Here is a 55653-nt window from a genome sequence, read left to right as displayed (position 1 = left end):
AGCGTGATGCCGAAGGGCGCGGCCCATTCGCCCATCTGCCCGGCGACCACGTCGACGCTGAGCACCTGTTTCATCAGCGCCAGCGCCGCAAGGACGGCCAGGGCGGATCCGCTCACGGCGATCCAGCGGCCCAGCTCGCGATCACGATACAGGAAGCTGAGAACCGCCGTCACGAAGGGGATCATCAGCGGAAAGACGAGGATCCAGATCATGCGTCCTGCTCTTCTTCGCGCGGTTCGGCTACGCGCATGTCATCGGTTTTCAGGGTGCCAAGATCGGTATAGGCCCGCAGCGTCAGCACCAGCGAAAAGGCGAACAGGCCAAAGCCGATCACCACCGCCGTCAGCACCAGCGCCTGCGGCAGCGCGTTGGCAACCCCCGGAAGCGGGGCCTTTGCGCCCTCGGGCACCAGTGGCGGGCGGCCGCTGGTCAATTGGCCCGAGGTGAAGATCAGCAGGTTGGCGGCGTTCGAAATCAGGGTCAGCCCGAACAGGAACCGCAGCAGGTCGCGTTGCAGCATCAGGTAGATGGCGGCGGCGACCAGCATTCCAACGGTCAGGGACAGGAGCGTTTCCACGTCAGATCTCCTCTTCCAGGGCAAAGACCAGGGTCAGGATCGCGCCCAGCACCACCAGATAGACGCCGATGTCGAAGGCGATGATGTTCGAGATCGGGAAGCCCTTGCTGTCGGGCGTGGCGCCAAGGAACAGCCATTTCCCGGCGAAGGCGGCATTGCCGAACAGCCCCGGTACCAGACCCGAGAGGGCGGCGACGCCCAGACCGACGGCGGCGATCTGCTCGGGGGCGGCGCGCAACGCCCGCCGGGCCTCGGAGGTTCCGTTGGCGATGGCGTAGAGCACGAAGCCCGAGGCACCGATCAGCCCGCCGATGAATCCGCCACCGGGCTCGTTATGGCCGCGCAGCAGCATGTAGACCGAAAACACCAGCAGCAGCGCCACGATGATTCGCGTGGCCGTGGTCAGGATGATGGATTTCATGAGCGTCCCCCCTTGCCGCGCTGGCGCAGCAGAGCCAGTGCCGCCAGAGCCGCGACGGCGACCACCGAGACCTCGCCAAAGGTATCAAAGGCGCGGAAGTCCACCAGGATCACGTTGACGATGTTGCGGCCATAGGCGTCGGGGTAGCTGGCGATTTCGAAGAAATCCGACAGACGGCGGTCGATGGGCTCCGAGACCACGCCCAGCAGGGTCAGGGTCACAAGCGTGCCGACCGTGGCCGCGATGATCCCGTGGAAGACGCGTTCGCGGGGGGCGCTGCGGCGGGGCAGGACCGGCAGGCGCAGGGCGGCCACCGAGAATAGCACCACCACCAGCATCTCGACCAGAAGCTGGGTGATCGCCACATCCGGCGCCGAGAACACGATGAAGATCAGCGCGACCCCGATGCCGACCACGCCCAGACCGGCGATGGCGGCGATGCGCGAGGTGGTGATGATGGTCAGGGCGGTGCCCGCGAAGGTCAGCGCGAAGACCACCAGATGCTTGAACTCGGGTTTCGGGACGGCGATCGGGCCGGGGCCCATGCGCGCATGGATCATGGCGCTGGCCAGTCCCAATGCGATGACGATGAAGACGGTTGTCAGATAGCGGTTCAGGATGCCGGACTGGATCAGCCCGCCCTGCCAGCGGGCAAACCGGCCCAGCCGTGCCAGGAACCCGTCCCAAAGCCCGTCGAAGGTGAACAGCCGGTCGCCGGCGGCTTCCAGCGCGTCGCGCAGGCGGGTGTGGAGCAGGTACAGCAGGATACCGAGGGCAAAGGTGATCAGGCTGAGAATCAGCGCGGCGTTGACCCCCGCCCAGAGGTGCAGGTGCTTGGCCTTGGCCGGATCGCCCAACAGGGCGGCCACCAATGGTGTGGTGACATTGACCTCAAGCATGTGCGGGGCAAGGCCGAACAGCAGGCCCAGCACGCTCAGCAGCACCGGGCCGACCAGCATCGGCCAGGGCGCTTCGGTGATCGGGCGGCCCGGATCGGGCATCCTGTCGGCGGATCCCCAGAACGGACGCAGGGCCACGATGCCGGCGGCAGCGAACATCAGCGCCGAGGCGGCCAATGTGGCCGCAATCAGGATCGGGCCGGCGTTAGGGCTTTCCAGCCCGCCCTTGTAGAGCAATTCCTTGCCGATGAAGCCTATGAACGGCGGCACCCCGGCCATGGACAGCGCCGCCAGACCGGCGGCCACGGTCGTTACCGGCATCTGCCGCATCAGCCCGCCCAGCCGCCGCGCATCGCGGGTGCCGGTGGCGTGATCGACACAGCCGATCACCAGAAACAGCGCCGCCTTGTACAGCGAATGCACCACCAGGAAAGTGGCCACGGCGGTGATCGCGTAAGGATTGGGCGAGGCCAGGAACAACACCAGCGTGCCAAGCGCCATCAGCGTCGTATAGGCCAGCGTCTGCTTCAGGTCGGTCTGCTTGATCGCCATGATCGAGGCGAAGACGGCGGTCACGGCCCCGAAGATCGTCAGCGACCAAAGCCAGGCATCGGTGCCCGACAGGGTGGGATGCATCCGCGCCAGAAGATAGACGCCGCCTTTGACCATGGTGGCCGAGTGCAGATAGGCGCTGACCGGCGTCGGCGCCGCCATGGCATTGGGCAGCCAGAAGTGAAACGGCACCTGCGCCGACTTGGTGAAAGCGCCCAGCAGGATCAGCACCAGAATGCCGCCATACATCGAGTTTTCGCGCAGGATGTCGCCCATGCCGCGCAGTTCCGACAGCTCCATCGTGCCGGTGATCCCGGCGATGATCAGGAATCCCGCCAGCATTGCCAGCCCGCCGAACCCGGTGACGAACAAGGCCTGCAAGGCAGCGCGCCGCGAGTTCTCCGAAGCGTGCGAAAAGCCGATCAACAGGTAGGAGGTGATCGTGGTCAACTCCCAGAACACGAACAATCCCAGCATGTTGTCGCTTAAAACAAGACCCAGCATCGCCAGCATGAAGCTGACCAGATACAGCGAGAACCGCCCGTGCTGGGGATGCCCCTTCAGGTAGCTGCCCGAGAACAGCATTACCATGACGCCGATGCCGGAGATCAGAAGCGCGAAGGTCAGGCTCAGCCCGTCGATGAAGAAACTCAGGTCGACGCTGAGCGAGGGGACCCAGCTGAAGCCGTATCGCAACGTGCCGCCACCGGCGATGGTGGGCAGGGCTTGCAGAAAGATCACGAACAGCGCGGCGGCGATGACCGGCGGAACATATCCGGCAGCGGTCCAACCTTGGCTGGGATGGGGTGCATGGTCAGCCACGGTCGGCTCCTGTCGGGGTCGGGCGTGTCGTCAAAAGGGCATACGCGGGGTAGATACTGACCCGAATATATAGAGCCTTTTCAAAATGACAAAGGGCCCTGCGGCACATGTTGCGCCGCAGGGCCCTTTTTTTGGTCGTTAAGGCGAATGCCTTAGTTGTTCGTGGTAGTGCTGCTGTTGTTCGAACCGTTGTTCACGACAACGGCGCCCAGCACGATCATGCCTGCAGCAATGCCCGCACCCACTTCAGGGGTGATCTGACCACCGAAGTCCTGAGCCTGGGCCGAGGTCGAAACGAGCAGGGCGGCCGTGATGGCCAGTGCAATCTTTTTCATGGTCAACTCCAATCTTTGATGACTTGGCTGTAGATTACTACACGTGTGCAAAGCGTAAAGGGGATTCTTCGCGGTGCAGAAAAAGCGAGGCACATGGGCGCGCATTGTCACCTTGTTGCCGCATTCCGCGCCGGATTGCGGACGCTGCGCGGCGCAACGGCACACCCAACCGGCCTTGCCCGGGGGTGTGCGGCCAATTTCCTGTGTGACGCCCCCGCCTTGCCGGGTTAAAAGGCGCTGAACGGTATGGTGTATGGAGTGAGCGGTGAACGTCGAAGAGACCAAATTGCCAGGCGTGCTGGTCGTGACGCCCCGGCGTTTCGGAGACGACCGGGGGTTTTTCTCGGAAGTCTATAACAAGACGGCCTATTTCAAGGCGGGAATCGCGGTGGAATTCGTCCAGGACAACCACTCGCTGTCCCGCGATGTGGGGGTTGTGCGCGGGCTGCATTTCCAGGCGCCACCCGCCGCGCAGGACAAACTGGTGCGCGTCGGCGCGGGCCGGGTGCTGGACGTGGCGGTCGATATCCGCAAGGGCTCGCCCACCTTCGGGCAATGGATCGCGGTGGAGCTTTCCGCCGAAGCCGGCAACCAGTTGTTCATCCCCAAGGGCTTCCTGCACGGTTTCGCCACGCTGGAGCCGAACTCGGAGCTTTTGTACAAATGTTCCGACTTCTACGCGCCGGATTGTGATGGTGCCGTGCGATTCGACGATCCGGATCTGGCCATCGATTGGGGCATCGACACCGACAAAGCGACCCTGTCCGCCAAGGATGCCGCCGCGCCGCTGATGAAGGACTTCGACAGTCCGTTTGTGTATGAGGGCTGATGCTATGAAAATTCTCGTCACCGGTGGGGCCGGTTTCATCGGGTCTGCTGTCGTGCGTCTGGCCGTCTCGCGCGGGCACGCGATGGTGAACCTGGATGCGCTGACCTATGCTGCCTGTCTCGACAATGTCGCCATGGTGGCTGACAGCCCGCTGTATGCGTTCGAACACGCCGACATTCGCGATGCCGAGGCGCTGAAGCGGATCTTCGCCACACACAAGCCTGATGCGGTGATGCATCTGGCTGCCGAAAGCCATGTGGATCGCTCCATCGACGGGCCGGGGGCCTTCATCGACACCAATGTCATGGGCACCTACCAGATGCTGAACGCGGCGCGCGACTACTGGCTGGCGCAGGGCAAGCCCGAGGGTTTCCGCTTCCACCATATCTCCACCGATGAGGTCTATGGCTCGTTGCCCGCCGACCCTTCGGTGCAGTTCACGGAAACCACGCCCTATGATCCGCGCTCGCCCTATTCGGCATCCAAGGCCTCGTCGGATCATCTGGTGCGTGCCTGGGGCGAGACCTATGGCCTGCCCTTCGTCCTGACCAATTGTTCCAACAATTACGGCCCGTTCCATTTCCCCGAGAAGCTGATCCCGGTGGTCATCCTGAACGCGCTGGCCGGCAAACCGCTGCCGATCTACGGCGACGGGTCGAACGTGCGCGACTGGCTGTTCGTGGAAGATCACGCCGATGCGCTGCTGACGGTGCTGGAAAAGGGCGAAAACGCCCGCACCTACAACATCGGGGGCGAGAACGAACGCTCGAACCTTGACCTCGTCAAGACGCTTTGTGCGATCCTTGATGAAAAGCGGCCCAAGGCGGCAGGGTCCTACGCCGATCAGATCACCTTCGTGACCGACCGTCCCGGCCATGATGCGCGCTATGCCATCGACCCGACGCGGATCCGCACCGAACTGGGCTGGCGTCCCTCGGTGACGGTCGAGGAAGGGCTGGCGCGCACCGTGCAGTGGTATCTCGACAACGAAGACTGGTGGAAAGCCCTGCAAAACCGCGAGGGCGTGGGTGAACGTCTGGGCAAGACCGCATGAAGATCCTCGTATTCGGACGCAACGGACAGGTCGCGCGCGAGCTTCAGCGCCGGGCTGGCGACACGGTGCTGGAGGTCTGCGGCTCGGATGAGGCCGATTTCACGGACACCGCCGCCTGCGTGGCCCGGGTGCAGGCCACTGATGCCGATGCGGTGATCAACGCGGCGGCCTATACGGCGGTGGACAAGGCCGAGGAAGAAGAAGCGCTGGCCACCCGGATCAATGGCGACACGCCAACCGCGCTGGCCGAGGCCTGTGCCGAACGCGGGCTGCCCTTCGTCCATATCTCGACCGACTATGTCTTCGACGGGTCAGGGGAATACCCGTGGTCGGTGGATTCGCCCTCGGGGCCGCTCGGGGCCTATGGACGGTCCAAGCTGGCGGGCGAAATGGGCGTGCGGCGGGCCGGTGGCGCCTATGTCATCCTGCGCACGTCCTGGGTCGTCTCGGCGCATGGCCGGAACTTCGTCAAGACCATGCTGAAACTTGGGGCCGAACGCGACCGGCTGACCATCGTGGCCGATCAGGTCGGCGGGCCCACAGCGGCGGCCGACATCGCCGATGCCTGCCTGGAACTGGCCCGGCAACTGAAGGCGGACCCCGAGACATACGGCACCTATCACTTCAGCGGCGGCCCGGATGTCAGCTGGGCCGATTTCGCGCGCGAGATCTTCCGGCAGGCCGGGATCACCTGCGAGGTTGCGGACATCCCGTCGTCGGAGTTTCCCACACCGGCGCGACGGCCGTTCAATTCGCGCATGGACAACAGCCTGACCGAAAGCGTTTTCGGCATTGCCCGGCCCGACTGGCGGGTGTCACTGGCGGCGATTCTGGCGGATCTCGCAGCCGAGGATGGTACGTGATCCCATCGCCGGCGGCGGCCCCGACCGCCCCGGTGCAATGTGACGCAGCGCGGCGGCCAACGGTTGCCAATTATCCTGCCGCCGGTACAGCGGCACTGTAACAAGGATCCGGGCCGGGCCGATGCGTCCGCCCAAAATGTATTTCTGGGTCGAAGGACAGTCTCACATGACATCGCGCAAAGGCATCATTCTGGCCGGTGGTTCCGGCACGCGGCTTTATCCGATCACGCGCGGCGTGTCGAAACAGTTGCTGCCGATCTATGACAAGCCGATGATCTATTTTCCCATCTCGGTGCTGATGCTGGCCGGCATCCGCGAGATCGCGATGATCACCACGCCGCACGACCAGGAGCAGTTCCAGCGCACGCTGGGCGATGGCAGCCAGTGGGGTGTCTCGCTGGAATACATCGTGCAGCCCTCGCCCGACGGGCTGGCGCAGGCCTATCTGCTGGCCGAGGATTTCCTCGACGGCGCGCCCTCGGCGATGGTGCTGGGCGACAACATCTTCTTCGGTCACGGCCTGCCCGAGCTTCTGGCCTCGGCCGGGGCGCAGGACAGCGGCGGCACGGTTTTCGGGTATCGCGTGGCCGATCCCGAGCGCTATGGCGTGGTTGGCTTCGATGTCGACGGCAAGGCAGAAACAATCATCGAGAAGCCCGAGGTGCCGCCCAGCAATTATGCCGTCACAGGCCTGTATTTCCTGGATGGCAGCGCGCCGGAGCGGGCACGGCAAGTGCAGCCGTCGCCGCGCGGTGAGCTTGAGATTACCTCGCTGCTGGAGATGTACCTGGCCGACGGCACCCTGCGGGTCGAGAAGATGGGCCGGGGCTATGCCTGGCTGGACACCGGCACCCATGGCAGCCTGCTGGACGCGGGCAATTTCGTGCGCACCCTGACCAAGCGGCAGGGGATGCAGGTCGGCTGTCTGGAGGAAATCGCCTGGTCGCAGGGCTGGATCAGCACCGAAACCCTGTTGGACGCGGCCGAGCTTTACCGCAAGAATGACTATGGCAAATACCTGAAGGCGCTGGCCGACAGCGGTGCCGCCTGAGCGCGGCGCGGCCCGTTACGTCGGGGCGCAGGAAAGGACATGACGCGCCGATGATGTTCGATCTTCGAACGCCCCGTGTGATTTCCGCGCTCGTCCTGCGCGAGATGAGCACCACCTACGGGCGCTCGGCGGCGGGCTATCTTTGGGCGGTTGCCGAGCCCGTTGCCGGGATCGCGATCCTCACAGCCGCGTTCAGTTTCATGCTGCGCGACCCGCCAATTGGCAACAGTTTCGCGCTGTTCTATGCCACCGGGCTGCTGCCTTTCTTGATGTACATGGGGGTATCGGGGAAGGTCTCGCAGGCCATCCAGTTTTCGCGTCCGCTGCTCAGCTATCCGCGGTTGACCTTTCTGGACGCAGTGTTTGCGCGCTTCCTGCTGAATGCGATAACGCAACTGGTGGTTGCTTTTTCGGTGCTGGGTGCCCTTCTGCTGGCGCAGGACACCCGTCCGGTCATCGACTTCGGCGCGATCTTTCTGTCCTTTGCCATGGCGCTGTCTTTCGCCTTCGGGATCGGGGCGCTGAACTGCCTGCTGTTTGCCTTTCTGCCGTCGTGGCAGATGATCTGGGCGGTGATGAACCGGCCGTCTTTCCTGATTTCCGGGATATTCTTCACCTATGACAGTATGCCGGCGGTGGTGCAGAAATTTCTTTGGTTCAACCCCCTGATCCATGTGATCGGGCAGATGCGGAAAGGCGTGTACCCGACATATTCCGGGGTCTATGTCACGCCTTGGTACGTCTTCCTCTGCGCGGCCATCCCGGCGGTGGCGGGGATCTTTTTCCTGCGCCGGTATCACAAGAAAATCCTGAACGAGATGTGATCCGTGATGGACAGCTCTGCAGTGCGGCGTTGCGGATGGGGCGGTTGCCAGCCTATGAAGCCTAACACAGTTGGAATGAAGGACCGGCCATGACAGCGGGAGAGGGACAGCCGAAACAGCAAGGCCCTGTGCGGGAGGACTCGGAGGGGCAGGCCCGGCCTGCCGCCGTTGCGCCTGCGTCCCAGAAACCCGCGCAAGCGGGGGCCAAGCCCGCCGGTGGCCAGTCTGCACCGCAAGGCCAGGGGGGCGGAAAACCCGCCGTCGCCCGTCCGGCAGCGCAGCCCGCGCAGCAAGAACCGGCCCCGCAAAGCCAAGGCGCCGCAGCGCCCCAGGGCGGTCAGAAACCGGCCGCCCAAAAGCAACAGGCGCGCCCCGCGCAGGCCCAGCCCGGCGCAGGTGGCGCCCAGAAAAAACCCGCCGCAGGTCCGGGCGCGCAGGGGCAGGCCAAGGCCAAGCCGCCGGCAGTTCAACAGAACAAGCCGCTGGTGAAACAGGCGCCGACCCCGGCAAAGATTCCGCAACAGCCCCAGCCGACGCCGCAGCCCCGCGTGCCCACGGCGCGCGCAAAGCGCCGCCACTGGGTGCTGATCTTCAGCTTCATCCTGTTCGTGGTCCTGCCATCGGCGCTGGCCTTCGCCTATCTCTACGTGCAGGCCGCCGATCGCTTTGCCTCGCACGCGGCGTTTTCGGTGCACAAGGAGGACAGCACAAGTTCGTTCGAGATGATGAGCGGGCTGTCGGCGCTGGGAGTTTCCAGCGGGACCACGCCGGATGCGGATATCCTGTACCAGTTCATCCAGTCGCAGAAGATGGTGGAAGCCGTGGACGCGCAGGTCGATCTGCGCAACGCCTTTGGCCGCCACTACAAGACCGACCCGGTGTTTTCCATCGCTCCGGATGCCAATCTTGAGGACATGGTCGAGTATTGGGAACGTATCGTTGCGCTGGTGTTCGACGCCGACATCGGGCTGATCTCGCTGGAGGTGACTGCCTTTACGCCCACCGAAGCGCAGCGTATTGCCGAGATCATCCTTCAGGAGAGCTCGACCCTGATCCAGCGGCTCAGCAAGATCGCGCGGGATGATACGATCCGGCTGGCGAAGGAAGAACTGGACATCGCCTCGGCGCGCCTGAAAGACGTGCGCCTGCAAATGGCCGAATTCCGCGACATCGAGCAGATCGTCGATCCGACGGCGGATATTGCCGGGCAGATGGGGGTCATCTCGGCCCTGCAGCAAAGCCTGGCCGAAGCCATGATCCGCCGCGACCTGCTGATCGGCACCACCCGGTCCGGTGATCCGCGCATCATCCAGGCCGAGCGCGAGATCGAAGCCATCCGTCGCCGGATCGAGGATGAGCGCACCAAGGTCGGCAGCCGCGAGGAAGAAAGCGCCGATGATCTGGCACGCGTGGTTGGCGACTATGAAAGCCTCGTGGTGGATCGCGAGTTTGCCGAGCAATCCTACATCGCAGCACTGGCGGCCTATGACAGCGCGGTCGCCGAGGCCCGCCGCAAAAGCCGCTATCTGGCCGTGCATATCGAGCCGACGCTGGCCGAAACCGCGATCTACCCCCGGCGCCTGACCCTTGGGCTGCTGTTCAGCGGCTTTACCTTCATGGTCTGGATGCTGGTGGTTCTGACGCTCTATTCCATCCGGGATCGCCGCTAAGGGCGGCACGATGATCGAGTTTCGAAACCTCACCAAATCCTACCGCACCGACGCAGGCCGCAAGGTGGTGCTGGACAACTGCACCATAACCTTTCCCTCGGGCAAGGTCATCGGCCTGCTGGGCCGCAACGGCGCCGGCAAGTCCACACTGTTGCGGTTGATCGCGGGCACGCAGGACGTGGATTCGGGCGAGATCATCCGCCACGGTAGCGTGTCCTATCCCATTGGCTTTGCGGGTTCGTTCCACCCGGATCTGACTGGTGCCCAGAACGCGCGTTTCGTGGCGCGGATCTATGGCGCGGACACCGATGCCCTGGCGGACTACGTGATGGACTTTACCGAGTTGGGCGAGTTCTATCACATGCCCCTGCGCACCTATTCCTCGGGGATGCGGGCGCGGCTGGCCTTTGGCATCTCGATGGGCCTGCCGTTCGACACCTATCTGATCGACGAGGTGACCTCGGTCGGGGATCAGGCGTTTCGCGACAAGGCTGAGCGTGTCTTCAAATCGAAGATCTCCAGCGCCGGGGCGATCATGGTCAGCCACGGGATGGGCCAGATCCGCAGCATGTGCGACGAGGCCGCCGTGCTGGATCGCGGGAAGATGACCTATTTCCACAATGTGAACGAGGCCATCGCCTTCCACGAACGCAACATGCGGGAACAGCAGCGGTGACGGTGCCGCGCGTTGTCGTTCTGGGCGCGGGCGGGCGGGTCGGTACGTTGCTGCGCGAGGTTTGGGACCGGCGCGGCGCGGCACTGGTGGCACAGTCCCGGCGTGATCTGGGTCCGGGCACGGTTGTTCTGGATCCCGAACGGGCCAGCACGGCGGATCTTGCCGCCGCATTGCGGGTGCAGCGCCCGGATCTGGTGGTTTGCCTGTGGGGCGTGGTGCCGGGCGGGCGCGCGGCGGAGTTCACTGGCAATGCGCGGCTGGCGGAGCGGGCTTATCGCGCGGCGGCGCAAGCCGGTGTCGGGCACTTCGTGGCGCTGTCAACCGGCGCGGTCTACGGACACGGCGACGGGCAGGCATTCTCCGAAGATGACACTCTGGGGGGGACCTCGCCCTATGCCCTGTCGAAAATCGCGATGGAGCAGGGATTGCGCGATCTGGCCACCGGGGACGTCCCGGCGCTGACCATCCTGCGAGTGGCCAATCTTTTCGGCGCCGACCAACTGGCCGTGGCGATGCGGAACGCCCGCGCCGAGGCACCGCTGAAGCTGGATCAATTCGCGGATGGCGTCGGCCCTCGCCGCAGCTATGCCTCCGGCGGGCTTCTGGCCGCCTTGTTGCAGGCGCTTGCCTATGCGGACCCGACGCACGCGCCACGGATTCTGAACGTGGCAGACGATGCGGCAGGGGTGAGTATGGCCGCGATTCTGGAGGCGATGCAGGCGGCAGGTCATCCGGTGCCGTGGCAATGGACGCCGGCGCCGCCAACAGCCCTGCGGGCGCATCTTCTGGACCCTGGCGCCCTGTTTCGCGCCTTCTCCGCGCTGCAAAAGGTGCGCTGTCAGGACGCCGCCGCGCTTGTGGCGCAAACCCCTCTTGGCGCCAGGCCAGACCGATGACCCCCGCCAAGCGCCTGATGGATCTGACGCTCGCGCTGGTGTTCGGCGTCTTGCTCCTGCCGCTGGGGTTGGGCATCGCCGCCGTGATCCTGCTGCGCGATGGCCGTCCCATCCTGTACCGGTCCGAGCGGATGAAGACCGCCACGCAGGGCTTCACCCTGCTGAAATTCCGCACCATGCGCCTTGATCCGGCGGATGCCGGGGTGACCGGCGGCGACAAGTCCGACCGGATCACCCGCACCGGGCGCTGGTTGCGGGCGCATCGGCTGGATGAACTGCCGCAGCTCTGGAACGTGGTGAAGGGCGACATCAGTCTGGTCGGCCCGCGTCCGCCCTTGCGCCTGTATGTCGAGGCGGTGCCGACGCTGTATGCGGCGGTGCTGCGCAGCCGTCCCGGGCTGACCGGCCTGGCGACCCTGGTCTACCACCGCCACGAATCCCGCATTCTGGCGCGCTGCCAGACCGCGGAAGATACCCACGAGACCTATCTGCGCCGCTGCGTCCCGACCAAGGCCCGGCTTGACCTGATCTATGCCGACAACCGCAACGTGTGCCTTGATCTGGTTCTGCTGTGGCGCACCCTGCGCGCCCTTCTCTGAGCCGTTTCGCAGTTGCGGCAGATCTGCCACGCATGCGGGATATCGCGGCAAGTCTTTGCCGGTTGCACGACGATGGGGCGCGAAAAGCTTGCGGCGGAAGGGCTGCGTCTGCTACCCCTCAAGGGACTGAAAGCGTTTTTTAAAAATTATTTCACCGCATCTCGCGACGCAAAGAGGACCAAGGTTGGCGCCCATGAAAAAGGCACTTGCAAAGGCGTTGGGGCCTCTCAGCCGGCTTGCGCAAGTGCAGAAAATCCGGATCATGCTGGCGGTGGATGCGCTTCTCATTCCGCTGTCTCTCTACGTGACGGTCGCGGTCTTTGAAAACACGCTTCTGATCTCGTCCCAGGCCCTGCACGATTGGGAGATCGTGCCGATCCTCGTGGTGATCGGAGTGCTGTGTTCCTACACCCTGGGCCTGCCGCGCATCCAGTTGAACGACTATGAAACCGCCGGGCTGCCACGCGGCGCGGTCCTGTCTGCCATCCTTGCGGTGTCGGCCTTCGGGTTGAACGAACTCGCCGACGGTTCGATCCCGCCCGGCGCTTTCATCGGTTTCGGGGTCGTGATGTTCATGGGCCTGCTGATGTCGCGCGTGACCATGCGCGCCATGCTGATCGCGGTCCTGACCTCGCAAACCCCGCGCATGTCGATCCTGATCTACGGCGCCGGGCGCACGGGCATGCAACTGGCCGCGGCCCTGCGCCACGATCACCGGGTGCAGCCGGTCGCCTTCATCGACGACAATCCGGCGCTGCGGCACATGTCGGTCATGGGTCTGCCGGTGCTGTCGCCCGCCAATCTGGAAGAGACCATCCGCAAGAAGAAGATCGAGCGAGTGATCCTGGCCATGCCCTCGCTGACCTCACCGCGCAAGCTGCGCATGTTCCGGCGCCTGTCGCCGCTGGGGGTCGAAGTTCAGGCGCTGCCCTCCTTCGCGCAGCTGGTCGGGGCCGAGGCGCTGGTGGAGAAACTGGCGCCGGTGAACCCCGAGGATTTTCTGGAGCGGACGCAATTCGAAGGTGCGTTGGAAACCGCCGAACACGCCTATGCCGGAAAATCGGTGCTGGTGACCGGGGCCGGCGGGTCGATCGGATCGGAGTTGTGCCGGCATGTACTGGCCTGCAAGCCCGCGCATCTGGTGCTGCTCGATCACTCGGAACTGGCGCTGTACAACATCAACGCCGAGATCGAGGCCGCGCCGGGCAACACGAAGATCCACGCGGTTCTGGGCAGCGTCGACAGTCCCGGCCTGTGCCGCGAGGTTCTGCACGCCCATGACGTGGACGTGGTGTTGCACGCCGCCGCCTATAAGCATGTGCCTATCGTCGAACAGAACCCTTTCGTCGGACTACAGAACAACGTGTTCGGGACCAAGGTTCTGGCCGATGCGGCACGGGCCAAGGGGGTCGAACGCTTCCTTCTGGTCTCGACCGACAAGGCGGTGCGGCCGCGCAACGTGATGGGTGCCTCGAAGCGGCTGGCCGAACTGGTGATCCAGGACATGGCCGCCCGCAGCACGACGACCCTGTTCTCGATGGTGCGCTTCGGCAATGTTCTGGGCTCGTCAGGGTCGGTCATTCCGCTGTTCGAACAGCAGATCGCCAATGGCGGGCCGGTGACTCTGACCGACCGGTCGGTGACCCGCTATTTCATGACCATTCCCGAGGCCGCGCGCCTTGTGCTGATCTCCTGCTCTCTGGCGCGTGGCGGCGATGTCTTCGTGCTGGACATGGGCAAGCCGGTGGAAATCCGCAAGCTTGCCCAGCAAATGATAACATCTGCCGGATACACGGTGCGGGATGAAGCGAATCCCGATGGAGATATCGAGATCTGTGTTACCGGCCTGCGACCCGGTGAGAAGTTGCATGAGGAACTGCTTATCGGCGATGAACGGGTCACCACGGCGCATCCCAAGATCATGCGAGCCCTTGAGCAGGGGTTGTCCGAGATCGAGGTCGCCACGGCCCTGCGCGAACTGCGGGCCGCAATCGAGGCAAATGACGGTGATGCCGTGACCGCGACCCTGTCCCGCTGGGTTGAAGGCGCTCAGCACCCGATCCGAGTAACGACAGGCGCTTGAGTTTGAAAACATCGGTCTTTCCGCGCGGCGCCCGGCCCCTCTGCACGCTTGCCGCCGTCTGTGCCGCAACGGCCTGGGGGGCGGCGGCGGATATCGCCAAGCCCACGGTCACACGGACCGAACTGGGGTTCTATGGCCTGCCCAGCGTGATCGACATGCCGACGGCCGACATGATGCCCGATGGCGAATTTGCCTTCACGGCTTCGACCTTCGCCGGACAAACCCGCAGCACGCTGGCCTTTCAGATCGCCCCGCGGCTGATGGGCAGCTTTCGATACAGCAGCATCCGCAACTGGAATTCCGACGGGTTCGATACCTACTACGATCGCAGCTTCGATATGCGGTTGCAGCTTTTGACCGAAACCGCCCGCCGCCCGTCGATCACCATCGGGCTTCAGGATTTCATCGGCACCGGTGTGTATTCGGGCGAGTTCATTGCCGCCAGCAAGTCCTTCGGCGACAGTCTGAGCATCACCGGCGGTTTGGGATGGGGGCGGTTGGGAAGCTATAACCCCATTGGCTCGACCGGGACCCGACCGGTTACGTCGCCCGATGAGGTCGGCACCGGCGGGACCGTCAATTCTGACGTCTGGTTTCGCGGTGACGTGGCGCTGTTCGGGGGCGTCGTCTGGCGCCCGACGCCGAATTGGACCTTTCACGCTGAATATTCGTCGGATGCCTATGTTCAGGAATCCGAACAGCGGAATGTCTTTGACCGGAAATCGCCGCTGAACTTCGGGGCGGAATATGCGGTCACCCGCGATTTCAAGGTCGGTGGCTATTTCATGTATGGCTCCGAGATCGGGGTGCAGCTTCAGGTCAACCTGAACCCGGCCCGCCCGCCGATCGTCGGGGGGCAGGAACCAGCGGGATCGCCGGTCTACCAGCGGCCCTCGCGCGCCGAAGCGCCGGAACTCTATTCCACGGCCTGGGTCAGTTCGGAGCCCACCCGGATCACGATCCGGGACGCCCTGGCCGATGCCCTCCTGGCCGAAGGGATGGAGATGGAGGCGCTGCATCTGGAGGCCAACGAGGCCACGCTCTACCTGCGCAACAAGGGCTATCGTTCCGGTGCCCAGGCGATCGGGCGCAGCTTGCGCCTGATGTCGACAGTCATGCCGCCCTCGGTCGATACCTTCACCATCGTGCCAATGGTGACAGGGCTGGAACTGCCCTCGGTCACCTATGCGCGCAGCGACGTGGAAAAGAATGTCATTGAGGCCGATGGGGCCGAGCAGATGCTGGCAATCGCGGCGTTCGGCACGGACCCCGTCGCGCCCGGAGCGGACGACTATGCGCCCAAGGTCTACCCCCGGTTCACATGGTCGCTGGGGCCGTATGTCAGCACGTCGCTGTTTGACCCGTCCAACCCGTTTCGGATGGATATCGGAGTTCAGTTGACCGGGGCGTGGCAGCCCGCTCCGGGGTGGCTGTTTGCGGGCACCGTTCAGAAAAAACTGATCGGCAACCTGGACCAGAACAGCACACCTTCGTCCTCAACCCTGCCGCACGTGCGCAGCGATTACACGCTTTACAACAAATACGGCGATCCGGGTCTCCGGGATCTGTACGGCGCCTATTACTTTCAGGGTAGTTCGGAAGTCTACGGCCGCCTGACCGCCGGCTACCTGGAACGCATGTATGCCGGTGTCTCGGGCGAGGTTCTCTGGGCGCCGTTTGACGAGCGGTATGCTTTTGGGGCGGAGTTGAACTACGTCAGGCAGCGCGATTATGACGGCGGCTTCGGCCTGCTGGACTATGAGGTCGCGACCGGGTTCGTTTCGGGCTACTGGCAATTCACCGATGACTTCTTTGCCCGGCTCGACGTGGGCCGCTATCTGGCCGGCGATATCGGCGCCACCCTCGGGCTGGAGCGGACCTTCGCCAACGGCTGGAAGATCGGCGCCTTTGCCACCAGGACCGACGTGTCCGCCGAGGATTTCGGAGAGGGATCCTTCGACAAGGGCATCGTCATGGAGATTCCCATCGACTGGTTCCTTGGCCGGCCGACACGGGTGACCGAGCGCGTGGTGATCCGTCCGTTGACCCGCGACGGCGGGGCGCGCGTGGATGTGCCGGGGCAACTCTATCAGGCCGTGAACGACAGCCGGAAGTACAGCTTGGAAGAGCAATGGGGACAGTTCTGGAGATGACGATGTGCACTCGCCTGTCCCGCGCCCTGCGGTTCTGTGCGGTTGGTCTGGTCTTCGGACTGGCCGGTTGCAGTTCCGAACCCACGGGCCAGGCACCCGACCAGCTTCTGGCCCAGGTCACCGGGTCGTTGTTTTCCTCCGGGAACCGGGAAACGTCCGAGGTGCGCGACATCTCGGAACTGAACCGGGCCGCGATTGCGGATGTCGCCATTCCCCTGATCCTGTTCGAACTTCCCGAGCAGGGTGTCGCGACGACACTGAAGGTCTGGTACGAGGATGGTGCCTTTGTCTATTGGCGATCGGCGGATGGGGGATCGGTGATCGTGGATGACGGCGTGGTTTTCGCGACACGGGGCATTGGGTGGGACCTGATGGCCGCCGAGACACGCCAGACCGCGGCGCTGATCCGTCAGGGGCGTGGGGGCGGGTATTCCCGCAGCTATCGCCACCTTGACGGGTTGAACCAGATGATCGTGCGGGACATGAGCTGCCGCCTTGAGCGGGCGGGATCCGAAACCATCGTGGTGCTGGAGCGGCGCCACCCGGTGATCCGCTACGAAGAAACCTGTCAGGACGAGACACTGGCTTTCACCAATACCTATTGGGCCGGATCCGATGGCTTTCTGTGGAAGTCCCGCCAGTGGATCGGGGCCAAGCTGGGCAGTGCTACTATCCAGAGGCTGATCCGCTAGGGCGCGCACCGCCGTCTCACATATAGCCGCGCACCAGTGCCGCCGAGACCAGGGTCCATCCATCCGCCACCACAAAGAACGCCAGTTTGAACGGCAGCGAGACGATGGCCGGCGGCACCATCATCATGCCCATCGACATGAGGATGGCGGCGACCACAAGGTCGATGATGAGAAACGGCAGGAAGATCATGAAGCCGACCTCGAAGGCGCGCGTCATTTCGCTGAGCAGGAACGAGGGCACCAGCAGGGACAGCGGAGAGGTCGGGCTTGGCGCAAGCGTGTCCTCAGCCCGCAGTTCGGCCAAGTGTGAATAGGTTTCCGGGTCGACGCGCGCGGTCATGAAGATGCGAAAGGGCTCGAGGGTTTTCAGGAAGGCATCCTCGAACGGCAGGGTGCCTTGTACGGCCGGGCCAAGACCAACGCGCCATGCTTCCGAGAACACCGGTTCCATCACGAAATAGGTCAGAAACAAGGCCAGTGAAACAATGAGCATGTTCGGCGGCGATTGTTGCAGGCCGATGGCGTGGCGCAGGATCGACAGCACCGTCGCGATGAACGGAAAGCAGGTCACGACAATCAACAGGGCCGGTGCCACGCCAATCGCGGCGATCAGCAGGAACAGCAAGACACCTTGCCCCGACACCGTGCCATTGCCGATCAGGTCCATGGGCAGATCCTGCGCCGCTGCGGTCCCGGCTTGAAACAGCACCGCGACGCCAAGCAGTCCCGCGCCGGTGTTACGACATCGCGCCATCACGGATCACCTCGGTCAGACGCACCACCAGCTGGCCCGCGGGACCATCGTCGGAGGCTTCGAGAACCCCTCTGGCGATGATCCGGTCGCCAATGAACAGCTCCACCGGGTCGTCGATCTTGCGGTCAAGTTCCAGAACCGACTCCGGTCCGAACGCCAGCAGCTCTTGAATCGAGGGATGGGCGCGCCCGACAGACACCCGGATCTCGATGGGCACGTCTTCGAAGGGGTTCGAAGATTGGGGGGGGTGGCGCTCGGATGCCGCGGGGGTGATACCGGTCGTCATCGGCTATTCCTTTCTGTGCGAGGCAAAAAAGCTCTCGATGTGCGTTTCAATCTCACCCAGCATGCGCGACACATCGGTCAGCCGGGTGGCGCCATTCAGCGACGTGATGACCTGCCCGTCGGTGAGGTCGCCATCGGTGGAGATCTGGACGGCTTCGGCCATTTCAGGGGGAAGGAGTGCCGCAACCTCGGTCCGTGTGCTTGCGTTGGCCTGGATTTCCAGCTGCGCATCGCCGGAGTTCGCAAGGCTGTCCCGGATCAGATCCAGAACAATCTCGGCGAAATGGGTTTGTGCGACCCTTGGCAGGGTCTTCCTGGCCAGCCCGCACAGGAGCGGTTCGAGGTCTTGCACGATATCCTGGCACGCGGCCTCGTAGGTCGCCTTCGAGGCCTCGATCGCATCCTGAACGGTGCTGCAAAAGGACAGCTTGTCGGCCTCCAGCGCGTTACGCGCATCATCCCAGCCTGATTTATAGCCGTTTTCAAAGGCCTCAAGCTTGAGGCCTTCCGTCGTTGCCATGTCACCATCGAACTGGTCCGGCTCCGAGGCGCGCACGGAAAAGTCTCGCAAACTGATTCCAGTCCTGGGTGAAGTCGCCATCAGACCGGACTTTCTTCCAGCCAACTGCGCAGAACTTCGACCGTGTCGGACTGTCGTTGATCCACGAGTTCAACAAGGGTGTTGCCGGAAGGCTGGCCTGCCGTCTGGCTGGCTTTTGGAGAGTCCTTGGACGTGGATTCCCCGGCGACTGGCAGCGATTTCATACGCGATTGCGGGTCCATGACCTCCGCCATTTGTGTCGTAAGGACGACCTGCTCGCTGGCATCCGGTGCACCGGATTGCCCCTGCTCGCGGGGTAGAACCGAAAGCGCGGTTCCAGTCGTGTCGTCAACGCGCCGGTTCGACGCCAGGGGGCGGACCACGAAAATCCCAATCACCACGGCAGCAACAGCCAACAACAGGGTTTTCAGCAATTGCGAAATGTCCAGAGACGACAGGGATATCAGCGGGGAAGACGGTGCGGCGTCTTCCATGGTGGCCGATGAGAACGGCAGCGCCTTGACCGTCACCCGATCGCCCCGCTCCTGGTTGATCCCCACGGCGGAGGTGACCAATTCGCCGATTTGCAGAAGCTCCTGTTCGATTTGCGCCGGATCCCCCTCGACCGAGGCCAGGTTCACCAGAACGGCCACGGAGATGCGCTGAACCGATCCCGCCGGCTTGCTGGTTTCCCGCGTCACCTGAGAGACCTCGTAGTTGGTGGTTTCGCGGCTGGAAGTGGATTCGGTTCGGGTTTGCCGATCCTGTGCCGAAGCGTCTCCATCGGGCAGGTTGCTGGCAACCCCGACCGACGCGTCGCCGGAAGAGGATTCGCTCCGGCTCGAATCCTCGGAATCCACGCTGATGGCGACGCGTGAATCCGGCGTGATCAGGCGCTCTACCACGGTTTCTTCGTTCTTCACTGTATCGACGGCCACTTCGACAATGGCATTGCCACGGCCGACGCGGGCATCGACAAGGCGTTCGACTTTTTTCCGAAAGGAATCCGCCAATTCGACTTCCAATGACGAATAATCCCGTTCGCTGCTGAATTCCGTTCCGTTCCGCGAGTCAATGATCGCCACGGCATCCCGATCAAGACCCTGGACGGAGGACGACACCAGCGACCGGACCGCCTCTGCCATTTGCGGCGATAAGGACCCGGTGACCGGGGTCAGGGACACCGATGCAGACACGGTTCCGGCGCTGGCAAACCCTTGCGACGTGGGCGTCGAAAGATGAACCCGCGCGCCCTTGATCAGAGGACTGGACGCGATGGTGCGCGCCAGTTCCCCTTCAATCGCGCGCCAATAGGTTGCGTCGAACATGCGCGATGTGGTGCCAAATCCCGGCAGGCTCTCAAGAAGTTCATAGCCGGCACCACCGGTGCCTGCCACGCCATCCAGTGCCAGGCTCATGCGCAAGGCGTCGCGTTCGGCGGCGGGCACGTAAATGGAATCGCCCTGAATGGAGTACTCCACGTTCCGTTGGGCGAGGGTGTCGAGAATCTGTCCCGCCAACTGCGGTTCAAGCCGCGAGTACAGCAGCGCCATGGACGGCGCGAAAGGGCTGACCAAAGCCAGCATGATGGCGAACGACAGGATCGAAAAGGCGATCGCCGCCGTGACCCCCTTGTGCCGCATGATGCGAGAAAGAACGGATTCCAGAGTTTTTTTCATAGCACCCAAACGCTGCCGGATTGTGACCTCTTCCCATATGACATCCGCGCTTTAACAACTGGTTAGCTGTGTTGGCTCTAAAGATGGGTCTGTCGCGAGTCGGCCCGGGATCAAATGTCTCGTGGCGTGGAACGAAAAGGAGCGGCGTGATGTCGAAGAAATCAATCGTCTTGTTGCTTGGCTGTTTCACGCTGGGGGGCGTGGCGGGATATGCCGTCCTTGAGCCAAGGCTGGGACAAATCATGGCAACGTCGCTTGACCGGACAGACACCCTGGCGGGTTTGGAGAGTGAGATGGCAACCTTTGCCCTGCCGCCAATTTTGGTGCCGGTGTCCGCGACAAACCCGGTTCAACAACTTCGGCTGGAATTGGCAATCGCGGCTCCACCGGAGTATCTGAAGGAACTGGAGTCCAAAGCGCCGCTGTTCACAGATGTGATTTCGCAATACGTGCGATCCGTCGAAGTTTCGCAGATCGACGATCCGGGCGACATTGCGGAGCTTCGGACACAACTTCTTAGGCGGCTTCAAACGGTCTCCAGCCCCGATCTCGTTCGGGAAATCTATCTGACAAAATTCATGATTGGATAAGGGAATGGGGATGATCGCCGATTCACTTCTGATTGCCGCCGCGTTGTCGGCTGCCATCTACTGCATCGTGTTGTCCCGGAAGCTGACCAGGTTTTCGAGTCACTCGGATGGTATCGGGCAGGAAATCAAGGCGCTCGCCGATCAGGTTCAGGTGCTGAACCAGACCCTGGAAAAGACGCTGCACGATGTGGATTCCTCCTCCGAATCCTTGGCCCGAAATCTCGAAAAAGGGGAGGCGGCCAAGAAAAGCCTGGAACTCCTGCTCGCCTCCCTGCACGACCTGCCGAAAGAGAGTCCGGACAAGGATCTGGCCGAACCGGTTTTTGCAAGACGAGCCCAGAGCCTGCCGTCGCACGCGAAGCGTGGATGACGGGCATGCTGGAAAAAAGTCGATCCATCAGGAAAGTTCCGTTCGGGAAAGTGGTGGCATTCCTGTTTATTGCCTCTTGCCTCGTCAGAATCGGGGAAAGCGATTTTCTGCTGAAGGCGAGTGATTTGGTGGCGGATGTCAGCAACCCCGACCCAGATCGCGAAAACGGGCAGGGCCTTGATCCTGCGCTTCAGGATCTCATCTCGGATCTTTCCTCGCGTGAAAAGCGTTTGGACGAGCAGGCGAGGGAACTCTACGTCAGGAGCAGGCAAGTCTCCGAGATGGAGCAGGCATTGGCGGTCGCCATTTCAGAACTTCAGGTTTCGGAGGAAAACCTCTCGCGGACCATTGAAATCGCGCAACAGGCGTCCAGCGGAGACATCGAAAGGCTTGTGGGCATCTATACGAACATGAAGCCCAAGGATGCCGCTGAGATTTTCGAACAGATGCCACCGGGATTCTCGGCCGGGTTTCTGACGCAGATGGATCCGAGTGTTGCCGCCGGGATCGTCTCCAACATGTCACCTGATTCTGCCTTTGCCGTTTCCGTTCACGTGGCAGGTCGAAATATGGATGTGCCGTCCAACTAGGCAACCTGAGTGTGTAAATAGGATGGAAGTTCAACTGTGCTTGGTCTGGCTGGAATTGCTCTAATCTTTGTCACAGTCTTTGGAGGCTATCTCGCCTCCGGGGGCAAGATGGCAATCATTCTGAAATCCCTACCGTATGAATTCATCATTATCGGAGGGGCGGCAATCGGATCCTTTGTCATTGGAAGTGACAAAGGGGGAATTGCGCACGCGGCGAAAGATGTTTCCAAGGTTTTCAAGGGTCCAACCTGGCGTCCTGCTGACTATAAGGATCTTCTTTGCCTGTTGTACGAATTGATCGACGTCGCAAGGAAAGATGTGGTTGCGCTTGAGACCCACCTCGATGATCCGCGTGAATCGGATATCTTTGCCCGCTACCCGAAAATTCTCGCTGACAATGACGCGATAGAGCTGATTTGCGATACCCTCAGATCCGGACTGATGAACTTCGACGATGCGAACCAGGTCGATGAGGTTCTGGAACGTCGATTGGAGGCTCGGGTGAAGGAGGCATTGCATTCCTCGCACGCGTTGCAATCCATGGCCGATGGTCTTCCTGCACTCGGAATTGTGGCTGCCGTTCTGGGGGTGATCAAGACCATGGGGTCGATTGACCAGCCTCCTGAAATCCTTGGTGGATTGATCGGCGGGGCACTGGTGGGAACCTTCCTCGGGGTTTTCCTGGCCTACGGGTTGGTGGGGCCATTCGCGATCCGGATCCGGGACGTGGTGCTGAACGATTCGAACTACTACAAGGTCATCCGGGAAGTCCTGGTTGCGAATTTGCGCGAGCATTCAGCGAATGTGTGTCTGGAGATCGGACGCCAGAATATTCCCGGACACCTGCGACCGAATTTTCCGGAGGTGGACGAGGCCATTCGCGATCTGAAGCGGGCCGCGAGATGAAGATTACAGGCGCTCTGTTTTGGCTTTTTCTATGGCTGGTTCCTGCGACGCTGAAAGCGGAAACAGTCGTCAGATCGGGGGAACATGACGGGTTTACCCGATTGGTCTTCTATTTCGACCGCGACGTAGACTGGAAACTTGGGAGAGTGGCTGAAGGCTATGGTCTCGCAACGGGGAACCCGCCACAGCCGTATGATCTTACACGTGTCTTCGACCGTATCCCCAGGACCAGGGTGCTCTCTCTCACCCAAAATAACCAACATTTGTCGATCTCGGTTGCCTGCGCCTGTCACCTGCGGGCTTTTGAATTGTCTCCCGAAGTTCTGGTGGTGGATGTGCTGGACGGACCAGCAGAGAGAGGATCGCCGTTCGAACGGCCCTTGGACCCTGTCCCGTTGAAGCCGCCACTTTCGTTGCTGCCGACAGCCACGGAACTTTTCATGATGGGTCCCTTGCCCGAAACCCGGCTTGCTGCCGATCAATCCGATATCCGGCAGGATCAGGGCGAGGCGCGGACACTGGATCCCGAATTGTCTACCGCATTGGCGCGGGCGGTTTTCGACGGCGTGCTGGAGCCGGCAACGCAGGAAAGGATGCCGCGACCCCCGCATTTCTTGTCGGCTCCACAAGTTCTTGCCCAGACCGCGACCGACCTCCTCAACCCGCAGCGACACGCACCGGTTTTGCCTCAATGTCCGGATGCGGCGCACCTGAATTTTCTCAAACGCGCGGGGGTCGCAACTCTTGACGAAGCCGTTGAGGAATTGCAGCGCCGCATCGATCAGGAGGGGCCTGCAAGCATGGGCGAAGGTTTGGCCATGGCCTCGCAATACCTGTTCCTGGGCTTCGGAGCCGAGGCGCGCGCAGAGCTTGACAAACTGGGTGAGGATGCGCCTTCGGCGGGGTTTCTGAGGGAAATCTCCTTCCAACTGGATGCGCCGGGGCGTGTGAAATCAGACCTGCTAAGCCCTCTGGCAGACTGTCCCGGGTCGGCGGCCTTGTGGGGTGTGCTCGGTCTTGGCGAGATCGAGACGCCCGCATCCGTGAAGGTCAATACCGAAGCCGTGTTCCATACGGTCTCCGGCCTGCCATTGCACCTGCGGGCGCATCTTGCGCCTGCGGTGTCCCGGAAACTGAGGCTGTTGGGGTTGGATGAAACGGCCACCGCTGTCCGATCGACCGTGGATCGTACCATGGCCGCCGCCAGCGGAGACATGATCGTTGAACAGGCAATGGCCGCGCCGGAAGGTGTCGCCAGCACTGATCTGAAGGACCTGACCCGATCCAGGGACCTGGTGGGGCTGGAGGCCCAGTCCATTCTTCTTGAAGACATTCGGCGCGGGCAGGGCGGGCTTTCGGCAGACCAGCAGCGCGAAGTGGAGGCTCAGATCACATCTGCGAAAGGATCCCGCGAGGCCCGCCAACTTCTGCAAAGCTATATGCAGGCCATGATTCATATCGGCGAATTCGAGCCCGCCCTGACTTTCCTTTCGGATCAGGCGGAGTCCCGATTTGCCCGGGAACTGGGGGTGCCAGAAGCTTATGATGAGGTCATGTCGGCCTTGGCCAATAGCGGCGAAGAAGCCGAACTGGTCTATCTGTCTGCGGCTTACTTCCCGCATGACCGGCTGACGATCAATCCGCAGGCTGGCGCCCAGATCGCTGGCAGACTGGGGTCCTATGGGTTCCCGACACTGGCGAGCCGATACCGGTCCCTTTCGGCTCCAACCGAACGGGACAGGACGATGCCGGGCGTGATCTCTGAGCCCATCCCGCTGGATGAGGATCTGATCGCTGCAAGATATGGAGCGGTGCCGGACGGTGCCGGAGCACCTGGACCCGAACCGCGGGTTATACTGCCGGGACAGCAAACCGCCTCCGCCGCGGCCTCCGAAAGGCAGACGCCGGGATCTTTGACCCCGGACCCTGCCGGGCGCGAAGGCGGTGCGGTGACCGGGGCCCCGACCCTGGCCGCCCAGAAGGATCTTCTGGCCCAAAGCGCCAGGCTCAGAGAGATTGCCGAAACCTTGTTGGCCGGATCCCCTGCCGACCTCCGGGAATCTTCCCCCTAGTCATTCTGACCGATCACGACTAGACCGCGCGGCAAGTATGTCAGAAGTGGAGTAGTGATCTTGGACCGTTCAAGCGGCCTCAGGGCCGAATGGCTTGGAAACATTCGTGCGGATTTGCTGGCTGGGCTGGTCGTGGCGCTGGCGCTCATTCCCGAAGCCATCGCCTTTTCGATCATCGCCGGTGTCGACCCCAAAGTCGGGCTTTATGCGTCGTTCTCGATCGCGGTCATCACCGCCATCGTCGGCGGGCGTCCGGGCATGATTTCGGCGGCCACGGCGGCCACGGCGGTCCTGATGGTGACACTGGTGCGCGATCATGGGCTGGAGTACCTGCTGGCCGCGACCGTGCTGGCCGGATTGCTGCAGATCGGCGCCGGGATGCTGAAGCTGGGGTCGGTGATGCGCTTCGTCTCCCGATCCGTGATGACGGGCTTTGTCAACGCGCTTGCCATCCTTATTTTCCTCGCCCAAATGCCCGAACTGACGGGGGTGACCTGGATCACCTATGTCATGGTCGCGGCCGGTCTGGCGATCATCTACCTGTTTCCGCGCATCACGCGGGCCGTGCCCTCGCCGCTGGTCACCATTGTGGTTTTGACGCTGGTGTCGGTGGTGCTGGGGCTGGATGTGCGCACCGTCGGGGACATGGGCGCGCTGCCCGACACCCTGCCGGTGTTCCTGATCCCCGACATCCCGCTGAACTTCGAGACCCTGCAGATCATCTTCCCGGTGTCCGCCGCCATTGCTGTTGTAGGCCTGCTGGAAAGCCTGATGACGGCCTCGCTGGTGGATGATCTGACCGACACCAAAAGCGACAAGAACCGCGAGTGCATCGGGCAGGGCGTGGCCAATACAGCCACCGGGTTCATTGGCGGCATGGCGGGCTGCGCCATGATCGGCCAGTCGATGATCAACGTGAAATCCGGGGGCCGGGGCCGCCTGTCCTGCTTTGCCGCCGGGGTCTTCCTGCTGATCCTGATCGTGGGTCTGGGCGACCTGGTGCGCCAGATCCCGATGCCGGCGCTGGTGGCGATCATGATCATGGTGTCCATCGGGACGTTCTCGTGGTCCTCGATCAAGTCGCTGCGCGACCATCCGCGCAGCTCCTCCATCGTAATGTTGGCAACGGTGGTTACCACGGTCTTTACCCACAACCTGGCCATCGGTGTTCTGACCGGCGTGCTGCTGTCGGGGATCTTCTTTGCCGGCAAGATCGCGCAGATCTTCCGTGTCAGATCAACGCTTTCCGACGACGAGACCGAGCGCACCTACACGGTCGAAGGACAGGTGTTCTTCGCGTCGGCGGATGCCTTCACCAACTCGTTCGACTTCGGCGAAGCCTTGGAGCGTGTGGTCATCGACGTCTCGGGCGCACACATCTGGGACATCTCGTCGGTTGCGGCGCTGGATATGGTCGTGCTCAAGTTCCGTCGTGAAGGGGCCGAAGTGGACCTGCGCGGCATGAACCGGGCCAGCGAGACCATCGTCGACCAGCTGTCGGTCTTCGACAAGCCCGGCGCGATGGACAAGCTGTTGGAGCATTGAGGGACAAGATGGGCGAAATCATCGCGTTGGTGGACGGATCCACCTATTCCGAAAGCGTCTGCGACCATGCCGGATGGGCCGCGTCCCGACTGGGCGTGCCGGTCTCGGTGGCGCATATCCTGGGCCACCGGCAAGGCGTCAAGGCGGACCTCAGCGGTAATATCGGACTGGGCGCGCGCACCGCGCTGCTGGAGGAACTGGCCGAACTGGATCAGGCCAAGGCCAAGCTGGCGCAGCGCCGGGGCCGGGCCATCCTGGAAGACGCCAAGGCGCGGATCGAGGCGTTGGGCGTCGAAGAGGTGCATGCGCGCCTGCGCAACGGCGATCTGGTGGAAACCCTGCAGGATCTGGAAGCCAACGCTGCCCTCGTCATGATCGGCAAGCGCGGCGAGGCGGCGGATTTCGCCAAGCTGCACCTCGGCTCCAACCTGGAGCGGGTGGTGCGCGCGTCGGACAAGCCGGTGATGGTGTGTTCGCGGGCGTTCCAGCCGATCAACCGCGTTTTGATCGCCTTCGACGGTGATCCGGCCACCATGAAGGCCATCGACTACATTGCCGACAGCCCGCTGTTCGCCGGTCTGTCCCTGCATCTGCTGACCGTCGCCACGGCCTCGACCGAGATGCGGCGCAAGCATGAAGGGGCGGTGGCCCTGTTGCGCGGCAAGGGGTTCGAGGTCACCTCGGAGATCGTGCCGGGCGACGCCATCCAGGTGATCTCCGACAAGGTTTCCAACGGCGAGGCTGACCTGCTGGTGATGGGGGCCTACCGCCATTCGCGGATGCGGGCGCTGATCATCGGGTCGACCACGACCGAGATGATCCGCTCCTGCCAGATCCCGCTGCTGTTGTTCCGCTAAGCTCAGAAAGGGCGCGCCATGACCTATGTGTATCTCAAGGACGGCGACCCGGAAATCGACTCGATGCTGGCCTCGGTCTGCGAGACCGGCGGCGGCACGCGGCAGTTCACCGATCTGAGCCTCCGCCTGCGTGGCTATCCCGAGACCCGCCAGCGGGCCGAGGAAGCGGTGGCTACCGCCAAGCGCCCGCCGCGCAGCCCCCGGCACCGCAACGCCAAGATCTGGATCTACTCGGTCCAGTACAACCGGTTCCGTCACCATTTCGAAACCCACGAAGATTCGGTCGCGGTGGCCTGGAACGGCATCACCGGCACCCGGCGCGCCTTCATGGCCGCCGCCCGCGATGCCGGACGCCCGACCATCTATCTGGAACGCGCGCCGCTGCCCGGCCGGGTCACTGTGGATCCGGTGGGCATCAACCAGTTGAACGGTCTGCCGCGCGACGCCGGGTTCTACCGCGACTGGGCGGGCGCGGATCCGGACCGCACCGGGCCCGGCTGGCTGGCCCTGCGCGAGAAGCTGCAGGCCCGCGCCTCGGCCCGCGCGGATGTGGGTCAGGGCAATGGCGACACCGGGCTGGCGGGGCAGAAGTTCATCTTCTGTCCGTTGCAAGTGCCCGACGACACGCAGATCCGCCAGTTCAGCGGCTGGGTACGCGACATAGAGCATTTCATCGAATTGCTGACCGAGGCCGCCGCCGATCTGCCCGAGGGCTGGCACCTGCGGTTCAAGGAACACCCCAGTTCCAAGATCCCGCTGGGCGCAGCGCTGGAGCGAGCAAAGGCGGCCCAGCCCGACCGCGTGGTCATCGACAACCAGACCGACACGTTTTTCCAGGTCGACCGCTCGCAGGCGGTGATCACGCTGAACTCCTCGGTCGGGCTGCAGGCTTTCTACTTCGAAAAACCGGTGATCGTGCTGGGCGAGGCCTTCTTCCGCATTCCCGGCCTGGTTACGCCGGTGGATGATGCGCGCGCCTTGCACCGGGTCTTTGCCGAGGCCGATGCCGCCAGCTATGACAAAGCCTTGCGCAACGCCTTCATGAACTATCTGGGCCAAGTCTATTATCCCGAGCTTGAGACCGGTCCGGATGGCCATCCGAAGGTCAAGCCCGACCTGGTGCTGCCGAAGCTTCCGGCCACAGTCTGACGCGGCGTTTCTCAAGCCCCCTTTCCCATGGGGCGCAAAGCCTGTAACAGACGCGCGTTATGCAAGAAGGAGTAACCCGAAATGGGGTATAACGTCGTCGTCGCGGGCGCCACGGGCAATGTGGGCCGCGAAATGCTCAATATCCTCGCGGAACGTGGGTTCCCGGTGGACAAGATCGCAGCCCTTGCCTCGCGCAAGTCGCTGGGCACGGAAGTGAGCTTTGGCGACAAAACCCTCACGACCGAGGATCTGGACACCTTCGATTTCACCGGCTGGGACATCGCCCTGTTCGCCATCGGCTCGGACGCAACCAAGAAATACGCACCCAAGGCCGCGGCCACGGGCTGCGTGGTGATCGACAACAGCTCGCTCTACCGCTACGACCCGAAGGTGCCGCTGGTGGTTCCGGAAGTGAACCCCGAGGCGGTTCTGGGCTACAAGGCCAAGAACATCATCGCCAACCCGAACTGTTCGACCGCGCAGATGGTGGTGGCCCTGAAGCCGCTGCACGATCGCGCGCGGATCAAGCGGGTGGTGGTCAGCACCTACCAGTCGGTTTCAGGCTCCGGCAAGGAAGCCATCGACGAGCTGTGGGACCAGACCAAGGGCATGTATGTCCCCGGTCAGGAAGTTGCGCCGTCGGTCTATCCCAAGCAGATCGCCTTCAACGTGATCCCGCATATCGACGTGTTCCTTGAAGACGGCACGACCAAGGAAGAATGGAAGATGGTCGCCGAGACCAAGAAGATCGTCGATCCGGCGATCAAGGTCACCGCGACCTGCGTCCGGGTCCCGGTCTTTGTCGGCCATTCGGAATCGATCAACATCGAGTTCGAAGATCATCTAGACGAGGCCGAAGCCCGCGACATCCTGCGGGAAGCACCGGGCATCATGGTGATCGACAAGCGCGAGGCCGGGGGCTACATCACGCCGGTCGAATGCGTCGGTGACTATGCGACCTTCATCAGCCGCATCCGCCAGGACAGCACCATCGACAACGGTCTGAACCTGTGGTGCGTCAGCGACAACCTGCGCAAGGGCGCTGCCCTGAACGCCGTGCAAATTGCCGAAACGCTGGGCGCGCGCGTCCTGAAAAAGGGCTGACACCCGACATTGGCCTTGGCGCGCGGGCGCGCCGGGGCCGTTTGCATGGGGCCCGGCCCTAGTCGGGGCTGCCGGTTTCGACCATCCGCTTCAAACGCGCCAGACCCAGGTCAAGTTCGGCCGCGACCCAGTCATCCACCACAAGCCCGATCCATCGCGACACCGGATTGAACCCGGCATCGGTGGAAAACGACCAGGTGACCCTGGTGCCGCCCCCCTCCGATTCCAGCAGGAACGAGGCGGTCGCAAGATCCCAGTCGCCATACTCCACCGACCTGGCAACCCATTGGTTGTCGGTGATCGAGGTGATGACCTGCGCCCCATCCCCAAGGTTGGGATCATCCGAGATCCAACTCATCCGTGCGCCCACCCCAGAGGTCGGACCTTCAAACCGGATGCGCGCATCGGGATTGCGATCGATCCACGGCGACCATTCCGACACCGCCAGATGTGAATCCAGATGCGGAAAAATCTGGTCAGCCTGAGCATTGATTACAATGGATCGGCTGGCCTCGATCCGGTGCGGCAAGGCGAATGAGGCCAGAGCCAGCGTGGCAACCAGAGCGGCCAGCCCGGCGAGCGCGCGGATCATCCATGTCATCACCGGCCTCCTCGGGCGGGTCGGATCAGCGCCGGCTTGTTGCCGGATGATCCTGACCGGGCGCGGAAAGCCCCGCGCCCGATGGTCTTACAAGCTTACGAACTGGTGCGTGTCCGGATCCAGCATCTGCAGATCGCCATTGGCGATATTGACCCACATGCCATGCAGGGCCAGTTGGTCGGACTCGACCGCCTCACGGACGAAGGGAAAGGTCATCAGGTTTTCCAGCGAGACAATCACCGTCTGCTTTTCCAGAGCCGTCGTTTGTTCGCCCTTGTCGTCGATGTCCTTGATCCGGTCATAACCGGGCCGCAGGATGTCCAGCCAGCGGCCGACAAAGCTGGTGGGCTCGTCCAGTTCCGGCGCGTTGCCGCTGCACATTTCAAGGCACCCCGCCGCGCCGCCGCACAGCGAATGCCCCATGATCAGCAAGTTGGTGATCTTGAGGTTGCGCACCGCGTATTCCAGCGCCGCCGAGGTGCCGTGATGGTCCGTGTCCGGCGCATAGGGCGGCACAAGGTTGGCGATGTTGCGGTGCATGAAGAACTCGCCCGGCCCGGCACCGAAGACCGACGTCACATGCACCCGGCTGTCGCAGCAGGAGATCACCATGCAGCGCGGCCGCTGGCCTTCCTCCGCCAACCGGCGGTACCAGATCTTGTTTTCAGCGTGGTCGGTGGCCTTCCAGCCCTTGTACCGTTGCAGCAAATAGCCCGGGATGGGCCGGATGGTCAGCGGGTGCGTGAGCGCGGTGTTCTTTTCCATAAGTCTCGAAACTAGTGCGGAGTGAATTCAATTTCGAGGTACTTCGTGCTGGAAAAGCAAGGTTTTTTTGGCAGGTAGAGGGGTATGTGAAAAAACACCGGTGGGGGCCGGAACAGGGTGGGGTGTCGTGCGCTTGCATTTACGTTTTTCCGAGTCCGAGGATATGGATCCCGAAACTCTGGTGGCCTGCTTCAGTCGGGCGCGGGGCTGTTCGCGCGATCGGGCGGCGGTGGATCTGGTGGAATCTCTGGCAACCCGCATGGCGGGTCTTGCGCGGGCGCTTGCCGATGCCGACGTACAGGCGCTGGAGGACCATGCAAAACGGCTTCAGGCCACGGCCTCGGCGGCAGGGCTGCCCCGGTTGCAGCGGGCGGCGCGGGCGGCGGCGCATTGCGCGGCGGTGAAGGATCAGGTGGGCCTGGCGGCCACCGTGGGCCGCTGCCGTCGCCTGGGCGAAGCCACCATCACCCTTCTGTGGACCGCCGGCCAGGGGGCCGAGTGATCCGGCTTGCAGGTGCGCGCCAAGGGCGTAGGGTGCGGGGACCGGATGACAGGACAGGCTGCCCATGGAACTCGCATTTGCCCAAGACGCCGACACGGCGCGCCCTCTTCACCTTGTGGGACGCGACGATCTGGAAAGCTGGCTGGACGGACGGCCGGAGGCCACGCGCGCCTGGCTGACCGCGGTCGGCTTCACCGCTGAACTGGGGCAGGTGATGGCCCTGCCGGACGCCGATGGCGGATGCAGCGGCGCGGTTTTCGGCATGGGCACGCCGCAGGACCGCGCGCGAGGGCGGTTCTGGCTGGGCCGGGCACCAGCAGCGCTGCCCGCAGGCGACTGGACCCTTGAGGGTGCTCTGGACGCCGAGGAAGCCGCCGAGGCGGCGCTGGCCTGGTTGCTGGCGGGCTATCGCTTCACGCGCTATTCGGGCACCCCGGCAATCACGCCGCGCCTTGTTGTGCCCGAGGGCGTCGATGGCGGCAGCATTCAGGCCATCGCGGCGGGCGAGGCGCTGACCCGCGACCTGATCAACACGCCCGCGTCGGATATGGGTCCGGCCGAGCTTGAACAGGCCGCATTCGATGTGGCGGTCGAGTTCGGCGCGGCCATGTCCGTGACCACGGGTGACGATCTGCTGGAGGCCAATTTCCCGATGATCCATGCGGTCGGTCGCGCCTCGCCGCGCGCGCCGCGCCTGATCGACATGCGCTGGGGCAGCGACGGGCCCCGGCTGACGCTGGTCGGCAAGGGGGTCTGTTTCGACACCGGCGGGCTGAGCCTGAAGTCCGGTGCCTCGATGGGTCTGATGAAGAAGGACATGGGCGGCGCGGCGGGGGTGCTGGGCCTGGCCCGGATGATCATGGCGCTGGATCTGCCGGTGCGCTTGCGGGTGCTGATCCCGGCGGTGGAAAACGCCGTCAGCGGTGCGTCGTTCCGGCCGCAGGACATCCTGACCTCGCGCAAGGGTCTGACGGTCGAGATCAACAACACCGATGCCGAGGGCCGGCTGGTTCTTGCCGATGCGCTGGCGCTGGCGGACGAGGAAAAACCGGATCTGCTGATCTCGATGGCGACGTTGACGGGGGCCGCGCGGGTGGCGGTCGGCCCCGATATCGCGCCCTTCTTCACTCGCGACAATGCTGTTGCGGCAACCCTTGCGTCCGGCGCGGCGCAGGTGCGCGATCCGGTCTGGCGTCTGCCCCTGCATGACCCTTACGAGCCTATGATAGAACCGGGTGTGGCCGATCTGGACAACGCCCCCAAGGGCGGGTTTGCCGGGGCCACCACAGCCGCGCTGTTCCTGCACCGCTTTGTCGAAGACGCGCCGCGCTATGTGCATTTCGACATTTACGGCTGGCAGCCTGTGGCCGCGCCGTCGCGGCCCAAGGGCGGTGTCGGGCAGGGCACGCGGGCGGTGCTGGCGGCCCTGCCAAGCCTGCTTGACCTTCCCGCGTGATGGCGTAGGCAGGCGGTCAGAACAAGGAAGCCGTCATGACCCAGCCCGCCCGACCCGCGCTCAAGACCTTTCAGGTGGCGGTGCCCGTTGCCGATCTTCTGGACCGGCCCGGCGGCACCCGCAGCCGTCAGCTTCTGTATGGCGAGGCGGTGCAGCCGCTGGCCGAGGCCGACGGGCATATCCTGGTGCGGCGGGTGGCCGACGGCTATCGCGGCGCCATGCGGCCCGAGGATCTGAGCCAGCCGGTGGAGCCGACCCATCAGGTCATCACCCTGGCCACCCACCTGTACGCGGCGCCCGACTTCAAAGCGCCCGATGTGGCCAGCCTGTCCTTCGGTGCGCGGCTGACCCTGACCGGCACCGAGGGCAGCTTTGGACAAACCCACGAGGGGTTGTATGTGCCGATGGTGCATGTGGCCAAGGCGCATCTGCGGTTTTCCGACCCCGCCGGAATAGCCGAGCTGTTTCTGGGCACGCCGTATCTTTGGGGCGGCAACTCGCGGCTGGGGCTGGATTGCTCGGGTCTGGTGCAGGCGGCCTGTCTGGCCTGCGGCCTGTCCTGCCCCGGTGACAGCGGCGAGCAGGCGCGGACTGCCGGGCAGGCGGTGGCCGAGACCGAGCCGCTGCAACGCAACGATCTGCTGTTCTGGAAGGGCCATGTGGCGTTGGCGGTCAGCGACGATCGCCTGATCCACGCCAACGCGCATCACATGTCGGTGGTTTATGAGCCCGCCGAGGAAGCCGTGCGCCGGATTGCGGCGCAGGGCGACGGTCCGGTGACGGCGCGGCGGCGGCTGGCTGCCGCCGACTGAGTCGCGGTGCGCGGCTCAGACCGGGCGGATCAGCTTGCGTTCCAGCACCCGCAGAACCGTTTTCAGGTCATGCCCGCGCTTCAGGATCTGCCCGTCCATGCCGATCACCGCGTACATCCCCTGCCGGTTGCGCAGTTTAGGATGTTTCTCGATTCTATAGAGCGGGGTTTCGGCGGTGCGCCGGAAGACCGAGAACACCGCGTGGTCGCGCAGGCAGGAAATGCCGTAGTCGCGCCATTCTCCGGCGGCGACCATGCGCCCATAAAGTCCAAGGATCACGCCAAGTTCCGCGCGCTGGAAGGCCACCTGTTCGACCGGGGCGCGTGGGCCCGGAAACGGGGTCGGGGGAATCACGGTCATGCCTCAACTCTGGGGCCGGGACCGGGTGAAATCAAGCGCGGCCATGCTTAACCTTCCAGCTTTCCAAGTCTTTTGCCGCTTTTTGGGGCGAAGTTGGCTTGAATTCCCGGCACTAAATTCTGCGGGTGCGAGCGTTTGACGGTATAGTCGGACCGTGGCGCAGAAGCTGCCATTCTCCGGCACCGCCGGTTCATTGCCCCCATAGCGCGGCGGTGCCGGGGGCCTTGGCTCAGCCAAAGGCCCCCTGGCAGAACCAGCCCCCCGAGCGGGCGCTGCCATGGGCATAGAACAGCCACAGCCGCGCCCCGTCCTCCGTCACCACGTCCCAGTAATCGCGCACGCCGCTGCGCCAGGCCGGATCGTCCAGCCACCATTCCGGCGCGATGCGTTCGGGGCCGCGGGTGTGCACCGGGGTCAGGCTGCGGCGGCGCCAGCGGAACGGGCCGGTCAGGCGCGGCGCGTCGGGGGCGGTCACCGGTTCGGGCCGCCAGATCATCACCGGGCGTGGGGTCGGCGCGCGGGGCCAGTCGCCCGCCGGTTCCGACCATGCGGCGGCCAGCACATGGGCGGTCTTTTCCGGGATATGGCTGTCGGCGGGATGCAGGCGGGTGATCGCCTCCATGCCGACGCGGGCGCCCAGCCGGCCGATCAGGTCGTCCAGCACCGGGCCGGCATCGCGGCGGGTGGTGGCGGCGCGGGCGGCGTCCAGATGGCCCTTGTGCTGGCGGGCATGGACCGCTTCGGTGCGCGGCGCGCTCAGCCGCAGCCGGTCGATGCCCGGCCCGGCGTCGATCTGGTCCAGCTTCAGCGCCAGCAGCGGGCGGATGCGGTCGGGATCCGCCGAGGGGCGGGCGAGGCCGACCTCGATCTCCTGCACCTCGCGGTCGCAGCGTTCGGCCTGAAGCCGCACCAGCCGCGCGCCCAGCCCCGCCGTGCGCAGCTTGTCGCACAAGGGCGGCAGCAACCGGTCGATCCCGGCCAGCAGGTCGTCCTCAAGCCCGATGGGGTCGGGCAGGCCCAGCCGCAGGGCAAAGCGCGGGGCGGGCTTGGCGGGCGAGACCGGCTCGGGTTCCACCCCCATGGCCTGATCCAGCCGCCGCACCAGGTGCCGCCCGAGCCGCCGCGCCAGTCCGGCGCGCGGCTGGCCCGCCAGATCGCCGATGCGGCGCAGGCCCAGCCGGGCCAGGGCGGCGGTGTCCTCGGCACTCAGGCGCAGGGCGGCCACCGGCAGCGGGTCCAGCGCGGCACGGGTGCGGCCGGGCGGTGCGATGCGTCCGGCGGGGGTGTCCGGGGTGGGCAGGCCGGGCGGTGCCCCGCCGCGTTCCCAATGCCGCCGCCGGGCCGCGCGCGAGCGGGTGGCGCGGGCCTCCTGGTCGATGGCATCGCCCGACCGGACCGGATCGGCGGCCTGTCCGGCAAAGCGTGCCAGCGCCCAGGCCGCGCCCACGGTGTCGGCCAGCCCGGCGCGCACGGTCAGCCCCAGGTCGGCGCAATCGGCCTCCACCTGCCGCATCAGCGGCGCCTCGCCGCCGAACAGATGGGCGCAGCCGGTCAGGTCGATCAGCAGGGCGGCGGGCGGCTCTTCGGCGACCCAGGGTGAAAACCGCCCGGCCCAGCGGCGCAGCGCCGCCAGCAGCGCCGCATCGGCGCGGGTGTTTTCCGAGCGGGTCACAAGGTCGGGATACATCGCCAGTGCATCGCGCAGCGGCTGGCCCGCGCGCAGCCCGGCGGCCTCGGCCGCGGCCGAGAGGCTGGACAGCACCTGCGCGCCGCCGCGATCGGCAACGACGGCCAGGGGCCGTTCCAGCACGTCACGATCCTGACGCAGCAGCCGTTCGGCCCCCAGGCGTGGGAACCACAAAGAGAGAACACGACGATTCGGCATTATTGTGGCAGCAATAATGTTCCTGTTATGTTCTTACTATGACCAAAGCGCGGACAGAGTCGAGTCCAAGCCGCTTTTCGGGACTGTCTCGGGGCCGTGGCTCAGCCGCAGAAGATGCGGCTGACGGTGCCCTTGGGGGATTCGGTAAAGGTCAGCCGGCTGCCGTCGAAATCGCGCGGCACGAAGCTGTCGGCGGCCAGAACCCGCACCTGCAGGGGGGTATTCAGGCTGTCGACCACCTCGATCGGTTCGCCCTTCAGCGCGTCGTACAGGGTGGCTTCGCAGACCTGCGACGCGGGGACCGCGCCCTGCGCGCTATCATAGCTGGGGTCGCAAGCGGCGAGCGCCAGCAGGGACAGGCCGGGAAAGAGAATCGAAATGGTGACGCGCATGGCAAGCCTCGTTTTGCACGGTAACCTGCCGTCACCAATGCTTCTGCGCAAGCCATGGGGCAGGAGATCGTTGTAATGCTGTGTCTTTTGGAACAGTCTTCTGCGCAAACACAGCAGGGAGTTTCACATGCGTACACGTGCCGCCGTCGCCGTCGAAGCCGGAAAGCCGCTTGAAGTCATGGACGTGAACCTTGAAGGCCCGAAGGCCGGAGAAGTTCTGGTCGAGATCAAGGCCACCGGCATTTGCCACACCGATGAGTTCACCCTGTCGGGCGCCGATCCCGAGGGGCTGTTCCCGGCGATCCTGGGCCATGAGGGCGCGGGCGTGGTGCTGGAGGTCGGCCCCGGTGTGACCTCGCTGAAGCCGGGCGATCACGTGATCCCACTGTACACGCCCGAGTGCCGCGAGTGTGACTATTGCCTCAATCCCAAGACCAACCTGTGCCAGTCGATCCGCTCGACGCAAGGGCAGGGGCTGATGCCCGACGGCACCTCGCGGTTCTCGATGCTGGATGGCACGCCGATCCTGCATTACATGGGCTGTTCGACCTTCGCCAATCACACGGTGCTGCCCGAGATCGCGCTGGCCAAGGTGCGCAAGGACGCCCCCTTCGACAAGATCTGCTACATCGGCTGCGGCGTGACCACCGGCATCGGCGCGGTCATCAACACCGCCAAGGTGGAAATCGGCAGCCGCGCCATCGTTTTCGGGCTGGGCGGCATCGGGCTGAATGTCCTTCAGGGGCTGCGGCTGGCCGGGGCCGACCAGATCGTCGGTGTCGATCTGAACGACGACAAGAAACCCATGGCCGAGCGGTTCGGCATGACCGATTTCGTCAATCCGAGCACAGTCGAGGGCGATCTGGTGGGCCATCTGGTCGAGCTGACCGGCGGCGGGGCCGATTACACCTTCGATGCCACCGGCAACGTGGGCGTGATGCGCACGGCGCTGGAATCGGCGCACAAGGGTTGGGGCGAAAGCGTCATCATCGGCGTGGCGCCTGCCGGGGCCGAAATTTCCACGCGCCCGTTCCAGCTGGTCACCGGCCGTGTCTGGCGCGGCACCGCCTTCGGCGGGGCGCGGGGCCGGACGGATGTGCCGAAGATCGTCGACTGGTACATGCAGGGCAAGATCGAGATCGACCCGATGATCACCCACACCATGGGGCTTGAGGACATCAACAAGGGCTTCCATTTGATGCACGCGGGTGAATCGATCCGCTCGGTCGTGGTCTACTGATCCCGGCAGCGGGCGAAGGGGCGGCAGGGTGACCGGCGGCGGGGGCAAGGCAGGGCGGCTGAAGGACCGGCTGCGCGCGCTCTATACCGGGTCCACCGCCAGGGCGCACAAGTTCCGCTACGGGCTGCTGATCTTCGATCTGGTGACCATCGCCTTCGTGATCGCCACCTCGTTCAGCCATCACGGGCCGGTGGTGGAATCCATCGATGCGGTGTTCGGGGTGGTGATCCTGGCCGATTTCCTGGCGCGGCTGTTCATCAGCCCTCAGCCGCTGCGGTTCATGCTGCGGCCGATGACCTGGGTGGACATCGTCTCGATCGCCTCGTTCCTGGCGCCGCTGGCGGGTGAGGGGCTGGGCTTTCTGCGGGTGCTGCGCACCTTGCGGCTGTTGCGCACCTATCAGTTGCTTGGGCGGCTGCGGGTGGATTTCCCGGTGTTCCGCAAGCACGAAGAGGTCATCGTCGCGGCGATCAACCTGGTGGTGTTCATGTTCGTCATGACCGGGCTGGTTTATGCCACGCAGTTCCAGACCAACCCGCAGATCGGCAATTACGCCGACGCGCTGTATTTCACCGTCACCGCGCTGACCACCACCGGGTTCGGCGACATCACCTTGCAGGGAACGGTCGGGCGGCTGATCTCGGTGGTGGTGATGATCTTCGGGGTGACGCTGTTCCTGCGGCTGGCGCAGGTGCTGTTCCGGCCCAGCAAGGTGCGCGAGCCCTGCAAGACCTGCGGGCTGGTGCTGCACGACGCCGACGCGGTGCATTGCAAGCATTGCGGCGCGGTGATCCATATCGAGACAGAGGGGCAGGAATGAGCCTGAAGATACGCCCGGCGACCCCCGCCGATGCCGAGGCCCTGTGGGCGATCCTGAAGCCGGCCTTCCGGGCGGGCGACACCTATACGGTGGCGGCGGATATCCCGCGCGCCGAGGCGCTTGCCTTCTGGACCGCGCCGGAAAAGAGCGTATATGTGGCCGAACTGCCGTCCAGCGTGGTGGGCACCTTCTATGTGAAGGCCAACCAGGGCGGTGGCGGCGCGCATGTGTGCAACGCGGGATTCGTGGTGCATCCGCAGGCGCGCGGACAGGGTGTGGCCGGGGCGATGCTGGCGCACTCTCAAACTGTTGCGCGGAAGATGGGCTTTCGCGCCATGCAATTCAATTTCGTGGTCACGACAAATGCCGGGGCCATCGCGATCTGGGCGCGGGACGGGTTTGACACCGTCGGCCGCTTGCCGGGCGCATTCCGTCACCCGGTCCACGGCTATGTGGACGCGCTGGTGATGTACAAACAACTGGTGGAAACCTGATGCCTGAGACTGGAACCAAACTGCTGGCCGTGCTGATCGATGCCGACAACGTGCCCGCCAGCTATGCCGAGGCGATCTTCGAAGAGATCGCCAGTTTCGGCGAATCCTCGATCCGGCGGATCTATGGCGATTTTTCGCGTGACGGGCTGAAAGGCTGGCAGAAGAAGCTGGCGCATCTGGCGATCGTGCCGATCCAGTCGCCGGCCAACACGCGCGGCAAGAACAGTTCGGACATCGCGCTGGTGATCGATGCCATGGACATCCTGCACACAGGCCGGTTCGACGGTTTCGTGCTGGTGTCCTCGGACAGCGATTTCACCCGGCTGGCCAGCCGCATCCGCGAACAGGGGATCGACGTCTACGGCATGGGCGAACAGAAAACCCCCGAAGCCTTCCGCCGCGCCTGCAAGCGCTTCATCTATGTGGAGAACCTGACCTCGGGCGAGGCCGAACCGGCGGCGCCGGGGATCGCGACGCCGGCGGCCAAGAAGCTGAAGCCGATGGATGCGCGGGCGCTGATCTATCGCGCGATGGAGGCCATCGACCAGGACGACGACTGGTATTCGCTGGGCCAGGTCGGCCAGCACATCACCGCCGCCAATCCGGATTTCGACCCGCGAAACTATGGCAAGAAGAAGCTGAGCGATCTTCTGGCCGATCTGAAGATGTTCGAAATGCGCCGGGGCGCGGGCAACCAGTTCGAGGTACGCTGCCTGGATTGAGCCGCGGGACGCCTCCGGCGGGAGTATTTTCGCCAAGAAAAAGAGGCAGGCCTCAGGCGCGGGGGGCGTAGCGAGCCAGGAAGGTGTCCACCGCGCCGCTGACGATCCGCGTGACCTCATCGGGCCGGATGTCGTCGGTCAGGTTGAACACCCGGCGGTAGAACAGATCGGCGCGGCAGAGTTCGACGAACTGATCGGCGGCGAGGCGGCAATCGTCGATCTGAAGCGTGCCGCGGGCGGTGGCCGCCTGAAGGTAGTCGGTCAGATGCTGGCGGGCGACCTCGGGGCCGCTTCTATAGAAGGTGCGGCCCAGTTCCGGGAATCGTTCGGCTTCGGCCACGCAGATGCGGAACACCTTGAGGCCGAAGTCCGACAGGGTGAAATCGGTGATCCGGCGGGCCATGGCGGTCAGGGTTTCGCGTGGGTCGTTGCCATGGGCGGCCAGCGACGTGGCGGCCTCGGCCTGGCGCAGGCATTCCATTCGCGCCACTTCCATGAACAGCAGGCGCTTGTCGCGAAAGTAGCTGTAGAGCGTGGCTTTCGACACGCCCGCAGCGCGGGCGATGCTGTCGACGCTGGCACCTTCGAACCCTTCCTTCAGGAAGACCTCGCGGGCGCCGGCCACGACCTGATCGAATTTCCGGCCCCGTTTGATCGGGGGGTCCTGCTTGTTCAAGATATGTGCACTCCCACGCTGCGTGTCATTTTAAACTGATCGGTTCAATCGCCGCAACCAGAGTGCTGGTCAGGGCCGGGGCCGCATGCTACCGAAATCCCATGTTGGCAGTTTTTCTTCAGACTCTTCCGTTCTTTGCCATGATCGGGCTGGGCTATGCGGCGGCGCGGGGCGGCATGTTCGGGCCGGAGGCGACTTCGGCGCTGACCAAGTTCGTTTTCTACTTTGCGCTGTCGGCGATGCTGTTCCGGTTTTCCGCGGATCTGGATCTGTGGGCGGTGCTGGATTGGGACATCGTGTCGAGCTATCTGCTGGCTTGTCTGGCGGTCTATCTGCTGGCCACGCTGGTGGCGTTGGCGCGGCGGCGGGGGATGCAGGAAGCCGCGGTCGAGGCGCAGGTCGCGGTCATCGGCAACACCGGGTTCCTGGGCATCCCGATGCTGGTGATGCTGCTGGGCGAGGCTGCCATCGGCCCGCTGCTGCTGATCCTGTCGGTGGATCTGATCGTGTTTTCCTCGTTGATCGTCATCCTGATCACCCTGGCCCGCGACGGGCGGATGCGGCCATCGGCGCTGCGGTCGGTGGGGCTGGGGCTGGTGCGCAACCCGATGATCGTGTCGATCAGCGCCGGGCTGGCCTGGTCGGCCTCGGGCTGGACGCTGCCGGCACCGGCCATGTCCTTCGTGGTGATCCTGGGGGCGGCGGCGACGCCGGGGGCGCTGTTTGCCATCGGCGCGTCGCTGGCGGACAAATCGGCGGAACGGATCGAGGTCGCGATCTGGCTGTCGTTCTGCAAGCTGGTGCTGCATCCGGCGGCGGTGGCCTTCACCATGCTGGTGCTGATCCCGGTGGAGCCTTTCGCGGCCACCGTTGTGATCTCGGCCTCGGCGCTGCCGGTGGCGGGCAACGTCTATATACTGGCGCAGCACTATGGGGTGGCACCGCAGCGGGTATCGGCCTCGATCCTGATCTCGACGCTGGTCAGCGTGGTGACCGTGCCCATGGTGATCGCCTGGCTGTCCGGCGGCTGAGGCTTGCCCGAAGCACCCCGGCGCGGTAGCCGTTTGAGCAGACAAGCAGAAGGATCGCCGCCGATGAAAACCCTCTCCGAGAACCGCGTCTTCGATGGTGTGCAGGGCGTCTATGTCCATCCGTCGGTGACCTGCGGCTGCGAGATGACCTTCGCGCTGTACCTGCCGCCGGAAGCCGCGCACAGCAAGGTGCCGCTGCTGTGGTACCTGTCGGGGCTGACCTGCACCCATGAAAACGCCATGACCAAGGCGGGCATGCAGAAATACGCCGCCGAACTGGGCATGGCGGTGTGTTTTCCCGACACCTCGCCGCGCGGCGCGGATGTCGCCGATGACAAGGCGTTCGATCTGGGGCAGGGCGCGGGCTTTTACGTCGATGCCAGCCAGGCGCCCTGGGACCCGCATTTCCGCATGTGGTCCTATGTGACCGGCGAATTGCCCCGGCTGATCGGGGATCATTTCCCGGTCGAGATGGACCGCCAGTCGATCACCGGCCATTCCATGGGCGGTCACGGGGCGCTGACCGTGGCCATGCGGCAGGCGGAGCGGTTTGCCTCGGTGTCGGCCTTCGCGCCGATTGCCAATCCGGTGGCCTCGGACTGGGGCCGCAAGCAGTTCACCGCCTATCTGGGCAATGACGAAGCCGATTGGGCGGCGCATGATTCCAGCCTGCTGATGCGCGACCACGGCTTCGACGGGCCGGTGCTGATCGACCAGGGCACCAGCGACCAGTTTCTGGACCTGCTGCGCCCCGAGACTTTGGCCGAGGCCATGGCCGCGCGGCGGCAGGACGGGGTGTTCCGCTTCCAGAAGGGCTATGACCACAGCTATTTCTTCATGGCGACCTTCATGGAGGCGCATATGGCCTTCCATGCGGATGCGCTGGACCTGTGACGCTTTACATCGACGCAGATGCCTGCCCGGTGAAAGCCGAAGCCGAACGGGTGGCCACGCGCCACCGGGTCGAGATGGTGCTGGTCTGCAACGGCGGGCTGCGCCCCTCGGCCAATCCGCTGGTGCGCCATGTCTTCGTCGAAGACGGCCCGGACAAGGCCGATATGTGGATTGCCGAGAATTGCGGCGCCGGCGACGTGGTGGTGACCTCGGACCTGCCGCTGGCGGACAAATGCCTGAAGGCCGGGGCGCGGGTCTTGCAACACAACGGCGCGGCGCTGAGCCTGGCCAATATCGGCGCGCGGCTGGCGACACGGGACCTGATGGCGGATCTGCGCGCCTCGGACCCGTTTCTTCAGGGCAGCGGGCGCGGGTTTTCCAAAGCCGACCGGTCACGGTTTCTTCAGGCGCTGGACACGGCATTGACGGCGGCAAAACGAGGGTAGGGGTATGAGTATCGACGCGGTGATCTTCGACATCGGCAATGTGCTGATCGAATGGCAGCCCGAGACCTACTACGACCGGGTGGTGGGCGCGGAACGGCGCAAGGCCATGTTCGCTGCCGTCGACCTGCACGGCATGAACGACGAGGTCGATCGCGGCGGCGATTTCCGCCAGACGATCTATGACACGGCCGAGAAATACCCGGCATTTCGCGATGAAATTCGCATGTGGCACGACAACTGGCTGGATCTGGCGCAGCCGCGCATCGAAGGCTCCATCGCTCTGCTGCGGGAATTGCGTGCGGCGGGGGTGCCGGTCTTTGCGCTGACCAATTTCGGGATCGGGTCGTTCGAACTGGCGCGCACGCGGTACGAGTTTCTGGATGAATTCGACCGTCGCTATATCTCGGGGCATATGGGGGTCATCAAGCCCGATGCCGGGATCTATGCGCAGGTCGAGGCCGATTGCGGCATTGCGCCCGAGCGGCTGCTGTTCACCGACGACCGCATCGACAACATTCGTGCCGCACAGGCGCGCGGCTGGCAGACCCATCTGTTCGACGGGGTCGCGGGCTGGCACGCGGCCTTGCGGGCGCATGGGTTGCCGGTGTCCGGCGGCTGACGGCCTGTCCGATCAGGCGGCGCGGGGGACCGCTTGCCAGGGCCGTTCGCGGATCGGCAGGTGAACGATGGCGCTGAAGGCGCCGACCCCGACGCCGACCCACCAGACGACCTCGTACCCGCCCGTGAGGTCGTACAGCTTGCCGCCCAGCCAGACCCCCATGAACGAGCCCAACTGGTGCGAGAAGAAGATCACGCCGTACAGCGTGCCCATGTAGCGCAGCCCGTAGATGTGGGCGACCAGCCCCGAGGTCAGGGGCACGGTTGCCAGCCACAGCGCCCCCATCAGCCCCGAAAAGATCAATACCGAGGCCGGGGTGACCGGGGTCAGGATGAACCATGCCGCGATCAGCGTGCGCCCGAGATAGATCCAGGCCAGCAGGTATTTCTTGGAATAGCGTTTCCCGGCCCAGCCCGCCGCCAGCGTGCCCGCGATATTGGCCAGCCCGATGACCGATATCGCCACCGCGCCCAGGGCCGAGGTGGTGGTGATCCCCATGCCCGCCAGCAGGCCGCCGGGGTCGATGGGTCCGCACAACTCGGTTACGAAGGCCGGGAAATGAGCGGTGATGAAGGACAACTGATAGCCGCAGGAAAAGAACCCCAGGAAGATCAGCGTATAGGTCGGATCGCGGAAGGCCCGGTTCAGGATCGTGCCCATGGACTCTTCCAGTTCCGTCCGGCTGATGGTGGGCGCCTTCATCATCGGCAGCACCGCCAGCGAGGCCAGCACCACCACCGCGAAGACCAAAAAGACCTCCTGCCAGGACAGGAAGCCCAGAAGCCATTGCGCCACCGGGGGGCCGAAGACCTGCCCGGCCGAACCCGCCGCCGTGGCGATGGCCAGCGACATGGAGCGGTTTTCGTCCGAACTGGCCCGGCCCACCACCGCCAGGATGACCCCGAAGCCGGTGCCGGCGATGCCGAAGCCCACCAGGATCTCCAGCATCTGATGCGCCTCGGGCGTCACCGCGAAGGATGACAGCACCAGCCCGGCGGCATAGACCAGCGCGCCCAGGATGATCGCCTTGCGGTCGGTCATCTTCTCGGCCAGCGCGCCGAAGATCGGCTGGCCGAAGCCCCAGGCGAGGTTCTGGATCGCGATGGCCAGCGAGAATTCCGCACGCGGCCAGTTGAACTCGGTCGCGATGGGGATCTGGAACACGCCAAAGGCCGCGCGGATGGCAAAGCTGATCATCAGGATCAGGCAGCCGGCGACAAGGACGGGGGAAATCAGGCGAGGCTGGGACATCGGCGGCTCCTTCCCGCCGACATTTGCCGCGCGGGCGAGCGTCGGTCAAATCAAAGCTTGTGATGGGGGTGATCAGCGGGCGGGCCGGGCGCCGGGTCAGCCGCGCAGGCGCAGCACCAGATCGCGGTCCTCGCGGCGCAGGCGCAGGTCCCAGCCGGTGGCCCGCTGCGACAGCAGCCGCGCCAGTTGTGCGGGGTCGGTCACCGGGGTGCCGTTGACGCCGGTGATGATGTCGCCGGGGCGCAGGCCGCTGCGTTGGGCCGGGCCGCGTGCCGCGACCACCACGGCGCCGCGCGCCTCAAGCCCGAGATTCAGGTCTTCCAGCAACCGCGGCGTCAGTTCGGCCACGGTCAGGCCGTTGAACGGGGTGCGCGCGGTGATGGTCTGGGGCGGGGAGGAGGGCGAGTCGGGGGCGATCTCAAGCCCGATCTCGACCGTCAGCGCGCTGCCCTTGCGATGCACCTGCGCGGTCACTGTGCTGCCCGGTCCGCGCACGGCCAGCCGGTAGTCCAGTTCCACCGGCGCATCGGTCGGCAGCCCGTCCAGCGCCATCAGGATATCGCCGGGCTGCACCCCGGCGCGGGCAAAGGGGCTTTGGTCGTGCAACCGCGTGACCAGCAGCCCGCGCGGCACCGGCTGGCCCAGGGCTTCGGCCAGCGCGCTGTCCACCGGCTGCAATTCCATCCCGGCCCAAGGCCGCGCGAACTGCGTGGCCCCGGCCTGCGCCTGCGTCACATATTGCTGCACCAGGTTGGCCGGAATGGCGAAGCCGATGCCGTTCGAGCCGCCCGAGCGGGTCAGGATCGCCGTGTTGAGGCCGATCAGCAGCCCGGCCATATCCACCAGCGCCCCGCCCGAGTTGCCGGGGTTGATCGGCGCATCGGTCTGCAGGAAATAGCTGTCGCGCAACCCCGGCACGCCGCCCGACCGGGCCAGCCCCGAAACGATGCCGCTGGACACGGTCTGGCCGACGCCGAAGGGGTTGCCGATGGCCAGAACCAGGTCGCCGACCTCGGCCGCGTCGGAATCGCCGAAGGTCAGGGCGGGCAGGCCGGCGGCCCCTTGCAGCCGGATGATGGCCACATCCGATTCGGGGTCCGACAACAGGATCTCGCCGTCGAATTCGCGCCGGTCCGACAGCACCACGCGGATCTCGGTGGCGTCGCCGACGACGTGGTGATTCGACACGACCAGCCCGTCGGGCGAGACGATGACGCCCGAGCCTAGGGAGTTCTGCACTCGCGGCACGCTGCGGCTGTAGGGCGTGAAGAACTGCGAGAAGAACGGATCGTCGGCAAAGGGGCTGACCCGCTGTGCCACCACGCGCTTGGCATAGATGTTGACCACCGCCGGAGCCGCCGCCTTGACCACCGGCGCAAAAGACAGCTGCATCTGCGCCTGCGAGACAGGCACATCCGTATCAGCATGGGCGCGCTGGGTCTGCGGGATCGCCAGAACAAGGCTCAGGGCAAGGGTGGACAGCAGGCGGCGCATGGGCAAGGGCTCTCGTCTTGGGTGCCCCTCAGATAGGAAAAACCGTCCCGGCGATTCAAGGGCCAACCTGGGGCCAGGGCGCGCCCGCGCCGCGCCGCAGGCGCGGCGCCCGACCCAACCCCTGGCAGGCCGCAAGGCCGAAGGGGGCGGGAGGGTCCCCTTTCCCGTTTCGCCGGCCCTGCGCGCATCGGGACAGTTTTCTTTGTCCGCAACAGCCGCTAGGCCTTTGCCATGACCGAGCTGCGCTACATCTATGCCACCCGTGCCGACGAGGGCACCATCCGTCCTGACCCGGCACAGGAGGCCGTGCTGCCGGAATTCGAACGTATCCGCACCGCGTTGCAGGCTCCGCCGCCCAAGCGCGGGCTGTTCGGGTTGGGCGGTGCCAAGCCCGAAAAGATCAAGGGGCTGTACCTGTGGGGCGGGGTGGGTCGGGGAAAATCCTTTCTGATGGACCTGTTCGTGACCCATGTGGCCGTGCCCAAGCGCCGGGTGCATTTCCACGCCTTCATGCAGGAGATCCACGCCGGCATGGCCGAGGCCCGCAAGCGCGGGGTCGAGGATGCGCTGGCGCCCGTCGCCGACAAAGTGGCCGCCGAGGTGCGCCTGCTGGCCTTCGACGAGATGCAGATTTCCGACATCACCGACGCGATGCTGGTGGGCCGCCTGTTCGAACGGCTGTTCGCCGCTGGCGTGGTGATCGTGACCACCTCGAACCGCCACCCGGACGAGTTGTACAAGAACGGGTTGAACCGGCAGCTGTTTCTGCCGTTCATCGAGGAAATCAAGAAACACCTGGAAATCTGGGAACTGGTCAGCCCGACCGACTATCGCCAGGACCGACTGTCGGGCGAACAGGTCTATTTCCACCCGGCCAACGAAGCGGCCCGCAGCGCCATCGACAGGATCTGGCAGGACATGACCGGCGCGCCCATCGAGCGCATCCGCGCCGCCCGCACCGAGGCCGCCGCCGCCGGGCTGGCGCGCGGCACCTATGCCGCGCAGGCCGCCGGGCTGGTGCTGACCGTCAAGGGACGGCAGGTGGTGCTGCCGCGCTTTCGCAACGGCGTGGCGCGGGCCAGCTTTTGGGATCTTTGCGGCGCCATGCTGGGCCCGGCCGATTACCTTGCGGTGGCCGACGCGGTACGGGTTCTGATCCTGGAAGACGTGCCACGCCTTGATTCCTCGAAGTTCAACGAGGCCAAGCGTTTTGTCACCCTGATCGACGCGCTTTACGAGGCCGGCGTCAAGCTGGTGATGAGCGCGGCGGAAGAGCCGGAGCGCCTGTATCTGGAAGGTTCGGGTTCGTTCGAATTTGAGCGCACCGCCAGCCGACTGCGGGAAATGCAGTCTGCGGACTGGGGCCAATCAACAACACACTGAAAATAAACACTTGTCAGAAACCCATTGTTAAGCAAGGGTACAACCTGAAAGTGTATTTAGGTGTTTGTTAACGAGTAACCGGGTGCCCCCTGCCCATGTTCGCCGATTTTCGGTGAACTGGCAGGGGTGTGCACCCCGGCGCTTTTGCCCCGCCTTCCAGCCCAGCTCCGGCATGACCGGCACCCTTGCCGAATTCACCCGGCGTGAACAGCCGCGCTACCACCTTGTCATCGGCGCCGGGGACGGCTAGCAGGCTGGGGAGCAGACGACAGGGGCCTTCGATGGACGATCTTCGGGACAAGTATCTTTCCGCCATTGCCGATGCGGCAGACGAATCCGCGCTGGAAACGCTGCGGGTTCAGGCCGTGGGCAAGAAGGGCGAGATCAATCTGAAGATGCGCGAGCTGGGCAAGATGACCGCCGAGGAGCGGCAGGTCGCGGGCCCGAAGCTGAACGCACTGAAGGATGAGATCAACTCGGCTCTGGCGGCGCGCAAGGCGGCGCTGGCCGATGTGGCGCTGGACGCCCGCCTGCGCGACGAATGGCTGGATGTGACCCTGCCGGGGCGTGCTGCCGGGCGGCCGATGGGCAGCGTGCATCCGATCAGCCAGGTGACCGAGGAAATCAGCGCCATCTTCGCCGACCTGGGCTTTGCCGTGGCCGAAGGGCCGCAGATCGAAAGCGACTGGTACAATTTCGACGCGCTCAACATCCCGCCCCACCACCCCGCGCGGCAGGAGTTCGACACCTTTTACATGCACCGCGACGCAGGCGACAATCGCCCGCCGCATGTGCTGCGGACCCATACCTCGCCGGTGCAGATCCGGGCGATGGAAAAGACCGGCGCGCCGATCCGGGTGATCGCGCCGGGCCGGGTGTACCGGTCGGACTATGACCAGACCCACACGCCGATGTTCCACCAGATCGAAGGTCTGGCCATCGACAGGGACATCTCGATGGCGCATCTGAAATGGGTGCTGGAGGAATTCTTCGCCGCCTTCTTCGAGATCGATGGCATCAAGACCCGCTTCCGGGCCAGCCATTTCCCCTTCACCGAACCCTCGGCCGAGGTCGACATCCAGTGTTCCTGGGTCGATGGCCAGTTGCGCATCGGCGAAGGCGACGGCTGGATGGAGGTTCTGGGCTCGGGCATGGTGCATCCGCATGTGCTGAAATCCGCGGGCGTGGATCCCGACCAGTGGCAGGGCTTTGCCTTCGGCTTGGGGATCGACCGTCTGGCGATGCTGAAATACGGCATCCCCGATCTGCGCGCCTTCTTTGACAGCGATCTGCGCTGGCTGCGCCACTACGGGTTCAGCGCGCTGGACCGGCCGACCCTGCACGGGGGCCTCAGCCAGTGATACACGACGGCCTTGATCTGGAACATCGCATCTTGCAGCGCATTCTGGATTGGCATGCCGAGACCGATCGCCCCGAGGGCGGGCTGTCGCTGTTCTGGTCCGACGCGCCCGGTTTCTTCGACCTGGCCGCCGCTCCCGGCGAAGATGCCGACCGCTGCTGGCACCGGTTGCAGGACACCCTGCGCGCGATGTTGCAAAAGCGGCTGATCGCCGGAACTGTAACGGTGATGGAGGTGCGCGACCTGCAGGTCGGCCCACGCGGCGTGCTGGTGCTGAAGGAACTTGAAATCACCGCGCTGAACAATCGCAAGCGGTTGCTCGAGGTCGAGCAGACGGAACTGCGCGCCGCCCAGAAGGCCGCCCACGACGAACGCGACGCGGTGTTCCGCGGCAAGCAGGAGTTGGTGCAGGCCCAGAAATCGCTGGCCGAGGTGCAGGGCCGCCTGCGCGACCTGCGTGACGATCTGGATGCGGGCCGCGATGCCCTGCGGGCCGAGCAGGATGCGCTGGCCGTCGAACGCGACAAGGTGTCCCGCGCTCTGGACGAGGAACGGGCGCATTTCGAACGCCTGCTGGCCGAACGTCAGGCCGAGGCCGCCGCCGAGCAGCGCGCCGCCGGCCGTTGGCGCACCGCCGGGCTGTTGTCGCTGCTGGCCGGCGGGCTGGCAGCCCTTCTGGCCGTCAGCCAGTCGGGCCTGATCTGACCGGCGCTGCCGCTGCCCTCCGACGCGTGCGCCGGTGGCCAGCGGTACACCCCCCCACTCATCCCGCCTGCGCTTCACATCCGCCCCTGCCTGCGGTAAGCGCAACGCGAACGACCGCACGGAGCTTTCGCCATGAAATTCACCCTCTCCTGGCTCAAGGAGCATCTCGACACCACGGCCTCTGTGGACGAGATCGCCGAGACCCTGACCGATCTGGGGCTTGAGGTCGAAGAGGTCGTGAACCCCGCCGACCGGCTGGGCGCTTTCACGCTGGCAAGGGTGGTGAAAGCCGAGAAGCATCCCGATGCCGACAAGCTGCGGGTCTGTCAGGTCGCCACCGACAGCGGCGAGACCCAGATCGTCTGCGGCGCGCCCAATGCCCGCGAAGGCATCACCGTGGTGCTGGCGCGTCCCGGCACCTATATTCCCGGTCTCGACATGACCATCCAGGTCGGCAAGATCCGTGGCGTCGAAAGCCACGGCATGATGTGTTCCGAGCGCGAGATGGAGCTGTCGGACGAGCACACCGGCATCATCGAACTGCCCTCGGGCGAGATCGGCGAGCGCTTCATAGACTGGCTGGCGGCCAATGATCCGGCCAAGGTCGACCCGGTGATCGAGATCGCCATCACCCCCAACCGCCCCGATGCGCTTGGCGTGCGCGGTATCGCCCGCGATCTGGCGGCGCGGGGGCTGGGCACCCTGAAACCGGCCAAGGATGTCACGGTCGAGGGCACTTTCGACAGCCCCATCGGCGTGACCATCGACGCAGGCACGCTGGACGAGGCGCCACTGTTTCAGGGTCGCTTGATCCGGGGGGTCAGGAACGGCCCCAGCCCGGTCTGGTTGCAGGCGCGGCTCAAGGCCATCGGGCTGCGCCCGATCTCGGCGCTGGTGGATGTGACCAACTTCTTCACCTACGACCAGAACCGGCCTTTGCATGTCTTCGACGCCGACAAGGTCAGCGGCAACCTGCGGGTGCATCACGCCGAGGGTGGCGAGACCCTGACCGCGCTGGACGAGAAAGACTATACGCTGGAGCCCGGCATGGTGGTGATTTCCGACGACACGGGCGTCGAGAGCATCGCGGGCATCATGGGCGGCCTGTCCACCGGCTGTACCGAAGACACCGTGAATGTCTTTCTTGAGGCCGCCGTCTGGGAGCCGATCCAGATCGCCCGCACCGGCCGCGCCCTGAAGATCAACTCGGACGCGCGTTATCGCAATGAACGCGGCATCGATCCGGCCTTCAACGCGCAGGCCATCGAACAGGCCACGGCGATGATTCTAGAGCTGTGCGGCGGCGAGCCGTCCAATGTTGTCACCGCCGGCGCGGTGCCGAATATGGCGCGCGCCTACAAGCTGGACACCGACCGGGTGCAGTCGCTGGTGGGCATGACGATCCCGGCCGAGACCCAGCGCGCGACGCTGGAAGCCCTTGGCTTCGTGATGGATGGCGACATGGCGCAGGTGCCCAGCTGGCGCCCGGATGTGCAAGGCGAGGCCGATCTGGTCGAGGAAGTCGCGCGTATGGCCTCGCTGACCCGTCTGGAAGGCAAGCCCCTGACCCGGCCCACGCCGCGTATTGCCCGCCCGATCCTGACGCCGATGCAGAAACGCGAAAGCACGGCCCGGCGGGCGGCGGCGGCCCGTGGCTATAATGAATGCGTGACCTACAGCTTCATCGATCAGGCCTCGGCAGAGCTGTTCGGTGGCGGCACCGATGCCACCATGCTCGCCAACCCGATTTCTTCCGAGATGAGCCACATGCGCCCCTCGCTGCTGCCCGGACTGTTGCAAGCCGCAGCGCGCAACCAGGCGCGCGGGTTTCTGGATCTGGCGCTGTTCGAGGCCGGCCCAGTGTTCCACGGCGGCGAGCCGGACGAGCAGGAGGTGCAGATCACCGGCCTTCTGGTCGGCCAGACCGCCGCACGTCAGGTCGGGGCCGAGCGCCGCCCGGTGGATGTGTTCGACGCCAAGGCCGATGCCGAAGCTATCCTTGCCGCCATCGGCGCGCCCGCCAAGGCGCAGATCCTGCGCGGCATGAACGGCTGGTGGCATCCGGGACGGTCGGGCAAGATCTGTCTCGGGCCGAAGAAGGTTCTGGCGGGCTTCGGTGAATTGCATCCGCGCACGCTGGAAGCCATGGATGTGAAAGGCCCCGCCGTGGCCTTTGCGATCCACCTTGCCGCCGTGCCCTTCCCCAAGGCCAGGGGCGCAACCCGCCCGGCGCTGGTGCTGAACGATCTGCAGGCGGTGGAACGCGACTTTGCCTTCGTCGTCGACGACGGGGTCGAGGCGCTGGCACTGCTCAATGCCGCGGCCGGGGCCGACAAGGTCCTGATCGAAAGCGTCCGGGTGTTCGACGAGTTCCGGGGTGAGAAAGCGCAGGTGCAGATGGGCGCGGGCAAGAAATCCCTCGCCATTTCGGTGCGCCTGCAACCGACCGACAAGACGCTGAAGGACAAGGATATCGAGGCGGTGGCCGACAAGATCATCGCCAATGTATCCAAGGCCACCGGCGGCATCCTGCGCGGCTAGGGCAGGCGGCCTGTCAAGGGGCAGGTCCGGGGCAGCTTGCACCGGACCGCGCCTGACCGGCCCTCGATGGGGCGGGAAGGCGCCGCCCCCCCCGGTCATTTCAGCGTGACCAGCGTCACCCCGCCGATCACCATGGCCGCGCCCAGCAGCTTGGACAGGTTCAGCGGCGATTGCGCCATGCCGAACAGCCCAAGCTGGCCGAAGACCATCCCGGCCAGTACCTGCCCCGACACCAGCAGCACAAAGAACACCCCCAGCCCCATCCGCGGGATCAGATAGGATGATCCAAGGATCATCCCCGCGCTCATGATCCCGGCGCTCAGCAGCCACAGGGGAACCGTGCCGACCTTCTGGAAATCCGCCGCGCGGCTGCCGGTGGCCAGCGCGATGGCCACCGAACTGACGAAGGCGATGGCGAAGAAGGGCACATTGGCCAGCGGTCCCGAACCCAGGATCTGCGCCGACCGCGCGATCATCGGGAAATAGATCGACACGATGGCCCCCAGGACCAGGGCGAGCGCTACGGTTGCAATTGTCATGATATTCTCCCCTGCAAAGCGCCAGCATGGGACAGCGCGCGCGTACGGCCAAGGGAAACCCGCACCTCAGGCAATCTCCAGATGCCGGGCCAGAAGGTCAAAGACCAGCCGGATGCGGCGGCTGGTGTGGATCTCGCGGTGCGTGGTCAGCCAGACCGGAAACCGCAGCGGCTCCACCTGCGGCAGCAGCCGCACCATCCCCGAGGCCTGCCCGACCGCATCCGACATCATCACGATGCCCAGCCCCCGCCGCACGCATTCCCAGGCCACCAGCCCGTTCTGTGAATTCAGCTTGAAGCTCGCACGCGCCACCGGGTAGCCAAGCGCCTGCAGATGGTCCCGCATCACATCGGGGTCACCGAAGCTGATGAAATCATGGCCTTTCAGATCCTCGACCGTCTGCGGCTGCCCCCGCGCGCGCAGATAATCGGGCGCGGCGTAGAGACTGGCCGAGGCCTCGCCCAGCAATCGCGCGATCAGGTCGGGCTGGGTCGGGCGCACGTGGCGGATGGCGATATCGGCCTCGCGCCGCATCAGGTCGCGGATGTCGTTGACGGCAACAATGTCGATCTCCAGCATCGGCGCCTGCCGACGCAATTCGCCCAGAACCGGCACCAGATGGTAGGCCGAGAAGATGTCCGACGCGGTGATCCGCACCAGCCCGTCGATGGATTGCGCCTGTCCCGAGGCCGCCAGCGCCACCCGCGTCGCGGCCGCGCCCATGGCACGCACCGGTTCCAGCAGATCGGCCCCGGCGCGGGTCAGGGTCAGCGATTTGCCCACCCGTTCGAACAGCAGCACGCCCAGTTCCTCTTCCAGCGCGGCCACCTGCCGGCCCAGCGTCGGCTGGGTCAGACCCAGCTTGCGCGCGGCGGCGGACAACGAGCCCTCTTCTGCCGTGGCCAGAAAAGCGCGCGCGCGGGTCCAGTCAAAGTTCGCGAGGGGATCTTTCATGCATATCTGTATATCCCATCCGCGAATTTCGGCAATTCTTCTCGGGTTTCCGCATAGGTAGGCTGCGTCCAAATATTCCGAGAGGGTTCACATGAAAGACGCCACACAATTTTGGGACGGAATCGCGCCCCGCTATGCCAAATCCCCCATCCAGGACATGGATGCCTATACCTACACGCTGGACCGCACCCGCTCCTACCTGCGCGACAGCGACCGGGTGCTGGAACTGGGCTGCGGCACAGGCTCCACCGCGCTGCTGCTGGCCGACGGGGTCGACAGCTATCTGGCGACCGATCTGTCCGGCGCGATGATCGACATCGGGCGGGACAAGGCCGCGGCGCAAGGCACGGACAACCTGGAGTTCCGCCAGTGCGACGCGCTGGCCGCAGGGGTCGAGGGGCCGTTCGATGCGGTTCTGGGGCTCAACCTTTTGCACCTGGTGCCGGATGCGCGCGCGGTTCTGGCCCGGGCACATGCGTTGCTGGCCCCCGGCGGACTGCTGATCACCAAGACGCCCTGTCCCACCGATCGCAGCACGCCACTGAAAATCCGCGCCATGCTGCTGGCCTTGCCGATCGCGCAACTTCTGGGCAAGGCCCCTGCGGTCAACTTCCTGAAGATCGCCGAATTGGAAGACGCCGTCACCGAGGCCGGGTTCGACATCATCGAGACCGGCAATTATCCGGCCCGTCCTCCCAGCCGCTATATTGTCGCGCGCAAGCGCTAGTCCGGCGGGCGCGCCAGCATCCGCCCTGTGCGGGGCTTGGCGCGCCGCGCCCCCCGGTCTAGGGAAGGGCGCAGCAAAGGGAGAATGCCATGGCTTTGAAAGTTTACCTCTCGGGAGAGATCCACACCGACTGGCGCGAACAGATCGTCGAGGGATCCTCGGATCTGGACGTGCAGTTCGACAGCCCGGTGACCGATCACGACGCCAGCGACGATTGCGGCGTGGCGATTCTGGGCGGCGAGAACAGCAAGTTCTGGCATGACCACAAGGGCGCCAAGGTGAACGCGATCCGCACCCGCAAGGGGATCGCCGATGCCGATGTGGTGGTCGTGCGCTTTGGCGAGAAATACAAGCAGTGGAACGCGGCCTTCGACGCGGGCTATGCCGCCGCGCTTGGCAAATCGCTGATCGTGCTGCACGGGGCCGATCACCAGCACGCGCTGAAAGAGGTCGATGCCGCCGCATTGGCCGTGGCCGAGACGTCGCAGCAGGTGGTGCAGATCCTGCGCTACGTGCTGACCGGGCACCTGCCGGGCTGACCCCGGCGGCGCGCGGCCCGGTCCCGGATCAGGGGCAGGGCTGCGCGGCGAAGGCGGCGTGGCTTTCGGGGTATTTCATCGCCGACATCATCCACGCGACCTGGGTGTCGTCATAGGCGTTCACGTATTGCCAGGCGATCTGCCCCTCGGGCGTCAGTTCCAGCGCCCGTCCGGCGTCGGTTTCGGCCATCAGCACATTGCCATTGTCCAGCATCTGGTGCTTGCCCCGGAACGGGGTGTAGAAATCCTCGCCGCCCTCGGTGGGCCAGAGCGTGGCCGTGGCCCGCGTGACCGGGTCGATCTGCAGGATGCGCGAGCCGCCCAGCAGGGTGGTCCAGCCGGTATCGGCGCGCGGCTCGGCCAGGGGTCGGTTGTCAAACAGGGTGATGGTGCCATCGGGCTGGAAGTCGGGATCATGTGCGCCGCTCATCGGGCCGGTCATCCACCATTTCAGATCCATGGTCTGGCCGTCGAGGATCCAGATCTGGTTCTTGTTGCGGGCGTTGACCATCAGGTCGCCGGCCTCGAACAGCGGGAAGGCCGCGGCCATTTCGGGGCGCAGCACCTCGACGTCATTGACGTGCAGCACATCCGTGGGGGTGTTGCGCAGGGCCGACACAATGCCCTGATAGCCGGCGCGGACCAGCGGCTCCTTCAGGTCCAGATCCTCGCGCAGGGCGCCGTCGTCGGGGGAAAAACCGCGCACCCGGTCAAAGCGCAGGGGCGTATCGGCGAGGCGGGGTTCGACCTCCATCTCGCCGCTGGCCGGGGTCCAGATGGTGCCGTCGGGGGCAATGTCGATGGCATGATGCGGGCGCAGCGCGTTCTGCCACACGATCTCGCCACAGCGGGAAATGCGCATCAGGCCCTGACCATCCAGGTTGGCCAGGATATCGCCGTTCTCGTACAGATGCGCGCCGTGGATCAGGGTGTGAAACCTGTGCGCCTTTTCGTCGAAATCGACCTCGAACAGATCGATGGGCCATTGGTACAGTTGCGTGCCATCA

58 protein-coding genes (2 of these 58 cut by a window edge) are annotated in these 55653 nt (G+C 64.7%); 38 read left to right on the top strand and 20 right to left on the bottom strand.

The genetic code is table 11. From position 1 onward, the window contains the following. The 5 genes from AB0T83_RS04000 to AB0T83_RS03980 all read right to left on the bottom strand — a co-directional run. Nucleotides 1-212, bottom strand: the start of a protein-coding gene (locus tag AB0T83_RS04000; protein ID WP_366191754.1) for a Na+/H+ antiporter subunit D. The gene continues 1288 nt to the left of window position 1, outside the view; 212 of the gene's 1500 nt are visible here — the first part of the coding sequence; the start codon lies at nt 210-212; its stop codon lies beyond the left edge, outside the window. Continuing rightward, a complete protein-coding gene (locus AB0T83_RS03995) occupies nt 209-577 on the bottom strand; it encodes a Na+/H+ antiporter subunit C (protein ID WP_366191753.1) in 369 nt (122 codons plus the stop codon). The genes AB0T83_RS04000 and AB0T83_RS03995 overlap by 4 nt, the downstream gene beginning before the upstream one ends. A 1-nt stretch (nt 578) precedes the next feature. Then, complete coding sequence (locus AB0T83_RS03990; RefSeq protein WP_366191752.1) at nt 579-998, bottom strand: Na+/H+ antiporter subunit B; 420 nt, start codon at nt 996-998, stop codon at nt 579-581. Further along, nucleotides 995-3271, bottom strand: a complete 2277-nt coding sequence (locus tag AB0T83_RS03985; protein ID WP_366191751.1) for a putative monovalent cation/H+ antiporter subunit A — start codon at nt 3269-3271, stop codon at nt 995-997. The genes AB0T83_RS03990 and AB0T83_RS03985 overlap by 4 nt, the downstream gene beginning before the upstream one ends. 152 nt (nt 3272-3423) lie before the next feature. Further along, nucleotides 3424-3606: a hypothetical protein gene (locus AB0T83_RS03980; RefSeq protein ID WP_366191750.1), complete on the bottom strand. Its 183-nt coding sequence runs from the start codon at nt 3604-3606 to the stop codon at nt 3424-3426. Between the two features lie 265 nt (nt 3607-3871). Between AB0T83_RS03980 and rfbC the strand changes: the two genes are divergently transcribed. The 12 genes from rfbC to AB0T83_RS03920 all read left to right on the top strand — a co-directional run bounded on the left by rfbC (nt 3872) and on the right by AB0T83_RS03920 (nt 16996). Then, on the top strand, nt 3872-4435 hold the full coding sequence (gene rfbC / locus AB0T83_RS03975) for a dTDP-4-dehydrorhamnose 3,5-epimerase (RefSeq protein ID WP_366191749.1): 564 nt from the start codon (nt 3872-3874) through the stop codon (nt 4433-4435). 4 nt (nt 4436-4439) lie between these two features. Next, entirely contained in the window at nt 4440-5489 is a 1050-nt protein-coding gene (gene rfbB, locus AB0T83_RS03970; protein WP_366191748.1) for a dTDP-glucose 4,6-dehydratase, read from the top strand. Further along, complete coding sequence (rfbD, locus tag AB0T83_RS03965) at nt 5486-6352, top strand: dTDP-4-dehydrorhamnose reductase (RefSeq protein ID WP_366191747.1); 867 nt, start codon at nt 5486-5488, stop codon at nt 6350-6352. The genes rfbB and rfbD overlap by 4 nt, the downstream gene beginning before the upstream one ends. Nucleotides 6353-6518: 166 nt before the next feature. Further along, the gene (rfbA, locus tag AB0T83_RS03960) at nt 6519-7403 is read left to right on the top strand and encodes a glucose-1-phosphate thymidylyltransferase RfbA (RefSeq protein WP_366191746.1); all 885 of its coding nucleotides are present in this window, start codon (nt 6519-6521) and stop codon (nt 7401-7403) included. 53 nt (nt 7404-7456) lie between these two features. Then, the gene (locus tag AB0T83_RS03955) at nt 7457-8227 is read left to right on the top strand and encodes an ABC transporter permease (RefSeq protein WP_366191745.1); all 771 of its coding nucleotides are present in this window, start codon (nt 7457-7459) and stop codon (nt 8225-8227) included. A gap of 548 nt (nt 8228-8775) precedes the next feature. Next, nucleotides 8776-9897: a KpsE/RkpR family capsule polysaccharide export protein gene (locus AB0T83_RS03950; RefSeq protein ID WP_366191744.1), complete on the top strand. Its 1122-nt coding sequence runs from the start codon at nt 8776-8778 to the stop codon at nt 9895-9897. Between the two features lie 10 nt (nt 9898-9907). After that, nucleotides 9908-10573 carry an ABC transporter ATP-binding protein gene (locus tag AB0T83_RS03945; protein WP_366191743.1) on the top strand — a complete coding sequence of 222 codons (666 nt, stop codon included), beginning with the start codon at nt 9908-9910 and terminating at the stop codon, nt 10571-10573. Beyond that, complete coding sequence (locus AB0T83_RS03940; protein ID WP_366191742.1) at nt 10570-11469, top strand: NAD-dependent epimerase/dehydratase family protein; 900 nt, start codon at nt 10570-10572, stop codon at nt 11467-11469. Before AB0T83_RS03945 ends, AB0T83_RS03940 begins: the two co-directional genes overlap by 4 nt. After that, complete coding sequence (locus AB0T83_RS03935) at nt 11466-12068, top strand: sugar transferase (protein ID WP_366191741.1); 603 nt, start codon at nt 11466-11468, stop codon at nt 12066-12068. Before AB0T83_RS03940 ends, AB0T83_RS03935 begins: the two co-directional genes overlap by 4 nt. A gap of 193 nt (nt 12069-12261) precedes the next feature. Further along, nucleotides 12262-14151: a polysaccharide biosynthesis protein gene (locus AB0T83_RS03930; protein WP_366191740.1), complete on the top strand. Its 1890-nt coding sequence runs from the start codon at nt 12262-12264 to the stop codon at nt 14149-14151. Further along, entirely contained in the window at nt 14148-16304 is a 2157-nt protein-coding gene (locus tag AB0T83_RS03925; protein WP_366191739.1) for a YjbH domain-containing protein, read from the top strand. Before AB0T83_RS03930 ends, AB0T83_RS03925 begins: the two co-directional genes overlap by 4 nt. Continuing rightward, complete coding sequence (locus AB0T83_RS03920) at nt 16301-16996, top strand: YjbF family lipoprotein (protein ID WP_366191738.1); 696 nt, start codon at nt 16301-16303, stop codon at nt 16994-16996. Before AB0T83_RS03925 ends, AB0T83_RS03920 begins: the two co-directional genes overlap by 4 nt. Before the next feature lie 16 nt (nt 16997-17012). Here AB0T83_RS03920 and fliP read toward each other — a convergent pair whose 3' ends face one another. Genes fliP through fliF form a run of 4 tightly spaced genes read right to left on the bottom strand, consistent with a single transcriptional unit; the run spans nt 17013 to nt 20255 of the window. Further along, entirely contained in the window at nt 17013-17750 is a 738-nt protein-coding gene (gene fliP / locus AB0T83_RS03915; protein ID WP_366191737.1) for a flagellar type III secretion system pore protein FliP, read from the bottom strand. Beyond that, on the bottom strand, nt 17734-18036 hold the full coding sequence (locus AB0T83_RS03910; protein WP_366191736.1) for a FliM/FliN family flagellar motor switch protein: 303 nt from the start codon (nt 18034-18036) through the stop codon (nt 17734-17736). Before AB0T83_RS03910 ends, fliP begins: the two co-directional genes overlap by 17 nt. A 3-nt stretch (nt 18037-18039) precedes the next feature. Then, nucleotides 18040-18636 (bottom strand): FliH/SctL family protein, encoded by a 597-nt coding sequence (locus AB0T83_RS03905; protein WP_366191735.1) that lies wholly within the window; start codon nt 18634-18636, stop codon nt 18040-18042. Next, nucleotides 18636-20255, bottom strand: coding sequence for a flagellar basal-body MS-ring/collar protein FliF (fliF, locus tag AB0T83_RS03900; protein WP_366191734.1), 1620 nt, complete (start codon nt 20253-20255; stop codon nt 18636-18638). The genes AB0T83_RS03905 and fliF overlap by 1 nt, the downstream gene beginning before the upstream one ends. 149 nt (nt 20256-20404) lie before the next feature. Here fliF and AB0T83_RS03895 point away from each other — a divergent pair, with 149 nt between their 5' ends. The 9 genes from AB0T83_RS03895 (at nt 20405) to AB0T83_RS03855 (ending at nt 29438) form a co-directional block, all read left to right on the top strand. Further along, complete coding sequence (locus tag AB0T83_RS03895) at nt 20405-20845, top strand: flagellar basal body-associated FliL family protein (protein WP_366191733.1); 441 nt, start codon at nt 20405-20407, stop codon at nt 20843-20845. Nucleotides 20846-20855: 10 nt separating this feature from the next. Next, nucleotides 20856-21215 carry a hypothetical protein gene (locus tag AB0T83_RS03890; protein ID WP_366191732.1) on the top strand — a complete coding sequence of 120 codons (360 nt, stop codon included), beginning with the start codon at nt 20856-20858 and terminating at the stop codon, nt 21213-21215. A 5-nt stretch (nt 21216-21220) separates the two neighbouring features. Further along, nucleotides 21221-21805 (top strand): MotE family protein, encoded by a 585-nt coding sequence (locus tag AB0T83_RS03885; protein ID WP_366191731.1) that lies wholly within the window; start codon nt 21221-21223, stop codon nt 21803-21805. Between the two features lie 36 nt (nt 21806-21841). Continuing rightward, nucleotides 21842-22711, top strand: coding sequence for a flagellar motor stator protein MotA (motA, locus tag AB0T83_RS03880; RefSeq protein WP_366191730.1), 870 nt, complete (start codon nt 21842-21844; stop codon nt 22709-22711). Continuing rightward, entirely contained in the window at nt 22708-24783 is a 2076-nt protein-coding gene (locus AB0T83_RS03875; protein WP_366191729.1) for a hypothetical protein, read from the top strand. Before motA ends, AB0T83_RS03875 begins: the two co-directional genes overlap by 4 nt. 60 nt (nt 24784-24843) lie before the next feature. Beyond that, complete coding sequence (locus AB0T83_RS03870; RefSeq protein ID WP_366191728.1) at nt 24844-26328, top strand: SulP family inorganic anion transporter; 1485 nt, start codon at nt 24844-24846, stop codon at nt 26326-26328. Between the two features lie 8 nt (nt 26329-26336). Beyond that, the gene (locus AB0T83_RS03865; RefSeq protein ID WP_366191727.1) at nt 26337-27185 is read left to right on the top strand and encodes a universal stress protein; all 849 of its coding nucleotides are present in this window, start codon (nt 26337-26339) and stop codon (nt 27183-27185) included. Nucleotides 27186-27203: 18 nt separating this feature from the next. Next, nucleotides 27204-28334 carry a capsular polysaccharide export protein, LipB/KpsS family gene (locus AB0T83_RS03860; RefSeq protein WP_366191726.1) on the top strand — a complete coding sequence of 377 codons (1131 nt, stop codon included), beginning with the start codon at nt 27204-27206 and terminating at the stop codon, nt 28332-28334. A gap of 81 nt (nt 28335-28415) precedes the next feature. After that, entirely contained in the window at nt 28416-29438 is a 1023-nt protein-coding gene (locus tag AB0T83_RS03855; protein WP_366191724.1) for an aspartate-semialdehyde dehydrogenase, read from the top strand. Nucleotides 29439-29496: 58 nt separating this feature from the next. On the opposite strand, the gene AB0T83_RS03850 is transcribed toward AB0T83_RS03855, so the two are convergent. Further along, a complete protein-coding gene (locus tag AB0T83_RS03850) occupies nt 29497-30039 on the bottom strand; it encodes an SRPBCC family protein (RefSeq protein WP_366191722.1) in 543 nt (180 codons plus the stop codon). An 87-nt stretch (nt 30040-30126) separates the two neighbouring features. After that, on the bottom strand, nt 30127-30804 hold the full coding sequence (locus tag AB0T83_RS03845) for a carbonic anhydrase (RefSeq protein WP_366191720.1): 678 nt from the start codon (nt 30802-30804) through the stop codon (nt 30127-30129). Nucleotides 30805-30967: 163 nt separating this feature from the next. On the opposite strand from AB0T83_RS03845, the gene AB0T83_RS03840 reads away from it, so the two are divergent. From AB0T83_RS03840 to AB0T83_RS03830, 3 genes are all read left to right on the top strand, one after another. Continuing rightward, on the top strand, nt 30968-31306 hold the full coding sequence (locus tag AB0T83_RS03840) for a hypothetical protein (RefSeq protein ID WP_366191718.1): 339 nt from the start codon (nt 30968-30970) through the stop codon (nt 31304-31306). A gap of 64 nt (nt 31307-31370) precedes the next feature. After that, entirely contained in the window at nt 31371-32762 is a 1392-nt protein-coding gene (locus tag AB0T83_RS03835) for a leucyl aminopeptidase family protein (protein ID WP_366191717.1), read from the top strand. A 35-nt stretch (nt 32763-32797) separates the two neighbouring features. Further along, on the top strand, nt 32798-33574 hold the full coding sequence (locus AB0T83_RS03830) for a C40 family peptidase (RefSeq protein ID WP_366191715.1): 777 nt from the start codon (nt 32798-32800) through the stop codon (nt 33572-33574). A gap of 15 nt (nt 33575-33589) precedes the next feature. On the opposite strand, the gene AB0T83_RS03825 is transcribed toward AB0T83_RS03830, so the two are convergent. The 3 genes from AB0T83_RS03825 to AB0T83_RS03815 all read right to left on the bottom strand — a co-directional run bounded on the left by AB0T83_RS03825 (nt 33590) and on the right by AB0T83_RS03815 (nt 36211). Then, nucleotides 33590-33934 carry a DUF2794 domain-containing protein gene (locus AB0T83_RS03825; protein WP_193140427.1) on the bottom strand — a complete coding sequence of 115 codons (345 nt, stop codon included), beginning with the start codon at nt 33932-33934 and terminating at the stop codon, nt 33590-33592. A 229-nt stretch (nt 33935-34163) separates the two neighbouring features. Continuing rightward, entirely contained in the window at nt 34164-35819 is a 1656-nt protein-coding gene (locus AB0T83_RS03820; RefSeq protein WP_366191713.1) for a Y-family DNA polymerase, read from the bottom strand. A gap of 101 nt (nt 35820-35920) precedes the next feature. Then, on the bottom strand, nt 35921-36211 hold the full coding sequence (locus AB0T83_RS03815; RefSeq protein ID WP_366191711.1) for a hypothetical protein: 291 nt from the start codon (nt 36209-36211) through the stop codon (nt 35921-35923). Nucleotides 36212-36338: 127 nt separating this feature from the next. On the opposite strand from AB0T83_RS03815, the gene AB0T83_RS03810 reads away from it, so the two are divergent. From AB0T83_RS03810 to AB0T83_RS03795, 4 genes are read left to right on the top strand one after another with little or no spacing between them, the layout of a single operon-like run. Beyond that, on the top strand, nt 36339-37451 hold the full coding sequence (locus AB0T83_RS03810; protein ID WP_366191709.1) for an S-(hydroxymethyl)glutathione dehydrogenase/class III alcohol dehydrogenase: 1113 nt from the start codon (nt 36339-36341) through the stop codon (nt 37449-37451). A gap of 28 nt (nt 37452-37479) precedes the next feature. Beyond that, entirely contained in the window at nt 37480-38271 is a 792-nt protein-coding gene (locus tag AB0T83_RS03805; protein WP_435891138.1) for a potassium channel family protein, read from the top strand. After that, a complete protein-coding gene (locus AB0T83_RS03800; protein WP_366191707.1) occupies nt 38268-38765 on the top strand; it encodes a GNAT family N-acetyltransferase in 498 nt (165 codons plus the stop codon). The genes AB0T83_RS03805 and AB0T83_RS03800 overlap by 4 nt, the downstream gene beginning before the upstream one ends. Continuing rightward, the gene (locus tag AB0T83_RS03795; protein ID WP_366191705.1) at nt 38765-39487 is read left to right on the top strand and encodes an NYN domain-containing protein; all 723 of its coding nucleotides are present in this window, start codon (nt 38765-38767) and stop codon (nt 39485-39487) included. The genes AB0T83_RS03800 and AB0T83_RS03795 overlap by 1 nt, the downstream gene beginning before the upstream one ends. A gap of 52 nt (nt 39488-39539) precedes the next feature. On the opposite strand, the gene AB0T83_RS03790 is transcribed toward AB0T83_RS03795, so the two are convergent. After that, a complete protein-coding gene (locus AB0T83_RS03790; protein WP_366191703.1) occupies nt 39540-40163 on the bottom strand; it encodes a TetR/AcrR family transcriptional regulator in 624 nt (207 codons plus the stop codon). A 101-nt stretch (nt 40164-40264) separates the two neighbouring features. Here AB0T83_RS03790 and AB0T83_RS03785 point away from each other — a divergent pair, with 101 nt between their 5' ends. From AB0T83_RS03785 to AB0T83_RS03770, 4 genes are all read left to right on the top strand, one after another. Next, nucleotides 40265-41194, top strand: coding sequence for an AEC family transporter (locus tag AB0T83_RS03785; RefSeq protein ID WP_366191701.1), 930 nt, complete (start codon nt 40265-40267; stop codon nt 41192-41194). 63 nt (nt 41195-41257) lie between these two features. After that, nucleotides 41258-42088, top strand: a complete 831-nt coding sequence (gene fghA / locus AB0T83_RS03780) for an S-formylglutathione hydrolase (RefSeq protein WP_366191699.1) — start codon at nt 41258-41260, stop codon at nt 42086-42088. Continuing rightward, complete coding sequence (locus AB0T83_RS03775) at nt 42085-42534, top strand: YaiI/YqxD family protein (RefSeq protein WP_366191697.1); 450 nt, start codon at nt 42085-42087, stop codon at nt 42532-42534. Before fghA ends, AB0T83_RS03775 begins: the two co-directional genes overlap by 4 nt. Before the next feature lie 4 nt (nt 42535-42538). Next, nucleotides 42539-43153 carry an HAD family hydrolase gene (locus tag AB0T83_RS03770; RefSeq protein ID WP_366191695.1) on the top strand — a complete coding sequence of 205 codons (615 nt, stop codon included), beginning with the start codon at nt 42539-42541 and terminating at the stop codon, nt 43151-43153. A gap of 12 nt (nt 43154-43165) precedes the next feature. Here AB0T83_RS03770 and AB0T83_RS03765 read toward each other — a convergent pair whose 3' ends face one another. Further along, complete coding sequence (locus AB0T83_RS03765) at nt 43166-44404, bottom strand: MFS transporter (RefSeq protein WP_366191693.1); 1239 nt, start codon at nt 44402-44404, stop codon at nt 43166-43168. 96 nt (nt 44405-44500) lie between these two features. Beyond that, nucleotides 44501-45898 carry a trypsin-like peptidase domain-containing protein gene (locus AB0T83_RS03760; protein WP_366191691.1) on the bottom strand — a complete coding sequence of 466 codons (1398 nt, stop codon included), beginning with the start codon at nt 45896-45898 and terminating at the stop codon, nt 44501-44503. A 231-nt stretch (nt 45899-46129) separates the two neighbouring features. On the opposite strand from AB0T83_RS03760, the gene zapE reads away from it, so the two are divergent. From zapE to pheT, 4 genes are all read left to right on the top strand, one after another. Then, nucleotides 46130-47281 carry a cell division protein ZapE gene (gene zapE, locus AB0T83_RS03755; protein ID WP_366191690.1) on the top strand — a complete coding sequence of 384 codons (1152 nt, stop codon included), beginning with the start codon at nt 46130-46132 and terminating at the stop codon, nt 47279-47281. A 281-nt stretch (nt 47282-47562) separates the two neighbouring features. Continuing rightward, on the top strand, nt 47563-48642 hold the full coding sequence (gene pheS / locus AB0T83_RS03750; protein ID WP_366191688.1) for a phenylalanine--tRNA ligase subunit alpha: 1080 nt from the start codon (nt 47563-47565) through the stop codon (nt 48640-48642). 32 nt (nt 48643-48674) lie between these two features. Next, complete coding sequence (locus AB0T83_RS03745) at nt 48675-49346, top strand: hypothetical protein (RefSeq protein ID WP_366191687.1); 672 nt, start codon at nt 48675-48677, stop codon at nt 49344-49346. 132 nt (nt 49347-49478) lie between these two features. Beyond that, nucleotides 49479-51887: a phenylalanine--tRNA ligase subunit beta gene (pheT, locus tag AB0T83_RS03740; protein WP_366191686.1), complete on the top strand. Its 2409-nt coding sequence runs from the start codon at nt 49479-49481 to the stop codon at nt 51885-51887. A gap of 95 nt (nt 51888-51982) precedes the next feature. Here pheT and AB0T83_RS03735 read toward each other — a convergent pair whose 3' ends face one another. Then, nucleotides 51983-52426 (bottom strand): DMT family transporter, encoded by a 444-nt coding sequence (locus tag AB0T83_RS03735; RefSeq protein ID WP_366191684.1) that lies wholly within the window; start codon nt 52424-52426, stop codon nt 51983-51985. Nucleotides 52427-52492: 66 nt separating this feature from the next. Then, on the bottom strand, nt 52493-53380 hold the full coding sequence (locus tag AB0T83_RS03730) for a LysR family transcriptional regulator (RefSeq protein ID WP_366191683.1): 888 nt from the start codon (nt 53378-53380) through the stop codon (nt 52493-52495). A 91-nt stretch (nt 53381-53471) separates the two neighbouring features. Between AB0T83_RS03730 and AB0T83_RS03725 the strand changes: the two genes are divergently transcribed. Beyond that, on the top strand, nt 53472-54107 hold the full coding sequence (locus tag AB0T83_RS03725; protein ID WP_366191682.1) for a class I SAM-dependent methyltransferase: 636 nt from the start codon (nt 53472-53474) through the stop codon (nt 54105-54107). Between the two features lie 89 nt (nt 54108-54196). Continuing rightward, on the top strand, nt 54197-54646 hold the full coding sequence (locus AB0T83_RS03720; protein WP_366191681.1) for a YtoQ family protein: 450 nt from the start codon (nt 54197-54199) through the stop codon (nt 54644-54646). Nucleotides 54647-54674: 28 nt separating this feature from the next. Here the strand turns inward: AB0T83_RS03720 and AB0T83_RS03715 are convergent, their stop codons facing one another. Continuing rightward, nucleotides 54675-55653, bottom strand: partial view of an arylsulfotransferase family protein gene (locus tag AB0T83_RS03715; protein WP_366191679.1) — the 3' portion only. 314 nt of this gene lie beyond the right edge of the window; the window shows 979 of its 1293 coding nt (coding positions 315-1293); its start codon lies beyond the right edge, outside the window — the gene reads right to left on this strand; the stop codon is at nt 54675-54677.

This window comes from Meridianimarinicoccus marinus (assembly GCF_040689105.1).
Lineage (GTDB): Bacteria > Pseudomonadota > Alphaproteobacteria > Rhodobacterales > Rhodobacteraceae > Meridianimarinicoccus > Meridianimarinicoccus marinus.
This window is presented reverse-complemented; position numbering and strand designations above follow the sequence as displayed.

Excerpts from the sequence above, each read along its gene's own strand:
- AB0T83_RS03990 (WP_366191752.1), bottom strand. The coding sequence starts at position 998 with ATGAAATCCATCATCCTGACCACGGCCACGCGAATCATCGTGGCGCTG.
- AB0T83_RS03980 (WP_366191750.1), bottom strand. The coding sequence starts at position 3,606 with ATGAAAAAGATTGCACTGGCCATCACGGCCGCCCTGCTCGTTTCGACC.
- rfbB (WP_366191748.1), top strand. The coding sequence starts at position 4,440 with ATGAAAATTCTCGTCACCGGTGGGGCCGGTTTCATCGGGTCTGCTGTC.
- rfbD (WP_366191747.1), top strand. The coding sequence starts at position 5,486 with ATGAAGATCCTCGTATTCGGACGCAACGGACAGGTCGCGCGCGAGCTT.
- rfbA (WP_366191746.1), top strand. The coding sequence starts at position 6,519 with ATGACATCGCGCAAAGGCATCATTCTGGCCGGTGGTTCCGGCACGCGG.
- AB0T83_RS03955 (WP_366191745.1), top strand. The coding sequence starts at position 7,457 with ATGTTCGATCTTCGAACGCCCCGTGTGATTTCCGCGCTCGTCCTGCGC.
- AB0T83_RS03945 (WP_366191743.1), top strand. The coding sequence starts at position 9,908 with ATGATCGAGTTTCGAAACCTCACCAAATCCTACCGCACCGACGCAGGC.
- AB0T83_RS03935 (WP_366191741.1), top strand. The coding sequence starts at position 11,466 with ATGACCCCCGCCAAGCGCCTGATGGATCTGACGCTCGCGCTGGTGTTC.
- AB0T83_RS03930 (WP_366191740.1), top strand. The coding sequence starts at position 12,262 with ATGAAAAAGGCACTTGCAAAGGCGTTGGGGCCTCTCAGCCGGCTTGCG.
- AB0T83_RS03920 (WP_366191738.1), top strand. The coding sequence starts at position 16,301 with ATGACGATGTGCACTCGCCTGTCCCGCGCCCTGCGGTTCTGTGCGGTT.
- fliP (WP_366191737.1), bottom strand. The coding sequence starts at position 17,750 with ATGGCGCGATGTCGTAACACCGGCGCGGGACTGCTTGGCGTCGCGGTG.
- AB0T83_RS03910 (WP_366191736.1), bottom strand. The coding sequence starts at position 18,036 with ATGACGACCGGTATCACCCCCGCGGCATCCGAGCGCCACCCCCCCCAA.
- AB0T83_RS03905 (WP_366191735.1), bottom strand. The coding sequence starts at position 18,636 with ATGGCGACTTCACCCAGGACTGGAATCAGTTTGCGAGACTTTTCCGTG.
- fliF (WP_366191734.1), bottom strand. The coding sequence starts at position 20,255 with ATGAAAAAAACTCTGGAATCCGTTCTTTCTCGCATCATGCGGCACAAG.
- AB0T83_RS03895 (WP_366191733.1), top strand. The coding sequence starts at position 20,405 with ATGTCGAAGAAATCAATCGTCTTGTTGCTTGGCTGTTTCACGCTGGGG.
- AB0T83_RS03890 (WP_366191732.1), top strand. The coding sequence starts at position 20,856 with ATGATCGCCGATTCACTTCTGATTGCCGCCGCGTTGTCGGCTGCCATC.
- AB0T83_RS03885 (WP_366191731.1), top strand. The coding sequence starts at position 21,221 with ATGCTGGAAAAAAGTCGATCCATCAGGAAAGTTCCGTTCGGGAAAGTG.
- AB0T83_RS03875 (WP_366191729.1), top strand. The coding sequence starts at position 22,708 with ATGAAGATTACAGGCGCTCTGTTTTGGCTTTTTCTATGGCTGGTTCCT.
- AB0T83_RS03865 (WP_366191727.1), top strand. The coding sequence starts at position 26,337 with ATGGGCGAAATCATCGCGTTGGTGGACGGATCCACCTATTCCGAAAGC.
- AB0T83_RS03860 (WP_366191726.1), top strand. The coding sequence starts at position 27,204 with ATGACCTATGTGTATCTCAAGGACGGCGACCCGGAAATCGACTCGATG.
- AB0T83_RS03855 (WP_366191724.1), top strand. The coding sequence starts at position 28,416 with ATGGGGTATAACGTCGTCGTCGCGGGCGCCACGGGCAATGTGGGCCGC.
- AB0T83_RS03850 (WP_366191722.1), bottom strand. The coding sequence starts at position 30,039 with ATGACATGGATGATCCGCGCGCTCGCCGGGCTGGCCGCTCTGGTTGCC.
- AB0T83_RS03845 (WP_366191720.1), bottom strand. The coding sequence starts at position 30,804 with ATGGAAAAGAACACCGCGCTCACGCACCCGCTGACCATCCGGCCCATC.
- AB0T83_RS03840 (WP_366191718.1), top strand. The coding sequence starts at position 30,968 with ATGGATCCCGAAACTCTGGTGGCCTGCTTCAGTCGGGCGCGGGGCTGT.
- AB0T83_RS03835 (WP_366191717.1), top strand. The coding sequence starts at position 31,371 with ATGGAACTCGCATTTGCCCAAGACGCCGACACGGCGCGCCCTCTTCAC.
- AB0T83_RS03830 (WP_366191715.1), top strand. The coding sequence starts at position 32,798 with ATGACCCAGCCCGCCCGACCCGCGCTCAAGACCTTTCAGGTGGCGGTG.
- AB0T83_RS03825 (WP_193140427.1), bottom strand. The coding sequence starts at position 33,934 with ATGACCGTGATTCCCCCGACCCCGTTTCCGGGCCCACGCGCCCCGGTC.
- AB0T83_RS03820 (WP_366191713.1), bottom strand. The coding sequence starts at position 35,819 with ATGCCGAATCGTCGTGTTCTCTCTTTGTGGTTCCCACGCCTGGGGGCC.
- AB0T83_RS03815 (WP_366191711.1), bottom strand. The coding sequence starts at position 36,211 with ATGCGCGTCACCATTTCGATTCTCTTTCCCGGCCTGTCCCTGCTGGCG.
- AB0T83_RS03810 (WP_366191709.1), top strand. The coding sequence starts at position 36,339 with ATGCGTACACGTGCCGCCGTCGCCGTCGAAGCCGGAAAGCCGCTTGAA.
- AB0T83_RS03800 (WP_366191707.1), top strand. The coding sequence starts at position 38,268 with ATGAGCCTGAAGATACGCCCGGCGACCCCCGCCGATGCCGAGGCCCTG.
- AB0T83_RS03795 (WP_366191705.1), top strand. The coding sequence starts at position 38,765 with ATGCCTGAGACTGGAACCAAACTGCTGGCCGTGCTGATCGATGCCGAC.
- AB0T83_RS03785 (WP_366191701.1), top strand. The coding sequence starts at position 40,265 with ATGTTGGCAGTTTTTCTTCAGACTCTTCCGTTCTTTGCCATGATCGGG.
- fghA (WP_366191699.1), top strand. The coding sequence starts at position 41,258 with ATGAAAACCCTCTCCGAGAACCGCGTCTTCGATGGTGTGCAGGGCGTC.
- AB0T83_RS03770 (WP_366191695.1), top strand. The coding sequence starts at position 42,539 with ATGAGTATCGACGCGGTGATCTTCGACATCGGCAATGTGCTGATCGAA.
- AB0T83_RS03765 (WP_366191693.1), bottom strand. The coding sequence starts at position 44,404 with ATGTCCCAGCCTCGCCTGATTTCCCCCGTCCTTGTCGCCGGCTGCCTG.
- AB0T83_RS03760 (WP_366191691.1), bottom strand. The coding sequence starts at position 45,898 with ATGCGCCGCCTGCTGTCCACCCTTGCCCTGAGCCTTGTTCTGGCGATC.
- zapE (WP_366191690.1), top strand. The coding sequence starts at position 46,130 with ATGACCGAGCTGCGCTACATCTATGCCACCCGTGCCGACGAGGGCACC.
- pheS (WP_366191688.1), top strand. The coding sequence starts at position 47,563 with ATGGACGATCTTCGGGACAAGTATCTTTCCGCCATTGCCGATGCGGCA.
- pheT (WP_366191686.1), top strand. The coding sequence starts at position 49,479 with ATGAAATTCACCCTCTCCTGGCTCAAGGAGCATCTCGACACCACGGCC.
- AB0T83_RS03735 (WP_366191684.1), bottom strand. The coding sequence starts at position 52,426 with ATGACAATTGCAACCGTAGCGCTCGCCCTGGTCCTGGGGGCCATCGTG.
- AB0T83_RS03730 (WP_366191683.1), bottom strand. The coding sequence starts at position 53,380 with ATGAAAGATCCCCTCGCGAACTTTGACTGGACCCGCGCGCGCGCTTTT.
- AB0T83_RS03725 (WP_366191682.1), top strand. The coding sequence starts at position 53,472 with ATGAAAGACGCCACACAATTTTGGGACGGAATCGCGCCCCGCTATGCC.
- AB0T83_RS03720 (WP_366191681.1), top strand. The coding sequence starts at position 54,197 with ATGGCTTTGAAAGTTTACCTCTCGGGAGAGATCCACACCGACTGGCGC.